This window comes from Streptomyces sp. NPDC006012, from assembly GCF_042871185.1.
GTDB lineage: Bacteria > Actinomycetota > Actinomycetes > Streptomycetales > Streptomycetaceae > Streptomyces.
The window spans coordinates 1-57,287 of the sequence record NZ_JBIAIE010000005.1 but is presented as its reverse complement, the minus strand read 5'-3'; the positions used below and the strand labels follow the sequence as shown (position 1 = coordinate 57,287).

49 protein-coding genes, 1 rRNA gene and 3 pseudogenes (1 of these 53 running past the window's edge) are annotated in these 57,287 nt (G+C 72.1%); 15 read left to right on the top strand and 38 right to left on the bottom strand.

The genetic code is table 11. The features are described 5' to 3' along the window. The 3 genes from ACFYPJ_RS11690 to ACFYPJ_RS11680 all read right to left on the bottom strand — a co-directional run. A protein-coding gene (locus ACFYPJ_RS11690; protein ID WP_389014173.1) for an amino acid ABC transporter ATP-binding protein crosses the window boundary here: on the bottom strand, positions 1-284 show its 5' end (the start). The gene continues 478 nt to the left of window position 1, outside the view; 284 of the gene's 762 nt are visible here — the first part of the coding sequence; its start codon is at positions 282-284; its stop codon lies off the left edge, out of view. A gap of 93 nt (positions 285-377) precedes the next feature. Further along, entirely contained in the window at positions 378-2,171 is a 1,794-nt protein-coding gene (locus ACFYPJ_RS11685; RefSeq protein ID WP_389014170.1) for an FAD/NAD(P)-binding protein, read from the bottom strand. Continuing rightward, on the bottom strand, positions 2,168-3,025 hold the full coding sequence (locus tag ACFYPJ_RS11680) for an amino acid ABC transporter permease (RefSeq protein WP_389014167.1): 858 nt from the start codon (positions 3,023-3,025) through the stop codon (positions 2,168-2,170). The genes ACFYPJ_RS11685 and ACFYPJ_RS11680 overlap by 4 nt, the downstream gene beginning before the upstream one ends. Positions 3,026-3,495: 470 nt before the next feature. On the opposite strand from ACFYPJ_RS11680, the gene ACFYPJ_RS11675 reads away from it, so the two are divergent. Then, entirely contained in the window at positions 3,496-4,452 is a 957-nt protein-coding gene (locus ACFYPJ_RS11675) for an ABC transporter substrate-binding protein (protein ID WP_389014165.1), read from the top strand. 37 nt (positions 4,453-4,489) lie between these two features. Here the strand turns inward: ACFYPJ_RS11675 and ACFYPJ_RS11670 are convergent, their stop codons facing one another. Then, positions 4,490-5,743 carry a DUF5685 family protein gene (locus tag ACFYPJ_RS11670; RefSeq protein ID WP_389014161.1) on the bottom strand — a complete coding sequence of 418 codons (1,254 nt, stop codon included), beginning with the start codon at positions 5,741-5,743 and terminating at the stop codon, positions 4,490-4,492. 335 nt (positions 5,744-6,078) lie between these two features. Between ACFYPJ_RS11670 and ACFYPJ_RS11665 the strand changes: the two genes are divergently transcribed. Beyond that, positions 6,079-6,516: a cell division protein SepF gene (locus tag ACFYPJ_RS11665; protein ID WP_389014158.1), complete on the top strand. Its 438-nt coding sequence runs from the start codon at positions 6,079-6,081 to the stop codon at positions 6,514-6,516. A gap of 42 nt (positions 6,517-6,558) precedes the next feature. On the opposite strand, the gene ACFYPJ_RS11660 is transcribed toward ACFYPJ_RS11665, so the two are convergent. Beyond that, the gene (locus ACFYPJ_RS11660; protein WP_389014155.1) at positions 6,559-7,749 is read right to left on the bottom strand and encodes an acyl-CoA dehydrogenase family protein; all 1,191 of its coding nucleotides are present in this window, start codon (positions 7,747-7,749) and stop codon (positions 6,559-6,561) included. Between the two features lie 223 nt (positions 7,750-7,972). Next, a complete protein-coding gene (locus tag ACFYPJ_RS11655) occupies positions 7,973-9,571 on the bottom strand; it encodes an MFS transporter (RefSeq protein WP_389014153.1) in 1,599 nt (532 codons plus the stop codon). 262 nt (positions 9,572-9,833) lie between these two features. On the opposite strand from ACFYPJ_RS11655, the gene ACFYPJ_RS11650 reads away from it, so the two are divergent. Further along, positions 9,834-11,111 (top strand): mannosyltransferase family protein, encoded by a 1,278-nt coding sequence (locus tag ACFYPJ_RS11650; RefSeq protein WP_389014150.1) that lies wholly within the window; start codon positions 9,834-9,836, stop codon positions 11,109-11,111. Between the two features lie 238 nt (positions 11,112-11,349). Further along, the gene (locus ACFYPJ_RS11645) at positions 11,350-12,363 is read left to right on the top strand and encodes a phosphatase PAP2 family protein (RefSeq protein WP_389014148.1); all 1,014 of its coding nucleotides are present in this window, start codon (positions 11,350-11,352) and stop codon (positions 12,361-12,363) included. Between the two features lie 52 nt (positions 12,364-12,415). On the opposite strand, the gene ACFYPJ_RS11640 is transcribed toward ACFYPJ_RS11645, so the two are convergent. Continuing rightward, complete coding sequence (locus ACFYPJ_RS11640; RefSeq protein WP_389014145.1) at positions 12,416-12,631, bottom strand: I78 family peptidase inhibitor; 216 nt, start codon at positions 12,629-12,631, stop codon at positions 12,416-12,418. A gap of 408 nt (positions 12,632-13,039) precedes the next feature. On the opposite strand from ACFYPJ_RS11640, the gene ctaD reads away from it, so the two are divergent. From ctaD to ACFYPJ_RS11625, 3 genes are all read left to right on the top strand, one after another. Further along, positions 13,040-14,719 carry a cytochrome c oxidase subunit I gene (gene ctaD / locus ACFYPJ_RS11635; protein WP_389014142.1) on the top strand — a complete coding sequence of 560 codons (1,680 nt, stop codon included), beginning with the start codon at positions 13,040-13,042 and terminating at the stop codon, positions 14,717-14,719. Positions 14,720-15,120: 401 nt separating this feature from the next. Next, positions 15,121-15,918 (top strand): hypothetical protein, encoded by a 798-nt coding sequence (locus tag ACFYPJ_RS11630; protein ID WP_389014140.1) that lies wholly within the window; start codon positions 15,121-15,123, stop codon positions 15,916-15,918. Between the two features lie 136 nt (positions 15,919-16,054). Then, complete coding sequence (locus ACFYPJ_RS11625) at positions 16,055-16,531, top strand: hypothetical protein (RefSeq protein WP_389014138.1); 477 nt, start codon at positions 16,055-16,057, stop codon at positions 16,529-16,531. Between the two features lie 63 nt (positions 16,532-16,594). On the opposite strand, the gene der is transcribed toward ACFYPJ_RS11625, so the two are convergent. The 6 genes from der to ACFYPJ_RS11595 all read right to left on the bottom strand — a co-directional run bounded on the left by der (position 16,595) and on the right by ACFYPJ_RS11595 (position 21,383). Further along, entirely contained in the window at positions 16,595-18,079 is a 1,485-nt protein-coding gene (gene der / locus ACFYPJ_RS11620; protein ID WP_389014135.1) for a ribosome biogenesis GTPase Der, read from the bottom strand. A gap of 57 nt (positions 18,080-18,136) precedes the next feature. Beyond that, positions 18,137-18,874 carry a lysophospholipid acyltransferase family protein gene (locus ACFYPJ_RS11615; protein ID WP_389014132.1) on the bottom strand — a complete coding sequence of 246 codons (738 nt, stop codon included), beginning with the start codon at positions 18,872-18,874 and terminating at the stop codon, positions 18,137-18,139. Beyond that, entirely contained in the window at positions 18,832-19,512 is a 681-nt protein-coding gene (gene cmk / locus ACFYPJ_RS11610) for a (d)CMP kinase (RefSeq protein WP_389014129.1), read from the bottom strand. The genes ACFYPJ_RS11615 and cmk overlap by 43 nt, the downstream gene beginning before the upstream one ends. Positions 19,513-19,602: 90 nt before the next feature. Next, positions 19,603-20,697, bottom strand: a complete 1,095-nt coding sequence (locus ACFYPJ_RS11605; protein ID WP_389014126.1) for a prephenate dehydrogenase — start codon at positions 20,695-20,697, stop codon at positions 19,603-19,605. Next, entirely contained in the window at positions 20,694-21,056 is a 363-nt protein-coding gene (aroH, locus tag ACFYPJ_RS11600) for a chorismate mutase (RefSeq protein ID WP_389014124.1), read from the bottom strand. Before aroH ends, ACFYPJ_RS11605 begins: the two co-directional genes overlap by 4 nt. A gap of 57 nt (positions 21,057-21,113) precedes the next feature. Continuing rightward, the gene (locus tag ACFYPJ_RS11595; protein ID WP_389014121.1) at positions 21,114-21,383 is read right to left on the bottom strand and encodes a hypothetical protein; all 270 of its coding nucleotides are present in this window, start codon (positions 21,381-21,383) and stop codon (positions 21,114-21,116) included. Positions 21,384-21,686: 303 nt separating this feature from the next. Between ACFYPJ_RS11595 and ACFYPJ_RS11590 the strand changes: the two genes are divergently transcribed. After that, positions 21,687-22,163 (top strand): Rieske (2Fe-2S) protein, encoded by a 477-nt coding sequence (locus ACFYPJ_RS11590; protein WP_389014118.1) that lies wholly within the window; start codon positions 21,687-21,689, stop codon positions 22,161-22,163. Between the two features lie 22 nt (positions 22,164-22,185). Continuing rightward, positions 22,186-22,785, top strand: a pseudogene (locus ACFYPJ_RS11585) (DNA polymerase beta superfamily protein); the annotation flags it as partial. 69 nt (positions 22,786-22,854) lie between these two features. On the opposite strand, the gene ACFYPJ_RS11580 reads toward ACFYPJ_RS11585, so the two are convergent. From ACFYPJ_RS11580 to ACFYPJ_RS11525, 12 genes and pseudogenes are all read right to left on the bottom strand, one after another. Continuing rightward, on the bottom strand, positions 22,855-23,682 hold the full coding sequence (locus tag ACFYPJ_RS11580) for a DNA polymerase beta superfamily protein (RefSeq protein ID WP_389015069.1): 828 nt from the start codon (positions 23,680-23,682) through the stop codon (positions 22,855-22,857). Between the two features lie 22 nt (positions 23,683-23,704). Continuing rightward, the gene (locus ACFYPJ_RS11575) at positions 23,705-24,724 is read right to left on the bottom strand and encodes an ADP-ribosylglycohydrolase family protein (RefSeq protein WP_389014115.1); all 1,020 of its coding nucleotides are present in this window, start codon (positions 24,722-24,724) and stop codon (positions 23,705-23,707) included. Beyond that, positions 24,721-25,440: an NUDIX domain-containing protein gene (locus tag ACFYPJ_RS11570; RefSeq protein ID WP_389014112.1), complete on the bottom strand. Its 720-nt coding sequence runs from the start codon at positions 25,438-25,440 to the stop codon at positions 24,721-24,723. The genes ACFYPJ_RS11575 and ACFYPJ_RS11570 overlap by 4 nt, the downstream gene beginning before the upstream one ends. 88 nt (positions 25,441-25,528) lie before the next feature. Continuing rightward, positions 25,529-26,599, bottom strand: coding sequence for a pseudouridine synthase (locus ACFYPJ_RS11565; RefSeq protein WP_389014109.1), 1,071 nt, complete (start codon positions 26,597-26,599; stop codon positions 25,529-25,531). A gap of 15 nt (positions 26,600-26,614) precedes the next feature. After that, positions 26,615-27,262: pseudogene (scpB, locus tag ACFYPJ_RS11560) on the bottom strand (SMC-Scp complex subunit ScpB); the annotation flags it as partial. Beyond that, positions 27,259-28,401: a segregation and condensation protein A gene (locus ACFYPJ_RS11555; protein WP_389014106.1), complete on the bottom strand. Its 1,143-nt coding sequence runs from the start codon at positions 28,399-28,401 to the stop codon at positions 27,259-27,261. The pseudogene scpB and the gene ACFYPJ_RS11555, both read right to left, overlap by 4 nt. A 235-nt stretch (positions 28,402-28,636) precedes the next feature. Next, positions 28,637-29,236, bottom strand: a complete 600-nt coding sequence (locus ACFYPJ_RS11550; protein WP_389014104.1) for a hypothetical protein — start codon at positions 29,234-29,236, stop codon at positions 28,637-28,639. Continuing rightward, positions 29,221-30,357 (bottom strand): ParA family protein, encoded by a 1,137-nt coding sequence (locus ACFYPJ_RS11545; RefSeq protein WP_389014101.1) that lies wholly within the window; start codon positions 30,355-30,357, stop codon positions 29,221-29,223. Before ACFYPJ_RS11545 ends, ACFYPJ_RS11550 begins: the two co-directional genes overlap by 16 nt. 386 nt (positions 30,358-30,743) lie before the next feature. Beyond that, positions 30,744-31,868: an alanine dehydrogenase gene (gene ald / locus ACFYPJ_RS11540; RefSeq protein WP_389014098.1), complete on the bottom strand. Its 1,125-nt coding sequence runs from the start codon at positions 31,866-31,868 to the stop codon at positions 30,744-30,746. 135 nt (positions 31,869-32,003) lie between these two features. After that, entirely contained in the window at positions 32,004-34,079 is a 2,076-nt protein-coding gene (locus ACFYPJ_RS11535; RefSeq protein WP_389014095.1) for a tetratricopeptide repeat protein, read from the bottom strand. A 297-nt stretch (positions 34,080-34,376) separates the two neighbouring features. After that, on the bottom strand, positions 34,377-35,003 hold the full coding sequence (locus ACFYPJ_RS11530) for an NUDIX domain-containing protein (protein ID WP_389014092.1): 627 nt from the start codon (positions 35,001-35,003) through the stop codon (positions 34,377-34,379). An 81-nt stretch (positions 35,004-35,084) separates the two neighbouring features. Beyond that, positions 35,085-36,767, bottom strand: a complete 1,683-nt coding sequence (locus tag ACFYPJ_RS11525; RefSeq protein ID WP_389014090.1) for a CTP synthase — start codon at positions 36,765-36,767, stop codon at positions 35,085-35,087. A gap of 575 nt (positions 36,768-37,342) precedes the next feature. Between ACFYPJ_RS11525 and ACFYPJ_RS11520 the strand changes: the two genes are divergently transcribed. Both ACFYPJ_RS11520 and ACFYPJ_RS11515 read left to right on the top strand, forming a co-directional pair. Next, on the top strand, positions 37,343-39,145 hold the full coding sequence (locus ACFYPJ_RS11520; RefSeq protein WP_389015066.1) for a glycoside hydrolase family 15 protein: 1,803 nt from the start codon (positions 37,343-37,345) through the stop codon (positions 39,143-39,145). A gap of 458 nt (positions 39,146-39,603) precedes the next feature. Continuing rightward, positions 39,604-41,295 (top strand): PucR family transcriptional regulator, encoded by a 1,692-nt coding sequence (locus ACFYPJ_RS11515; protein WP_389014087.1) that lies wholly within the window; start codon positions 39,604-39,606, stop codon positions 41,293-41,295. 6 nt (positions 41,296-41,301) lie between these two features. On the opposite strand, the gene ACFYPJ_RS11510 is transcribed toward ACFYPJ_RS11515, so the two are convergent. Next, positions 41,302-42,438, bottom strand: coding sequence for a glycosyltransferase family 4 protein (locus ACFYPJ_RS11510; RefSeq protein ID WP_389014084.1), 1,137 nt, complete (start codon positions 42,436-42,438; stop codon positions 41,302-41,304). A gap of 436 nt (positions 42,439-42,874) precedes the next feature. On the opposite strand from ACFYPJ_RS11510, the gene ACFYPJ_RS11505 reads away from it, so the two are divergent. Next, positions 42,875-43,240, top strand: a complete 366-nt coding sequence (locus tag ACFYPJ_RS11505) for a DoxX family protein (RefSeq protein ID WP_389014082.1) — start codon at positions 42,875-42,877, stop codon at positions 43,238-43,240. A 104-nt stretch (positions 43,241-43,344) separates the two neighbouring features. Here ACFYPJ_RS11505 and ACFYPJ_RS11500 read toward each other — a convergent pair whose 3' ends face one another. The 5 genes from ACFYPJ_RS11500 to ACFYPJ_RS11480 all read right to left on the bottom strand — a co-directional run bounded on the left by ACFYPJ_RS11500 (position 43,345) and on the right by ACFYPJ_RS11480 (position 48,401). Next, positions 43,345-44,124, bottom strand: a complete 780-nt coding sequence (locus ACFYPJ_RS11500; RefSeq protein ID WP_389015063.1) for a hypothetical protein — start codon at positions 44,122-44,124, stop codon at positions 43,345-43,347. A gap of 32 nt (positions 44,125-44,156) precedes the next feature. After that, positions 44,157-45,908, bottom strand: a complete 1,752-nt coding sequence (gene recN, locus ACFYPJ_RS11495; RefSeq protein ID WP_389014079.1) for a DNA repair protein RecN — start codon at positions 45,906-45,908, stop codon at positions 44,157-44,159. Between the two features lie 300 nt (positions 45,909-46,208). Then, entirely contained in the window at positions 46,209-47,114 is a 906-nt protein-coding gene (locus tag ACFYPJ_RS11490) for an NAD kinase (RefSeq protein WP_389014076.1), read from the bottom strand. Further along, on the bottom strand, positions 47,111-47,926 hold the full coding sequence (locus ACFYPJ_RS11485; RefSeq protein ID WP_389014074.1) for a TlyA family RNA methyltransferase: 816 nt from the start codon (positions 47,924-47,926) through the stop codon (positions 47,111-47,113). The genes ACFYPJ_RS11490 and ACFYPJ_RS11485 overlap by 4 nt, the downstream gene beginning before the upstream one ends. A gap of 7 nt (positions 47,927-47,933) precedes the next feature. Then, entirely contained in the window at positions 47,934-48,401 is a 468-nt protein-coding gene (locus tag ACFYPJ_RS11480; protein ID WP_389014071.1) for a hypothetical protein, read from the bottom strand. 42 nt (positions 48,402-48,443) lie between these two features. Between ACFYPJ_RS11480 and ACFYPJ_RS11475 the strand changes: the two genes are divergently transcribed. Together ACFYPJ_RS11475 and ACFYPJ_RS11470 are read left to right on the top strand one after the other, a co-directional pair. Then, entirely contained in the window at positions 48,444-48,791 is a 348-nt protein-coding gene (locus tag ACFYPJ_RS11475) for a sterol-binding protein (protein WP_389014068.1), read from the top strand. 143 nt (positions 48,792-48,934) lie between these two features. Continuing rightward, positions 48,935-49,330 carry a VOC family protein gene (locus ACFYPJ_RS11470; RefSeq protein WP_389014065.1) on the top strand — a complete coding sequence of 132 codons (396 nt, stop codon included), beginning with the start codon at positions 48,935-48,937 and terminating at the stop codon, positions 49,328-49,330. On the opposite strand, the gene ACFYPJ_RS11465 is transcribed toward ACFYPJ_RS11470, so the two are convergent. The 4 genes from ACFYPJ_RS11465 to ACFYPJ_RS11450 all read right to left on the bottom strand — a co-directional run bounded on the left by ACFYPJ_RS11465 (position 49,331) and on the right by ACFYPJ_RS11450 (position 53,532). Next, on the bottom strand, positions 49,331-50,203 hold the full coding sequence (locus ACFYPJ_RS11465; protein WP_389014062.1) for an ABC transporter ATP-binding protein: 873 nt from the start codon (positions 50,201-50,203) through the stop codon (positions 49,331-49,333). Then, positions 50,200-51,282 (bottom strand): FecCD family ABC transporter permease, encoded by a 1,083-nt coding sequence (locus ACFYPJ_RS11460; RefSeq protein WP_389014059.1) that lies wholly within the window; start codon positions 51,280-51,282, stop codon positions 50,200-50,202. Before ACFYPJ_RS11460 ends, ACFYPJ_RS11465 begins: the two co-directional genes overlap by 4 nt. Positions 51,283-51,293: 11 nt before the next feature. Further along, positions 51,294-52,337 carry a FecCD family ABC transporter permease gene (locus ACFYPJ_RS11455; protein WP_389014056.1) on the bottom strand — a complete coding sequence of 348 codons (1,044 nt, stop codon included), beginning with the start codon at positions 52,335-52,337 and terminating at the stop codon, positions 51,294-51,296. A gap of 166 nt (positions 52,338-52,503) precedes the next feature. Then, on the bottom strand, positions 52,504-53,532 hold the full coding sequence (locus ACFYPJ_RS11450) for an HAD hydrolase-like protein (protein ID WP_389014053.1): 1,029 nt from the start codon (positions 53,530-53,532) through the stop codon (positions 52,504-52,506). Between the two features lie 72 nt (positions 53,533-53,604). On the opposite strand from ACFYPJ_RS11450, the gene ACFYPJ_RS11445 reads away from it, so the two are divergent. Beyond that, entirely contained in the window at positions 53,605-54,888 is a 1,284-nt protein-coding gene (locus ACFYPJ_RS11445; protein WP_389014049.1) for a DUF1015 domain-containing protein, read from the top strand. Positions 54,889-54,966: 78 nt separating this feature from the next. On the opposite strand, the gene ACFYPJ_RS11440 is transcribed toward ACFYPJ_RS11445, so the two are convergent. From ACFYPJ_RS11440 to rrf, 3 genes and pseudogenes are all read right to left on the bottom strand, one after another. Then, positions 54,967-55,737 (bottom strand): hypothetical protein, encoded by a 771-nt coding sequence (locus tag ACFYPJ_RS11440; RefSeq protein WP_389015059.1) that lies wholly within the window; start codon positions 55,735-55,737, stop codon positions 54,967-54,969. A gap of 27 nt (positions 55,738-55,764) precedes the next feature. Further along, a pseudogene (locus ACFYPJ_RS11435) lies at positions 55,765-56,856 on the bottom strand (hypothetical protein); the annotation flags it as partial. Between the two features lie 336 nt (positions 56,857-57,192). Then, positions 57,193-57,287, bottom strand: a 5S ribosomal RNA gene (rrf, locus tag ACFYPJ_RS11430); the annotation flags it as partial.

Below are 57,287 nucleotides of genomic sequence, written 5' to 3'. Positions count from 1 at the left end.
ACGAACCCGATCTGGGTGCGCTGCCGCAGCACCTCGCGTTCGGACAGCTCGTACAGCGTGTCGCCCGAACGCCGGTAGCCGATCAGCGCGCCGTCCACGCTGATCGTGCCGCGGTCGATCTTCTCCAGGTGGTTGATGGTGCGCAGCAGCGTCGACTTGCCCGAGCCGGACGGGCCGAGGACGACGGTGACCTCACCGGTGCGCACGGTGAGGTCGATGCCTTTGAGGACGCCGAGCTGTCCGAAGCTCTTGTGCACGGACCTGATGTCGACCATGACGCTCATCGCGTGGATCCCTTGGTGGACGGGGAGGGTGGACGGGGTGGTTCACATCCGATGCCTTGACGGATGTGGGGTGGACGGGGCGGACGGGGTGGTTCACACCGCGGCGCGGCAGGTCTGCCGGCGCAGCAGGACCAGGGCCGCGCGGGCGGTGGCGTCGTTCTGCCGGAACGCCGGGCCGCCGGTGCGCGGCCGGGTGAACGCGCCGGAGGTACGGCTGTCGGTGTAGGGCCCGAGCGCGAACCGGCGGGGATGCGGCCGGCCGGCCGCGTCGCGGATCCGCCCGTCGGCGGGGTCCACCCGCAACAGCCCGTCGGGGCTCTCGGCGGCGCCGTCGGCGTGCAGTGCGCGCAGCAGTCCGTCGCGGGCGCGGCCGACGGTGGGTTCGGGCAGCCGCGCCTCGACCAGGGCGCGTGCCTCGACGTGGAAGCCGGGCACGGTGGGCGAGGCGGCCCGGAACACCCCGTCCGCGGCGGTCACGGTCATGCCGGCGCCGACGAACCGGACGACGCCCGCCCGGGACAGGGCGAGCAGCTGCCGCAGCCGGGGTCCGGGCGGTCCGGAGGCGAGGTAGCTGAAGAAGCCGTGCCACCAGGGGCCGATGTCGCCGAGCCGGACCAGTTGCCCGTAGACGGACAGCAGGGCGAGGAACACCGCGAGGTCGGGGCTGTGCCGAGGGTCGTGCCGGCGGCCGAGGTCCGCCTCGACGTGGTCGCGCAGCCAGTCCTGGAGTTCCTCGTGCGAGGCGAGGCGCACGCCGTCCAAGGGGTGGTCGAGGGCGTCGAGGTCGAGCCGGTCGGCGGGGTCGGGCACGGCGGCGGCGACCAGGGCGCTGATCTCGTCGGCGGTTTCGGCTGCCGCGTACTTCTCCTCGAAGTCGGCGCGGGCGACGGCCGTCCGCTCGGGGTGGACGGTGAACAGCCGGTGGTAGTGGGCGAAGCCCAGTTCCTTCGCCACCAGCGGCCACACGTCCCGCCGGAAGTCGAGGCCCGCCCCGCTCCCGGTTCCGTCCGGCCCGCGGGGCTCCCGCCGCCGGGCGAGCAGCGCGTCGACCTCGGCGGGCCCGAAGAACCGGGGCAGCGGGAGGCGTTCGCCCCTCCAGGTGTAGCCGATCTTCGAGTGGTACGGCACTCCGCGGCGGGAGCCCACGTACAGCACGGGTTCACGCCCCGACGGTAGGTACACCCCGTCCTCGTACCGTCCGCCACGGCCCTCGGTGAGCAGCACCATCAGGTCGACGAAGGCCAGCCCGAAGCCCCGTACCACGACGGGTTCACCGGCCTTGAGCGGGGACAGGTCGCTGTCGGCGGTGAAGTCGGGCGGCAGGTGGAGCAGTCCGTGGGCGCGCGCGTACGCCGCCAACTCGGCCTGTTGACAGTCGAGTTCGGCGTCGAGGTGGCCGAGGGCGAGGATCACGGCGTCGGCGGGCAACGGGCGCGGACGGCCCTCCAGCCACACCTGCTGGCGCCCGTCGCGCGGGCCGTCGACCCGTAGGGCACGCCGGGGGTGGTGGTGGACGGCGATGCCCGCGGGCAGGTCGGCGACGGCCCGGTCGTACACCATGCGCAGGTATCCGCCCTGGGTCTGCCGGTCCGCGAAGGCACGGCCGTCGAGGCCCGCCCACTCGTGCAGGGTGGGGCCCTCCCGGACCGGGCCGGCCATCCGCACCGTCTCGTCGGTGAACATGGTGACGTCCTCGGCGTGCGAGTTCATCCACAGCAGCGGGGACTGCGCCGCACGCCAGATCCGTCCGGCGCCCGGCGGGCAGGGGTCGACGAGATGGATGTCGAGGCCGCCGTCGCCGTACAGCTCGGGCGCGTTGGCGGCGATGCGCTCCAGCAGTCCGGTCCCCCGCGGTCCGGCCCCGACGATCACCAGCTGCGGTCTCATCGGCGGGTCTCCGAGCCGCGGGCGTAGTACCGCTCCACGTAGTACTGGCCGACGCCGAGCACCGAGGTGACCACGGTGTACCAGAGGGTGGCGACCATCAGCAGCGGGATGACCTGGTAGGTGCGGTGGTAGATCAGCTGCGCCGAGAACAGCAGGTCGCTCACCGCGATGACGCTCACGATGGAGGTCCCTTTGAGGGTGCCGATCAGCATGTTCCCGGCGGGCGGCACGATGGCGCGCATGGCCTGCGGCAGCACGATCCGCCGCCAGCGTCGTGCCCGGCTCAGGCCGAGCGCCTGGGCTGCCTCGATCTGGCCGCGGTCGACGGAGAGAATCCCGCCGCGCACCACCTCGGCGGCGTAGGCCGCCTCGTGCAGGGTCAGGCCGATGATCGCGACGGCTATCGGGGTGAGCAGATCGACCGTCCTCACGCCCAGGAGCCGCGGGTACAGGGCGCCGATGTTGAACCACAGCAGCAGCTGCACCAGGATCGGGATCGACCGGAACAGCCAGACGTAGCCCCAGCTCACCGCCCGCAGGACGGGGTTGGCGGAGAGCCGGAGTGCGGCGAGCAGGGTGCCCAGGGCGAAGCCGAGGACCATCACCACCGCGGTCAGCCACAGCGTGAGCCACAGCCCGCGCAGTACGGAGCCCGAGGTGAAGTAGTCGGCGACGACGTTCCACTGGAACGCCTCGTTGCGCAGGACGGAGGTGAGGACCAGGGCGAGCAGGACGAGGAGGGCGGCGGCGGCCGTCCACTGCCCGAGCCGGCGTTGCGGGACGATCCGCAGGGTGTCCGCGCGCTCGGGGGTCTCCGGTGCCGCGGGGACTTTGGCGAGGGTGTCGGATGACATGCGAAGGCTCCGTGACATAGCTGGAACACGGTGGGCGTCTTCACACGCTTCGCCTCGCGGCGGCTGCGGCCGAGCCCCTCAGCAGGGCCGCCCGTCGAGAGTACGGGGGCGTTTCCGCCCGTTGTCAAGGGTGTCCATACTGTGAGCCGTACGTCTCAGGCCGGTTGACGGTGAACCGTGAACCTGTTCCACTTGCCCCATGCATCCACAGCAGTGGCTGGTCACCCGCTCCCACATCGACTTCGGTCGCGTGTGGTCCTCTTCCTGTTGAGCTGACCCACTGCACGCCTGCCGCTCGGCGGGCTCCTGCGCACTCTCTCCGCTGACCGGCGCACTTCCCGCTGTTCCGCGCCATGCCGCGTTCCCTTCCGGGTTCACCTCCGCCCTTCGCACCTCTGCCTTCGCCTTCACACGCGCACCCCCTCCCCCTCGCGCTCCGCACTCTTCCGCTCACAGGAGACCGCTGCCCGATGCGCACATCCAGAAGTGCCCGCCGCACCCTCTTCGCCCCGTTCATGACTGCCGTGTCGGCCGCTTGGCTGCTCACCGGCTGCGGTTCGGGGCCCGACGGCCCGGCCGGATCCGCGGGCGCGGGCGCGGGCGCCGGGTCCGGCGCGGCGCCCGCAACGGACGTCGTCTCCGGCATCCGCAAGGACGCCGGCGCCGCCGCGCTGCTGCCCGCGGGCACCGGACGGCTCACCGTCGCGGTCAGCGTCGGCGGTACCCCGCCCGGCACCACCTACCTGGCCGACGGCAAGACCCTGACCGGCCAGGACGTCGATTTCACCCAGGCCGTCGGAAAGGCGCTCGGCATCGAACTGACGGCGGAACAGGCGTCCTTCGAGGCCATCCTGCCCGCCCTCGACAGCGGCAAGTACGACTTCGGCGCAAGCAACTTCGGCGTGACCGACGAGCGCCGCAGGACCATCGACTTCGTCACCTACATCAACGACGGCCAGGGCTTCGCCGTCCGCGACGACAGCAAGCTGTCGAAGGTCACCGATCTGCGGCAACTGTGCGGACTGAACGTGGCGACCGGCGCGGGCACCACCTTCGAGGCCACGCTGGAGGAGAACAGGCACGTGTGCACCGACGCCGGGAAGAAGGCGTACTCCGTGCAGACCTACAGCGAGCAGGGCGCGCTCTGGTCCGCCCTCCAGCAGGGCCGCAGCGACATCGTGATGTCCACGATCAACGGGCTGCGGTATGCCGTGGCGCACCAGAGCGGGGTGAAGTTCCTCAACGAATACCACCGCCTCGACGTCGGCTTCGCCTTCAAGAAGGGCTCGAAGCTCGCTCCGGCGTTCCAGGCGGCGGTGAACCGGCTCATCGCCGACGGCACGTACGACGAGATCCTCAAGAAGTGGGGCACGACCGGCTCGGCGATCACCAGGTCGCAGATCTCGCCGCCGGAACTGAGGGAGTGACCGGCCGCGAGGCCAGGACCGGTCCGGCGGACCGGTCCTAACAGTTGCAACCGCAGTCGCAGCCGTCACATCCGTCGCAGCCGTCGCAATTCCCGCAGCACTCGCAGCAGTCACCGCAGCCGCTGCAGTCCCCGCAGTCGCACTTGGCGCAGCACCCCTCGCGGCGCTGCTGGGACCAGGGCCCCTCGAACTCGTCGGCGCAGCAGGCGCGGCAGGTGCAGAACAGACCGAGGGCCGCCGCACAGCCGGCCCACATGCCCCGCCGGCCCCGGTGCGGCGGCTCACCGCTGGACGGATCGTCACCGGACGGGTCGTCTCCGGACGGATCGCCGTCCGGACCGTGCGGACCGTCGGGGCCCCAGGGGCGGTCCGGTGTCTGCGGGGCGTGCGGGGTCCGCGGTGTTCCGGCGGCGGCCCCGGGCGCGTGCCCGCAGGAGGTCGTCCCGAACGCCCGGTCCACCGAGCGGCGCAGTTCGTGCGCGAGCAACCGGTGCGCCAGCCTGCCGTCGGTGAACTCCACGTCGCGCAGCGCGAGCCGGATGCCGTGCAGCGCGTCGTCGGCCAGCCGGCGGGCCTCGGTGAGCGGGGTGCCGGTGGCGGTCAGCGGGTTCCAGGCACCTGACGCGGCGTCGGCCGCCCGGTCCTCCACGGCGTCCAGCAGATGCGCGAGCCTGCCGAAGAGCCGGCCGGCCTCGGCGAGCGGCGCCGCGTTGCCCGGCCGTCCGGCCAGCACGGCGGTGTGGGCGAAGGCGGCGGCGGTCGCGGTCTCGGTCGGCTCGGTGACCGTGAGCACCGGCGTGCCCGCTCCGGCCAGCGCCTCGACGCCGGTCTGCCGGTCGACGGCGTCGACGAGGAGCGCGGTGTCGAATCCGACCAGCGACCCGCCGCGCGCTCCCGCCCGTCCCCAGTTCGCGGCCAACCGGCGCGCGGCGAGCGCCACCGGACGGCGTGCCAGCAGCCCGTCCCCGTCGGCGACATGGTCGCGCACCTTGGCCGAGGCGAGGACCAGGGAGACGGCCGCCGCGAGCCGCGCGCCCTCGCCACGGGCGACGGACGCGGTGCGCATGCCGCGCAGCGGACAGGGCCCCGCCGTACGCCGCCCGGTCCCCGCCCCCGCGGCCTGAGCCTCCGTCAGAACCGAGAGCAGCAGCCCGTCGTAGTTCGTCACGATCCGCGCGAACTGTCCGTGGTCCCCGCGCAGCGCGAGGCACAGCCCGCACAAGTGCGCTGTCCACTGGGCCCGAAGACCCGCACCGAGCCGGTGCGGACAGGGCCGTACGATCCCGAACACGACTTCCCCCCGTGCTGCCCTACGGCATTCGACCGTGCCGCAATACGACATTCAGCCGCGACATCGTATCGGCCTACGGTCATCCCGGACCGGCCGCCGTGCTCACCCGGACGCACCACTTCTCACCCATACGCCGCGAAGAATCATATTTCACTCACAGTCAGCAGCCGTACGTGGTTGGACCCTTGGGGCGTCCGGCCTCTCGACGTCCGCGCTGTGCACCAGTAGCGTCACAAACCCCCCGCGCGGCGTCTGTCCACTTGGCGTGCCATCCGCATCATGGACGACCATAGGGGTGCGGAATGCAAGAAGGACCGCTGTGAGAGGAGGCGTCCATGGGATCGGTACGCAAGGCGAGTGCCTGGCTTGGCCTCGTCGACGACAACGATGACGAGCGCTACTACGACGACGACTACTCCGAAGGGCCCGAGCCCGGGGAGGCCTGGGTCACCGACCCGCGGGTCAAGGTGGCCTCGGACACCGCCGAGGAGACGGGCCGCCGTATCGGCACGGTCACTCCGGACAGCTTCCGGGACGCCCGCGCGATCGGCGAGCTGTTCCGGGACGGGGTTCCGGTCATCATGAACCTCACCGCCATGGAAGCCACCGACGCCAAGCGTGTGGTCGACTTCGCGGCCGGCCTGATCTTCGGTCTGCGCGGCTCGATCGAGCGGGTCGCCACCCGGGTCTTCCTGCTGACGCCCGCGCACACCGAGATCGTCAGCGGCGAGCCTGCCGCGCACCGTTCGGACGGCTTCTTCAACCAGAGCTGAGGCAGGGCCGCTCACCGGCCCCGCCCCGGCCCCCGGGCCGGCTCAGCGGAAGGCGTCGAGCCCGGTGAGCGCCTTGCCCAGCACGAGCTGGTGCATCTCGGCGGTGCCCTCGTAGGTGAGCACCGATTCGAGGTTGGTCGCGTGCCGCATCACGGGGTATTCCAGGGAGATCCCGTTGGCCCCGAGGATCGTCCGGGCCGTGCGGCAGATCTCGATCGCCTCCCGTACGTTGTTGAGCTTGCCGAAGCTGATCTGCTCGGGGCGCAGCCGGCCGGCGTCCATGCGCCGCCCCAGGTGATGGGCGAGCAGGATCCCCTTGTGCAGTTCCACCGCCATGTCGGCGAGTTTGGCCTGGGTGAGCTGGAAGCCTCCGATCGGCCGCCCGAACTGCTCCCGGGACTTCGCGTAGTCGACGGCGGTCTCGAAGCAGGTGCGGGCCGCGCCCATGGCGCCCCAGACGATGCCGTAGCGCGCGTGCGAGAGACAGCTCAGCGGGCCGCGCAGGCCGGTGACCTCGGGGAGCACGGCGTCGGCGGGCAGCCGTACGTCGTCCAGGACCAGTTCGCCGGTGACGCTGGCCCGCAGTGACCACTTGTGCTTGATCTCCGGGGCGGCGAAGCCGGGGGTGCCGGCCGGCACGAGGAAGCCCCGGATGCCGTTGTCGGTCCCCGCCCAGACGACGGCGACACCGGCGATGGGACCGTTGGTGATCCACATCTTGCGGCCGCTGAGCACCCAGTCGCCGCCGTCGCGCTTGGCGTGCGTACGCATCGAGGCGGGGTCGGAGCCGTGGTCGGGTTCGGTGAGCCCGAAGCAGCCGATGACCTCGCCGGTCGCCATGCGGGGCAGCCACTGCTGCTTCTGTTCCTCGCTGCCGAACCGGTGGATGGCGTACATGGCCAGGGAGCCCTGCACCGAGACGAGCGAGCGGATGCCGGAGTCGGCGGCTTCCAGTTCGAGGCAGGCGAGGCCGTACTGTACGGCGGAGGCACCGGCGCAGCCGTACCCGGTCAAGGACATGCCGAGAGCGCCGAGGGAACCCAGTTCGCGGGCGAGTTCCCGGATGCCGGGGAGTTCGCCGCTCTCGTACCAGTCGGCGACACCGGGCAGCACGCTGTCCGCGGCCCAGCGTCGCACGGTGTCCCGGACGGCCAGATCATCGGAGTCCAGCAGGTCGTCGATGCCGAGCGGGTCGGCCGGGTCGAACGGGGGCAACTTGGCGGACGCGGACACGGACACCTCCGGGGACACGGGACAAGCACCGCGGGTGGATTGCGCCGCGACGGTACGACGCGGCGCACGCGGCGTCCACCCCACTCTCCCACCGGCACGGCAGGAAAACCTGGCCAAGGGGCGGGCCCCCGCCCTCCGGCGCGCAGCCGGAGAGCCCACTGGGCGTGACCGCCCGGTGCCGGACAGGCATCCACTGCCGGACCGGACCCTGGGCGCCGCCCCGTCACGCCGAGACGCGGGCCCGCTCGGCCTCTCTGGGCGCGGGGACTTCCACCGGGCCCGGATCGCACTGCATCGTCCGCGGCAGCCTGAGCGCCATCACCGCTCCGAGCAGCAGCAGGCCCGCGCTCACCAGCAGGGTGATGTGCAGGCCGTGCACGAAGGAGTCCTTGGCCGCGCGGCGCAGGGCGGCTCCGGCCGGGCCGCCGATCCGCCCGGCCACGTCGTACGCCTCCCCCAGCGAATGCCCGGCCGCGGCGGAGGCCCGGGCCGGGACCCCGGGCACGGAGGCGAGGCCGGGCGCGTACGCCGCGTTCATCACGCTGCCGAGCAGCGCGATGCCCATTCCGGCGCCCAGTTGGTAGGAGGTCTCCCCGATCGCCGCGGCCCCGCCCGCCTGCCGGACGGGCGCCTCGCTCAGCATGGACTCGTACGCGCCGAAGAGGGTGGTCTCCAGGCCGAAGCCCAGCAGGACGAAGCCGAACAGCAGCAGCCCGGGGTCGTCGCGCCCGCCCATCGCCGTCAGCGTCAGCACGGCGAGCGCGGTCATGCAGAAGCCGGTGGTCACCATGCGCCGCGGCCCGAAGCGGCGCAGCATCCTGGCACCGGCCAGCCCCGCGGCCATCGCCGCCACGGTCAGCGGCAGCAGCCGCAGGCCCGTCTGGAGGGGCGACAGGCCGAGCACCAGTTGCAGATACTGCGCGGCGATCAGTTCAAGACCGACCAGCGCGAGCATCGCCAGCACGATGCACCCGACCGCCGTGCTGAACGCCGGCCGCGCGAACATCCGCAGGTCCACCAACGGGCAGCGGCGCCGCCGCTGCCGGCGTACGAACGTCACCATCAGCAGCGCGCCCGCCACCAGGGGCACCAGCGTGAGCGCGCTCACCGGCTCCCCGCCGCCGAGCCGCTTCACGCCGAAGACCAGCCCGAACAGCCCGGCCGCGGCCATCAGCGCGCCGGCCACATCCCAGGGTCCGTCGCGCTCCCCCTTCGACTCGGGCAGCAGCAGCCGCCCGACCGGCAGGCTGACCAGCATCAGCGGAATGTTGACGAGGAAGACCGAGCCCCACCAGAAGTGCTCCAGCAGGAAGCCGCCGAGCAGCGGGCCGACCGCGGCACCCACCGCGGCCACCGCGCTCCAGACGCCGATGGCCAGCGCGCGTTCCCGCCGGTCGGGGAAGACCTGGCGCAGGATCGACAGGGTCGCCGGCATGATCATCGCGCCGCCGACGCCGAGCAGGGCGCGCGCCACGATCAGCAGCCCGGCGCTCGGTGCGACGGCGGCCAGCGCGGAGGCGGCGCCGAACAGCGCGTAGCCGAGCAGCAGAACCCGCCGACGGCCCACCCGGTCGCCCAGCGTGCCGAAGAGGATCAGCAGTGAGGCACAGACGAGCGGATAGACGTCGACGATCCAGAGCAGTTCCGTGGCACCGGGCCGGAGATCCTCGGTGACGGCGGGCACCGCCACGTGCAGCACGGTCGCGTCGAGGGCGACGAGCAGCAGGCTGACGCAGAGGACGAAGAGGACGACCCAGCGGTTGGCGCCGGTCCCCGGCGCCCGACGGCGCAGCCCTGCGGCGGCCGGGGTCGTCTGGGACATGCGCGTACCTCCAAGGGGTTCCCTCGCGTGCGGCGGACTTCGGCGGGGTGATCAGCCCCGGCGTGCGGCCGGAACGGAGCGGGGTCTCCAGCGGCGCGCGGTACGGACGCGAGTGACACGTCAGCGTACGCGAGTCCGTTCCGCGGATACGTGGCGGAACTCTCACCGTCCAGGACCACTCACGTGACGTACACCACTTCTCGAATGCTTGACCACACACCGGCCGTCCATGCGGTTCAGCGGCCGGTCGATAATCGAGCCCGTGACCGATCTTGAGACGCGCGTGGCACCCGCTCGCGCCACGCCGCTGCGCCGGGCGGCTTTCGCTCTCCTCGGCTACGCCGCCGTCCGCGCCCTGGGCCTGACCGTGCTGGCGGTGTGGAGCGCGGCGCGCGGCAAGAGCGCGTACACGCTGCTCACCGCCCGCTGGGACGCACTGTGGTACACCCGGGTCGCCGAACTCGGCTACGGCTACGAGGTGCGGCTGCCGAACGGCGACGTCCACTCCAACCTGGCCTTCTTCCCTCTGCTGCCCTGGCTGGAGCGGCTGCTGCACGCGCTCCTGCCGCTGTCGTACGCGGACGCGGGTTTCGTCGTCTCCCTGGTGGCCTCGTTCGCCGCTGCCTGGGGGATCTTCGCGGTGGCGGACCAGGTGTACGGCGCCCGGGCGGGAGTCTGCGCCGTCCTGCTGTGGGCCGTGCTGCCCGTCGGGATCGTGCAGTCGATGGCGTACAGCGAGTCGCTGTTCACGGCGCTCGCCGCGTGGTCGTTGTACGCCGTGCTGACCGGACGCTGGGTGAGCGCCGGTGTGCTCGCCGCGTCGGCCGGGCTGACCCGGCCGGTGGGGCTCGCCGTGGTCGCGGCGGTGTGGGCGGCGGGCGTTGCGCCGTTCGTGCGGGACTGGCGCGACAGGGCATCGAAGGGCGCGCGGACCGCCGGACGCGCCCCTGACGCCGTAAGCGCCGCCCGCGCCGGGCGTGTTCGGGCCGAGGGGAGCGCGAGGTACGTAACATGCGCCCCATCTGTCACGGACGGCGCACCTCTGACACGACGCGCCCTCGGTCTGCTGATCGCTCCCCTCGGTGCGGCCGGCTACGTCCTGTGGGTCGGCCTGCACACCGGCCAGGGGCCGCTCGGCTACCTGGACGTGCAGGCCGGCTGGCGCAACGGCTTCGACGGCGGCTACGCCTTCGCCCGCTTCGTGGCCGACAAGTTCACGTCACTCCCGTCGGCCCTCGCCGGTCTCGCGCTGATCATCGGGGTCGTCCTGCTGGTCTGGCTGTACGTGACCGGCGTACGGCAGGGCCAGCCGCTCGCGCTGCTGGTGTACACGGGCGCCGTCACCGCGCTCGCCCTGTGCGCGTCGAGCTACTTCGGCTCCAAGCCGCGTCTGCTGCTGCCCGCCTTCCCGCTGCTGCTGCCCCTCGCCCGGTCCCTGGCCCGGCTGCGCACCTCAGCGTCGGTGCTGGTCACAGCCGGTGTCGCGACGGCCTCGGCGATCTATGGCGCGTTCTGGCTGAACGGCTCCGGACCTCCGTGATCACCCCTGACCGTCCGATGAGCGGCAGGAGAATTCCGCCCGATCTCCCGGTGAACGAATTCATAAGCGGCATAAAACGAACACCCGGCATGATCAAAGGAATTGCACGAGCCAACGACCGGAGATTGCGGAATCTTCGGAAATTGGCCGCCAGTTGAGAGGTTTCCCACATCACATCGTCATCACAAAGCCGCCGCTTCGCCCGGGCACACAGCTCACTCGCTGTAACGTCGATTGGGTGCGTACCGAACGAAACCTCACCCGTCTGGACCGGGTGTTCGCCAGGCTGGACCGTGAGCCGGAACGACCGGCCCACATCGACATGCCGAAGATGAGCCGGCACCGGGTCGTTCTGTTCTCCGCGACCCTGGCTTTCTATCTGGCGATCGTATGGGCCGTAGTGACCACCTCGTGGCTGGTCAGGCTCGACTGGCAGGTCATGTTCTTCCGGCCCTACCAGCAATGGCCGGGGATCCACGCCTTCCTCGACTACTACGTGGTGCTCGGCCAGCGCGGCCCCACCGCCGTGATGGTCCTGGCCTGGCTGGGCTGGCGTTCCTGGCGGCAGCACACGCTCCGCCCGCTGCTGACCCTGGGCGCCTCGCTGCTGCTGCTGAACATCACGGTCGGTGCCGCCAAGATCGGCATGGGCCGGCTCGGACCGCACTACGCCACCGTGATCGGCTCGAACGAGATGGGCCTCGGCGGCGATATATTTCCCAGCGGCCACACCGCCAACGCGGTGGTGACCTGGGGAATCCTGGCATATCTGGCCTCCACCCCGAGAGCCCGCCGCTGGCTGTCCGCGGTGTCGGCGGTGACCTCGCTCGGCGTCGGCCTCACCACCGTCTACCTCGGTACGCACTGGCTGAGCGACGTGCTCCTCGGCTGGGCCGCGGGACTGCTGATCCTGCTGGCGCTGCCCTGGTTCGAGCCGCTGATCGCCAAGGCCGAGGTCGCGATCTTCGACCTGCGCGACCGCTGGCGGGACCGCCGTACGCCGCCCGTGCCCGCCGTCCCGGTGCCCGTCATGCTCAAGCCGCGCACCACCCCCGCCGAGGAGACACCCGCGGCCCGCGAACCCGCTCCCCCGGTCCGCACCGCCCGGACGCCGGTCCACCTGGCGCCGGGCCCGCACACCACGCGCTCTGAACGCACCCCGGTCACCCCGGTGGGCAGCCGCCGCCCGCCGCACGCCGACCGCGTCCCGCGCACCGGCGCCCCGGCCGCCCGCCCGATGACCGGCGGCTGACGCGGCGCGGCGGCGGGTCCGGTACGCACAACCCGCCCGCCGCCGCGCCGTCTCAGCCCTTCCAGGCGCGCGCCACCCTGCCGTCCCGCACCTCGAAGTTCAGCCGGCCCGCGCGGTACTCCATGGTGATGATCGCGCCCGGCGGCAGCGAACGCACGGTCGACCAGCCGCGCCCCCGCGCCAGCCGCTCCGCGTCGGCCGAGTCGAGGCCGACGTACCCTTCCGGACTGTCCTTGGGCTCCGCTGGCGGAGTCGGAATCGGTGCCATACGGCCACGCTAGGCCCTGTCCGGCGACCGGGGAAGCCGGAACGGCGGCGGGCACTTCCGTATCCCCCTCCGGTCACACTTTTGTCACAGGGTCACGACACGCGTTTCTGTCGAACTCCATCACACGTACGGGCGGTTCCTTACCCCTCACCGGTGCATTCGAACGGAATTCCCGCGTGTTGAGATGCCCCTTCGAAAAGCAGCAAGGAAAGTTCCCCGGAGTGCCGCGCGGGTTGGCCACGGGGCCGCTTTCCCCGGTGAATCCAAGCGGTTCCAAAGGAACTGACACCACATAAAAATTTCACCGCGCCAACACAAGACCCCCGTCTGCCCGCCGGCCGGCCCGTCGCCGGGCGGCCGGCACCGCCGCGGCGGTGCCGGCGCGACGAGCGAAGGGGCGGAGCTGCCATGGGGACCGAGACCGCGACGGCGCCGGTGCGCCCGGGGTCCGAAACACGGCCCGGCCGGGTGGTCGTGGACTGGCTCACCACCACCGACCACAAGAAGATCGGCCACCTCTACCTGATCACGTCGTTCGGGTTCTTCCTCGCCGGCGGGCTGATGGCCATGATCATGCGGGCCGAACTCGCCCGCCCCGGGCTGCAGGTCGTCTCGAAGGAGCAGTTCAACCAGCTGTTCACGCTGCACGGCACGATCATGCTGCTGCTGTTCGCGACACCGAGCTTCGCGGGCTTCGCCAACGAGCTGATGCCGCTGCAGATCGGCGCCCCGGACGTCGCCTTCCCGCGGCTGAACATGCTGTCGTACTGGTTCTTCCTGTTCGGCGGCCTCATCGTGCTCGGCTCGCTGGCCGTGCCGGACGGCCCGGCCTCCTTCGGCTGGTTCGCCTACGCCCCGCTCAACAGCGCGACGCACTCTCCGGGCGTCGGCGCGGATCTGTGGATCATGGGGCTCGCGCTGGCCGGTTTCGGGACGATCCTCGGCGCGGTCAACTTCCTCACCACGATCATCGGGATGCGCGCCCCGGGCATGACCATGTTCCGGTTGCCGATCTTCACCTGGAACACCCTGTTCACGTCGGTCCTGATCCTGATGGCGTTCCCGGTCCTGGCGGCGGCGCTGCTGGTCCTGGAGGCGGACCGGCAGTTCGGCTCCCGGGTGTTCGAGGCGGCGAACGGCGGGGCGCTGCTGTGGCAGCACCTGTTCTGGTTCTTCGGGCACCCCGAGGTGTACATCATCGCGCTGCCCTTCTTCGGGATCATCACGGAGATCATCCCGGTCTTCAGCCGCAAGCCGATCTTCGGGTACCTGACCCTGGTCGGCGCGACGATGGCGATCACCGCGCTGTCCATCATGGTGTGGGCGCACCACATGTTCGCCACGGGCGCGGTGCTGCTGCCCTACTTCTCCTTCATGTCGTTCCTGATCGCGGTGCCGACGGGCGTGAAGTTCTTCAACTGGACCGGGACCATGCTCAAGGGGTCGCTGTCCTTCGAGACGCCGATGCTGTGGTCGTGCGGCTTCCTGGCGACTTTTCTGTTCGGCGGGCTGACCGGGGTGATCCTGGCGTCACCGCCGATGGACTTCCATGTCACGGACTCGTACTTCGTGGTCGCGCACTTCCACTACGTCGTGTTCGGCACCGTCGTCTTCGCGATCTTCGCGGGTTTCTACTTCTGGTGGCCGAAGTTCACCGGGAAGATGCTCGACGAACGGCTCGGGAAGATCCATTTCTGGACGCTGTTCATCGGCTTCCACACCACCTTCCTGGTGCAGCACTGGCTGGGCGCGGAGGGCATGCCGCGCCGGTACGCCGACTACCTCGCCGCCGACGGCTTCACGGCGCTGAACACGGTCTCCTCGATCGGCGCCTTCCTGCTCGGCCTGTCGACGCTGCCGTTCCTCTACAACGTCTGGCTGACCTCCCGGTACGGCGAGAGGGTCCACGCGGACGACCCCTGGGGCTACGGGCGCTCCCTGGAGTGGGCGACCTCCTGCCCGCCGCCGCGGCACAACTTCATCACCCTGCCGCGGATCCGCTCCGAGTCCCCGGCGTTCGATCTGCACCATCCCGAGTACGCGGCCCTGGAGTCCGCCCGTCCGGCACCGGAACCCGGGCAGACGTGAGCGAAGGACGCGTCGAACGCGTACGCCCCTCCCGGCGGTGAACCGGCGGGAGGGGCGCAGAACGCACCGGCACGGTCCGCGCAGACCGGCCGGGCGCCCCGGCTGCCAGCGATTTCCGGTCACCCATTTCATTCGCTGATTTCAGGATTTGTCGACCTGTCGCTCAGCAGACATGTCATTCAGTTCACCAACTCAAGTCCCCCTGCCTCACACTGAGTTGATGTGGAGCAGGCGCTTCCGTACGGAGCGTCACCGCGTGCGGCAGACGGTTCGATTCCATGCTTCCCGGAGCGTGACTCCCGCCGCAGGTCGCCCGTTGTCTTCTTCATGAGCCCACGACCCCGGGGCTCACGGGCCGGGCGCCACCCGGTCGCACCGCACCGCATCCCGAGGGAGCCACCGTGCCGCGCATGCTCGACGTCAGCGACGCCGTCCGCGCCGAGATCGGCGACGAAGAAGCCGACCGGCTGCTCGCCGGAGAGAACGCCCCGGGCAGTTACGACTGCACGTCCTGCCGCACGCCGGGCGACTCCGAGCAGGAGCGCACCAGCACCGTCCTGTTCATCGGCGACGAGACCGCCGTCCTCGCCTTCGCCCACGCCAGTTGCCTGCCCTCGCAGGTCGTCCAGGTCACCGAGGAGCAGTTGCGCGGCGCGGTCCGCTCCATCAGCGGCGACTCCGGCGGTGGCGGCGCCTTCGCCGGCGAGCCGCAGAGGGCGGTGCCGGAGCAGGCGGTGCTCGGAGTGACCAGCGGGCTCGTGCTGATCAGCGGGGAACTGCACCCGGCGCTCGTCGTGGAACCGACCGCGCCGATCGTGCGCCCGGGCACGACCGGCGCCGGGGACGACTTCCTGCCGCTCCTCATCGAGCAGGGGTTCATGCCGCTGACCGAGCTGACCGCCGTACCGCCGGTGCTGCACGGCTGGTCCGTGCTGCTCGCGGTCGGCCAGCTGCACGCCGTCCTCCAGCCGGGCCCGAACGGCGGGCAGCCGGTCGCCTGGTGGCAGGCGCACCAGCCGCTGCAGGTGACCGACAGCTGGCGGGCCGCGGCCAACAAGCACCAGCAGGTGCTGATGTTCGCCGCGCCCGTGGGTTCCATCGGCCGGCAGCCCCGCGAGGACCTGCTGCGCGACGCGCTGGACCGGGCCGCGGCGGGCGGCAAGCTGGTCGCGGCCACGCTGCCGCTGGCCGGGACCTGACCGCCGCGCACGCCCCCGGAGCACCCGGACTCCTTCGCGACCGCAGGTAGTGCGCGGCTCGTCGCGCGGTTTTGCGTACCCCCAATGCCGCACCGCCGGGCCGCATCCCGAGCGACTCCGGGTCGTTTGGACATACGTGCACGCATACGACGTTCATCCCCGCCGCCCGTCCTTCACCCCCGTGCCGTCCGCCAGGGCGAGCCAGGACTCCCTCGGCAGCCCCTCGGCCACCCCCATCTACGACGCGATCGTCGCGGAGTGGCTCAAGACCTTCCGGGCACTGCCGGGCGACCGCAGCGGCGAGGAGGAGATGAAGTTCGTCGCCTTCGGGTTCACCCCGCACGGCGCCGGCGCGCACGAGACGGGCTCGTACGGCACGGGGTCCTATGGCACGGGTTCGTACAGCGCGGGTTCGTACGGCACGGGCTCCTATGGCACGGGTTCGTACGGCTCGAACGCGTACACCGCGTACAGCGCGGGGGCCTACAGTGCCCGGCACGGCACCGGTCAGCAGCAGACGCAGTGGCAGCGGGTCGGGTCGCTGGGGCGGCACGACACCGGGATGCACCATGTGCCGGCGGCGCTGCCGCCCGGTCCGCGCCGGGGAGCATGACCGCAGGACGGCGAAAGGGCGGCCCCGTCGGGCCGCCCTTTCGCCGTTCCGAGCGGCTGCGCGCTACTTCTTCTTCGCGCCGCGCTTCTCGCGGACCCGCACCGAGATGTGGATCGGCGTCCCCTCGAAGCCGAACTCCTCACGCAGCCTGCGCTCGACGAAGCGCCGGTAACCCGCCTCGATGAAACCGGACGCGAACAGCACGAACCGCGGGGGCTTGGTGCCGGCCTGGGTGCCGAACAGGATGCGCGGCTGCTTTCCGCCGCGGATCGGGTGCGGATGCGCCGCGACCAGTTCGCCGAGGAAGGCGTTGAGGCGGCCGGTCGGCACCCGGGTCTCCCAGCCCGCCAGGGCCGTCTCGATCGCCGGGACCAGCTTCTCCATGTGCCGGCCGGTGCGCGCCGAGACGTTCACCCGGGGCGCCCAGGCGACCTGGGCCAGCTCGGTCTCGATCTCCCGTTCCAGGTAGTAGCGGCGCTCCTCGTCGAGGGTGTCCCACTTGTTGTAGGCGACGACGATCGCCCGGCCCGCCTCGACGGCCATGGTGACGATGCGCTGGTCCTGTACGGAGATGCTCTCGGCGGCGTCGATCAGGATGATGGCGACCTCCGCCTTCTCCACCGCCGCCGCGGTGCGCAGCGAGGCGTAGTAGTCGGCGCCCTGCTGGAGGTGGACCCGCTTGCGGATACCGGCCGTGTCGACAAACCGCCACGTCGTGCCGCCGAGTTCGATCAACTCGTCGACCGGGTCGCGGGTGGTGCCCGCGAGTGCGTCGACGACCACACGGTCCTCACCGGCCACCTGGTTCAGCAGTGACGACTTGCCGACATTCGGGCGGCCGATCAGGGCGACCCGGCGCGGGCCCCCGATGCCGCTCCCGCCGAAGCTCTCGCGCGGCGCCTCGGGCAGCGCTTCGAGGACGGCGTCCAGCATGTCGCCGGTGCCGCGGCCGTGCAGCGCCGAGACCGGGTGCGGCTCACCGAGGCCGAGCGCCCACAGGTAGGTGGCGTCGGCCTCACCGCTCGGACCGTCGACCTTGTTGGCGCACAGCACGACCGGCTTGCCCGCCTTGCGCAGCAGCCGTACCACCGCCTCGTCGGTGTCGGTCGCGCCGACCTTGGCGTCGACCACGAAGACGACCGCGTCGGACGCCTCAATCGCGTACTCGGCCTGCGCGGCGACGGACGCGTCGATGCCGAGGACGTCCTGTTCCCAGCCGCCGGTGTCGACGACCTTGAACCGGCGGCCCGCCCACTCCGCCTCGTAGGTGACCCGGTCCCGGGTGACGCCGGGCCGGTCCTCGACGACCGCCTCGCGGCGGCCGATGATCCGGTTCACCAGAGTCGACTTGCCGACGTTGGGGCGGCCGACGACGGCGAGCACGGGCAGCGGGCCGTGGCCCGCCTCCTCGATGGCGCCCTCGACGTCCTCGACGTCGAAGCCCTCTTCCGCGGCGAGCTCCATGAACTCCGTGTACTCGACGTCGCCGAGCGCACCGTGCTCGTACTCGTGCTCGGCCGAGCCGTCGGGCTGGATCTGGTCGTTCATGAAGTCCGTACCTCGTTCATCGTGGTGATCGGTGGAACCCGCGCGGGCGGAGATCCACTACTCGGGTGTCGCCCGGCGCCCGGTGAGGCGTCTGGCGTTCTCCAGGTGTGCGGTGAGCTGCTTGCGGATGTGCTCGGTGGCCGCGTCGAGCACCTTGCGGGTGCGCCGCCCGCCGGCCGCGTCCCCACCCGCCGCCGCTTCGACCGCCTGGAACGGGTCGCCGAAGACGACGTCGACCCGGGAGCGCAGCGGGGGCAGCGCGCCGATCAGCCGTCCCCGGCGTTCGGCGCTGCCCAGGACGGCGACCGGCACGATCGGCGCCCCGCTGCGGACGGCGAAGTAGGCGAGCCCGGCGCGCAGCGAAGCGAAGTCACCCTCGCCCCGGGTGCCTTCCGGGAAGATGCCCAGCACGCCGCCGTCCGTCAGCACGCCGAGCGCCCGGGTGATCGCCGTGCGGTCGATGGCAGTACGGTCCACCTGGAGCTGGCCGATGCCGGTCAGGAAGGTGCCGAGCGGGCCGACGAACGCCTCTTTCTTGATCAGGAAGTGCATCGGCCGGGGTGCCACGCCCAGGACCATCGGCCCGTCGACGTTGTGGGAGTGGTTGACCGCGAGGATCACCGGGCCGCTCGCGGGCACCTTCCAGGCGCCGAGCACCCGCGGCCGCCACAGCCCGTACATCAGCCCGACGCCGATGCGCCGTCCGGTCTCGGCCCCCCGGAGCGAGGGTGCCCCATCCGCGGGTGCTGCGCTCACTTCCCGGCCCGCTTCTCCTCGACGAGCATGACGACGCACTCGATGACCTGCGCCAGCGTGAGTTCCGTGGTGTCCACCTCCAGCGCGTCGCCCGCCTTCACGAACGGTGAGGTCTTCCGGCTGGAGTCCGCGGCGTCCCGCTTCAGCAGCGCGTCGCGGGTGGAGTGCACGTCGGCACCCTGCAGTTCACCGCTGCGCCGGGCGGCGCGCGCCTCGGCCGAGGCGGTCAGGAACACCTTCACGTCGGCGTCGGGCAGCACGGTCGTACCGATGTCGCGGCCCTCGACCACGATGCCGCGCTCCGCCGAGCCGGCCAGCGAGCGCTGCAGCTCGGTGATCCGGGCGCGCACCTCGGGCACCGCGCTGACGGCGCTCACCTTGGCGGTGACCTCGTCGGTACGGATCGGTCCGGCCACGTCGACACCGTCCACCAAGATCGTGGGCTCGGCCGGGTCGGTGCCCGAGACGATCTCCGGCTTGCCGGCCACGGCGGCGATCGCGGAGGGGTCCGCCACGTCGATCCCGTGGTGCACCATCCACCAGGTGATGGCCCGGTACTGGGCACCGGTGTCCAGATAGCTCATGCCGAGCTGGGCGGCCACGGCCTTCGAGGTGCTCGACTTGCCCGTGCCGGAGGGGCCGTCGATCGCGACGACGACGGGCTGAGCGCTTTCCACGGTGAGGACGCCTTCCTGGTCCAGGGTGCGGGACGGGGCGTGATACCGCCCTGGACAAGGTTACTGGGTGAATGTCACTCGTCCGGCCGCCTACTGCCGGACCGCCCAGCCCCGCTCCCGCAGGGCCGCCGTCAGCAGGGGCACCGCCTTGGGCTCCACCATCAGCTGGACCAGACCCGCCTGCTGACCGGTCGCGTGCTCGATCCGGACGTCCTCGATGTTGACGCCCGCCCGGCCCGCGTCGGCGAAGATACGGGCCAGCTGGCCGGGCTGGTCGTCGATGAGGACCGCGACCGTCTCGTACACGCGCGGCGCGCTGCCGTGCTTGCCGGGCACCCGGACCTGGCCCGCGTTGCCGCGCCGCAGCACATCCTCGACGCCCGCGCTGCCCGCGCGCCGCTTCGTCTCGTCCGAGGACTGCAGGGCGCGCAGGGCGCGGACGGTCTCGTCGAGGTCGGCGGAGACGTCGGCGAGCAGATCGGCGACCGGCCCGGGGTTCGCGGACAGGATGTCGATCCACATCGCCGGTTCGGAGGCGGCGATCCGGGTCACGTCCCTGATGCCCTGCCCGCACAGGCGCACAGCGGCTTCCTCGGCGTGCTCCAGGCGGGCGGCCACCATGCTGGAGAGGAGCTGGGGCATGTGGGAGACCAGGGCCACGGCCCGGTCGTGGGCGTCCGCGTCCATCACGACCGGCACCGCCCGGCAGTGCGAGACCAGCTCCAGGGCGAGGTTCAGCACCTCGGTGTCGGTGTCGCGGGTGGGCGTCAGCACCCACGGCCGGCCCTCGAACAGGTCTTCCGTCGCCGCCAGCGGGCCGGATTTCTCGCGGCCCGACATGGGGTGGGTGCCGATGTACTGGGCGAGGACGGCCTCGTCGAGGCCCTGCGCCTGAAGTTCGCGGCGCGGGCCGCCCTTGATGCTGGCCACGTCGAGGTAGCCGCGGGCGACGCCGCGGCGCATGGCGTCCGCGAGGACGGCGGCCACGTGGGCGGGCGGGGCGGCGACGATCGCCAGGTCGACCGGGCCGTCCGGGGCCTCGTCGGTGCCGGCGCCGAGGGCGGCGGCGGTCCGCGCCCGCTGGGGGTCGTGGTCGCTGAGGTGGACGACGACGCCCCGCCGGGTCAGGGCGAGTGCGGCGGAGGTGCCGATGAGCCCGGTGCCGATGACGAGTGCGGTCCTCACTGGGCGATGTCCTTGCGCAGGGCGGCGGCGGCACCGAGGTAGACATGGACGAGATGGGAGCGGGGCCGGTCGGTCTCGATGTGCGCGAGGACCCGGACCACCCGGGGCATGGCGCCCGTGACGTCCAGTTCCTGGGCGCAGATCAGCGGTACGTCGACGATGCCGAGCCCCCGCGCGGCGGCCGCCGGGAAGTCGCTGTGCAGGTCGGGGGTGGCGGTGAACCAGATGCTGATCAGCTCGTCGGCAGTCAGTCCGTTCCGCTCCAGGAGGGCGGTGAGCAGGTCCCGGACCTGCTCGTCCATGTGGCCGGCCTCGTCGCGTTCCAGCTGGACGGCCCCCCGAACCGCTCGTACCGCCACGGCGCTGCTCCTTGCTGTGATGAGGTGCCTGTCCGGCTCTTGGTCCGTCCAGCCTAGTCAGCCGCCGTCCGCCGGGGGCCGGGCGCCCGGCCCCTGAGACGGATCCGTTCCGGTGTCGGGCCGGTCCGGGGCCCGGGCGGGCGGCCCGGCCGGCTCGGACCTGGCGAGTACGTCGAGCAGGCCGCACAGCGGGTTGGCCGCGTCGTCGCGCTGGGCCCCGCCGGCGGCGGAGAGCAGGACGCCGAGGGCACCGCCGGGCGGAGGGCCGTCGTCGCCCTCCTGGCCGAGGAGTCCGCCGAGCAGGCTGCCGGGATCGTGAGCCGCCATGGTCCCGCCTTTCGCGCGCGGCCGGGTGCCGGTGCGTACCCGACCTCCAGACCGCCAATGTCACGTGGATCGCCCGCCCGCGCTACTCGGGGTGCCGCGGCGGGTGCGTTCCGTACGGGTTGGGCTATCAGGTGCATGAAATACGGTTTTTGCTGGGCTTCATCATGAATTACGGCTTCAGGTGTGCCTTCGGTGCCAAGATGCTGGTGCTGTGCTCCGCTCGGAGCGACTCCCCCCACGACCCGGCTGCTGCCCGGTCCATCCGCACGTTCGGAGTGACGACATGACGCACGGAGCGACGACATGACCCACGACTCGACGCGCCGCACGATTCTGACCACGGGCGCGGCCGCGATCGCCGCGACCGCGGTGGGCTGCGGCAGTGAGAGCGGATCGTCCTCGGCCGCCTCCACCTCCGCCGCCTACAGAACGACTCCCCCTGCGGGATCCGGCAGTCCCACGGGCGCCTCCGCGTCCCCGAGCGGCGTCGCGGCGAAGGAGCTGGCACGCACCAGCGACATCCCGGTCGGCGGCGGCAAGGTCTTCGCCGAACAGAGGGTCGTGGTCACCCAGCCGACGCGGAACGACTTCAAGGCGTTCTCGGCGGTCTGCACCCACCAGGGCTGCACGGTCGACAGGGTGACCGACGGGACCATCGACTGCCCCTGCCACGGCAGCCGGTTCGACATCGCCGACGGCTCGGTGGCGCACGGCCCGGCGACCCGGCCGCTGCCCACCGAGCCGATCAAGGTGGAGGGAAATTCGATCCGCCTGGCGTGAGCGGACGCGTACTCTCCCGGGCATGCAACCCCAGGACCTGGTACGCGGCCACACGATCTACGCCTGCGTCATGGGTTCGCACGCCTTCGGACTGGCGACGGACACCAGTGACACCGACCGGCGCGGTGTGTTCCTCGCGCCCACTCCCCTGTTCTGGCACTTCGACAAGCCGCCGACCCATGTGACGGGCCCGGCGCCGGAACAGTTCAGCTGGGAGCTGGAGCGCTTCTGCGAGCTGGCGCTGCGCGCGAACCCGAACGCCCTGGAGTGCCTGCACTCGCCGCTGGTGGAGCACGCGGACGACACGGGCCGCGAACTGCTGGCGCTGCGCGGGGCATTCCTCTCCCGACGGGTGTACGACTCGTTCACCCGGTACGCCCTGGGCCAGCGCAAGAAAATCGAAGCCGATCTGCACCGGCTCGGCGCCCCGCGCTGGAAGCACGCCATGCACCTGCTGCGGCTGCTCACCACCGCGCGCGATCTGCTGCGCACCGGGGCGCTGACGATCGAGGTCGGTGACGAGCGCGCGTCCCTGCTGGCGGTGAAGCGCGGCGAGGTCCCGTGGCCGGAGGTCGAGGCGCGGATGGCCCGGCTGGCCGCGGAGACCGAGCGGGCCGCGCCGGGCACCCCGTTGCCGCTGGAGCCGGACCGCCGCCGCATCGCGGACTTCCTGTTCCGGGCACGCCGCGCCTCAGCCCTGCGCGCGGACGCCGCCGGGGTCGGCGCCGACAGGACCGGAACCGTCGGGACCGGAACCGAAGGAACTGGAACCGACAGGACCGGCACCGTCCAGCCGGACACGCACCACGAAGTCGTGCAGGGCGTCGTGAGCACTGGGCGCGGCGGGCAGCGCTGAGGCGGCCTGCGCCTCGTCGAGCACGGCGTGCAGCCGCTCCACGTCGGCCGCCACGCGCGCGTGGTCGACGTCGGCGTCCCCGTGCTCGTGCCGCGCCTTGGCGGCGATCAGGTCGGGCAGGCACCGGGGCGCCTCGGCACCCAGGTCCGCGAGGAGCGTGGGCAGGTGGGCCTGCACCTCGCCACTGCGCATCAGTTGGATGCCGGTGAGCAGCACCCGGAAGGTGTAGAGCAGCGGCTTGAGTTCGCCGGTCTCCTCGAACAGCCGCCACTGGGTCACCGCGAACCCCCGGTAGTGGTGGGCGTGATGGCTGGTCAGGACACCGGGGGCGAGCGCGATCAGCTCCCGGTGCGCGTCACCGGTGTGCACGACGAGCGGCGAGAGCAGCTGCTCCAGCACATAGCCGTTGCGGCGCAGCATCAGCCGGACGAACTTGCGCAGGTCGTGGGTGACGAGGTCCAGCTCGACGCCGTACCGGTCCCAGGTCCTCGACCGGGTCTCCACGGGCTCGTGCAGCCCCACCAGTGCGGCGGCGGGCAGCAGGTGCACCCCGCGCAGGTCCAGGTCGGAGTCCTCGGACGGGAAGCCGTAGAGGTGTGCGCCGGAGACCGTGGCGAACAGCAGGGGGTCGGGCTGTTCGGCGACCACGGTGGTCAGGTCCATGCCGGGTATGTCGATCACGGGCCTAATCGTCCCAGAGCGCGCCGAGGGTCAGCAGGTCGCTGTGGTACTCGATCCGGTCCGCCCACTCGGCCGGCCAGGCGTCCGCCCCCAGCCAGGCGCCCGCGAAGGCCCCGGTGAGGCAGGCGATGGAGTCGGAATCGCCACTGGAGCAGGCCGCACGGCGCAGCGCGGTCACCGGCTCCTCGGGGAAGATCAGAAAGCACAGCAGGCCGGTCGCCAGGGCCTCCTCGGCGATCCAGCCGGCCCCGGTGGCCAGGCACGGGTCGTCCTCCGGCGCGGGCGTGCGCAGAGCGTCCCGGAGCCGGTCGAGGACCGCCAGGCACTCGTCCCAGCCGCGCGCGGCGAAGTCCTCGGGCGTGGGGTCCCCGGTGCGGGTCCACAGGTCGCCGAGCCAGCTGTGGTGGTAGCGGGTGCGGTTGTCGTGGGCGTACGCGCGCAGACGATCGAGCAGTGCGGCCGGCCCGGTGCCCTGGGCGAGCAGCCGTACGGCGTGGGCGGTGAGGTCGGAGGCGGCCAGGGCCGTCGGGTGCCCGTGGGTGAGCGCGGCCTGCAACTGGGCGGCGCCGGCCCGCTGTTCGTCGCTCAGGCCCGGGGCGAGCCCGACGGGTGCCACCCGCATGTTGGCGCCGCAGCCCTTGGAGCCGGTCTGGCTGGCCTCCTGCCAGGCCCGCCCCTCCTCCTTCAGCAGGTTGCACGCGGTCAGGCAGGTGCGGCCCGGGGCCCGGTTGTTCTCCGGTGACTGGTACCAGTCGACGAACTCCTCGCGCAGCGGCCGCTCCAGGCGCTTCGGCGCGAGCACCCCGCGGTCCATGGCGCTGCGCAGCCCGCGTCCCAGGGCGAGCGTCATCTGCGTGTCGTCCGAGACGAAGGCCTGTCGCGGCAGTTCCATCTCCCGCCAGGGCCCGCAGTTGGCGAGGATCGACGGGACGTCGTTGAACTCGGTGGGGAAGCCGAGCGCGTCCCCGAGGGCGAGGCCCAGCAGGGATCCGGTGGCGGCTTGTTTGGAGACGACGTCGGTCATGCGGGGCGTCCTTCCCTGGACGGTCGCAGCAGCGGTGGGTGCAGGGCGGTGGCGCCGCCCGCGCGGTAGAGGGCGGCCGGTTTGCCGCGGCCCCCGGTCAGCCGGGCGGCGCCGGAGGCCGGTTCGACGAAGCCGGGCACGGCCAGTGCCTTGCGGCGGAAGTTGGGCCGGTCGAGCGGGACGCCCCAGACCGCCTCGTAGACCTGCTGCAGCTCGCCGAGGGTGAAGGCGGCCGGGCAGAAGGCGGTGGCGGCACAGGTGTGTTCGAGCCGGGCGCCGACCCGGTCCCGGGCGTCGGCCAGGATCCGGCCGTGGTCGAAGGCGAGCGGCGGGGCGGTGTCGTACGGCAGCCAGCGCGCCTGGGCGGCGTCGCCGCCGCCGCGTGGTTCGGGCGCGTCGGGCAGCAGCGCGGTGAAGGCGACCGAGACGACCCGCATCCGCGGATCCCGTCCGGGCTCGCTGTAAGTGCGCAGTTGTTCCAGGTGCGGCCCGGTGGCGTCGTCGAGGCCGGTCTCCTCGGCCAGTTCGCGCCGGGCGGCGGTCTCCGCCGACTCGTCGGGCAGCAGGAAGCCGCCGGGCAGCGCCCAGTGGCCGGCGTACGGCTGCTGCCCGCGCTCGACGAGCAGCACCCACAGGGCGCCGTCGCGGACGGTCAGCACGGCCAGGTCGACGGTGACGGCGAAGGGTTCGTACGCGTTCTTGTCGTAGCCCCGCACGGAACACCCCTTCTTTATAGTCAGAGAGACTATAAAGAAGGGGTGTTCGGTGCACAAGCCCTCAGCGGCCTTCAGCGTGCGGAAGTCCTCAGAGGTCGACTTCCTGCATCAGCATCCCGACCTCGGTGTTCGACAGACGGCGCAGCCACCCCGACTTCTGGTTGCCCAGGGTGATCGGTCCGAAGGCGACCCGCACCAGCTTGTCGACCGGGAAGCCCGCCTCGGCGAGCATGCGCCGCACGATGTGCTTGCGGCCCTCGTGCAGCGTGACCTCGACCAGGTAGTTCTTGCCGGTCTGCTCGACGACCCGGAAGTGGTCCGCGCGCGCGTACCCGTCCTCCAGTTGGATGCCGTCCTTGAGCTGCTTGCCCAGGTCGCGCGGGATCGGGCCCACGATGTGCGCGAGGTAGGTCTTCTTCACGCCGTACTTGGGGTGGGTCAGCCGGTGCGCCAGCTCGCCGTGGTTGGTGAGCAGGATGATGCCCTCGGTCTCGGTGTCGAGCCGGCCCACGTGAAAGAGCCTGGTCTCCCGGTTGGTGACGTAGTCGCCGAGGCACTGGCGGCCCTCGGGGTCCTCCATCGTGGCCACCACGCCGGCGGGCTTGTTGAGCGAGAAGAACTGGTACGACTGCGTGGCGACGGTCAGCCCGTCGACCCTGACCTCGTCCTTGTCCGGGTCGACCCGCTTGCCCTGCTCGGTGACGATCTCCCCGTTGACCTCGACACGGGCCTGGTCGATCAGCTCCTCGCAGGCCCGCCGGGAGCCGTAGCCCGCGCGGGCGAGGACCTTCTGCAGCCGCTCGCCCTCCTGCTCCGCGCCCGGGAAGGTCTTGGGCGGCTTGACGTCCTTCGTGCCGGCGTACCGGTCCCGGTTGCGCTCCTCGGCCTGCGTCTCGTACTCACGGGAACGTCCCGGGGCCGTACGCCCGCCGCCCTGCTGGGCCTGCCTGGGCCCGCCCTTGGCGCCACCGCGCGCGGCACCGCCGCGCCCGGACTTGGGGCCGTCCTTCGTCGCGCCGGGGCCGACGTCGTAGCGGCGCTCCTCGGGGCGGGGCTTGCGGGGACGGCCCTGCCCCTGCCGGTCGTCCCTGTTGTTGCCGGCACCGCGTTGGTTGCCGCGCCCGCTGTTCCTGCCGCTGCCGCTGCCGCTGCTTCGCATCAAAATTCCGTCTTAGTCGTCTGCGTCCTGACCGCCGGGCGCATCGGGAGCGTCCGGGTCGAACGACGGGACGCCCTCCAGGGTGTCGGCCTCGATCGCCTCAGCCTCCGGGAGGAAGGGCGCGAGTTCCGGTAGCTCGTCCAGGCCGCGCAGGCCCATCCGCTCCAGGAAGTAGTTCGTCGTCCTGTACAGGATCGCACCTGTTTCGGGTTCCGCGCCCGCCTCCTCGATCAGCCCGCGCTGCAGGAGGGTGCGCATCACGCCGTCGCAGTTGACGCCGCGCACGGCCGAGACCCGGCTGCGGCTGACCGGCTGGCGGTAGGCGACCACGGCCAGGGTCTCCAGCGCGGCCTGGGTGAGCCGGGCCTGCTGGCCGTCCAGGACGAAGCCCTCGACGGCGGCCGCGTACTCGGGACGGGTGGAGAAGCGCCAGCCGCCCGCGACGAGCCGCAGCTCGAAGCCGCGGCCCTGCACGGTGTACTCGTCGGCCAGCGCCCGCAGCGCGTCCCCGATCTGCCGCTTGGGCCGCTGCAGGATCTTGGCCAGGTGCTCCTCGGTCGCGGGCTCGTCCACGACCATGAGGACCGCCTCCAGGGCGGGCCTGAGGTCGAGGTCCGCGACGGTGGACGCGCCCGCCGGGAGCCCGGTGGTGTCCTCGCTCACGCCTTCTTCTCCTCCTTGGGCTCCTCGGGCGGCCGGTCGAACTCGTCCGTCACGGTCGGAGCGTCCTCGCCGTCGCCGCCGGTCCAGCGCACGATCAGCTCGCCGAGAGCGGTCTCCTGGTCGAGTGCGACGGCCTTCTCGCGGTACAGCTCCAGCAGCGCGAGGAAGCGGGCGACGACGGTCAGTGTGTCGTCCGTGTCCTCGACCAGCGCCCGGAAGCCGGCCTCGCCCAGGTCCCGGAGCCGGGCGACCACGATCTGGGCCTGTTCCTGCACGCTGACCAGCGGTGCGTGGATGTGGTCGACGTACACCTGGGGCTTCGGCCTGGGCTGCATCGCCTTGACCGCGAGCCGGGCGAAACCCTCGGGTCCGATGCTGATGACGACCTCGGGCAGCAGCTCGGCGTGGTGCGGTTCGAGGCCCACGGTACGAGGGTGGCGCAGGGCCTCCGCGTCGAGGCGGCCGTTGAAGATGTCGGCGATCCGTTTGTAGGCGCGGTACTGGAGCAGCCGGGCGAACAACAGGTCGCGGGCCTCCAGCAGGGCGAGGTCGGCCTCGTCCTCGACCTCGGCGACGGGCAGCAGCCGGGCCGCCTTCAGGTCGAGCAGGGTGGCGGCCACGACCAGGAACTCGGTCGTCTGGTCCAGGTCCCAGTCCGGCCCCATCGCCCTGATGTGCGCCATGAACTCGTCGGTGACCTTGGAGAGCGCCACCTCGGTGACGTCGAGCTTGTGCTTCGAGATCAGCTGGAGCAGCAGGTCGAAGGGCCCCTCGAAGTTGGCGAGGCGGACCTTGAAGACACCGTCCGGCTGCTCAGTCCCGTCGCCCCCTTCAGCCCCCTCGTCCCCCTCAGCCTCAGCAGCCCCGGCGCCCGCCGCGACGGCCACGGCCTCCGGTACGACGGCCTCCGCGCCGTCCGCACCCGCTGCGGCGTCCTTCGGCTCGGCAGCGGCATCGTCCGGCTCGGCGCCGGCGGCCCGGCCAAGGGCGATGGGCCCGGAGTTCTCCGGCTCGGGAGCCGGGACGGTCGCCACGGGCGGCTCGTCCGGCGGAGCCGACGGCACGGCGCCCGGGCCCCGGCCCAGCGAACGCCGACGGCCGGCGGACGCGCCGCGGGAGGAGGGGACATTCGAGGTCATGGCTCCCGCAGGCTATCGCCAAACCCCCCGAACCAGGTCAGCCACGGACCGGCGGCACCCCAAAGAGGCGCGGGAAACTGTGCGACGAACCACGACCAACCCGCACGCAAAGAACAACAACCACCCGCTCACCACCCCCACCGGGGCGCGGGGAACCCCGCAACACACCACGACCGGCCCGCGGACGAAGGACGGCAACACCTCGCCGACGGTCTCAGCGGTCTCGGCTCAGCGCTCAGCGCCCCCGCAGGCGCCGTACAAGGATGCTCGCGTCTCCACGGGACTCCAGGTCGGCCAGTACCACGGCGACCGCCTCACGCACGATGCGCCCGCGGTCGACGGCAAGCCCGTGCTCGCCCCGAAGGACCAGTCGCGCGTGCTCCAGGTCCATCAGTTCCTCGGCGGACACGTACACGGTGATCTTCTCGTCGTGCCGCTCACGCCCGCTGGGCCGGCGCTGTGCGGCACGTCCGCGCTTGCGTGACTGCGCGCCGCCGTCAGGCGCGGCGGCGGACGAAGCACCGGCGGCGGAGCCTTCCGGTGCCGCCGCCTGGCGCCGCGCCGGGCGTTCCGCGGCGGCGGACCGGCTACGGGACTCGCCCGCGTCGGCGGGCTCCGCCTCCGCCGCCACGTGCTCCGCACCGTCACCGTCGCCGCCCTGCACGGGCACGGAGTGCGGCGCGTCCTCGGCGTCCGCCGCGTCACTCTCCCCCGCGGGGGCCGGCACCCTGGCCTCGCCGTTGGCCTGGCGCCGGGGAGTGGACGCCTGGAGCGCCATCCCCCCTGTCGTACGGAACAGTTCGTCGGCACCGGGCAGACTCACTCGGCGTGACACCGGGCGAGCACCTCCCTGGCGAGCTGGCGGTAGGCGGCGGCACCGACGGAGTTGGAGGCGTACGTGGTGATCGGCTCACCGGCGACCGTGGTCTCCGGGAAGCGGACCGTGCGGCCGATGACCGTGTGGTAGACGTGGTCGTCGAACGCCTCGACGACCCGCGCGAGCACCTCACGGCTGTGCACGGTGCGGGAGTCGTACATCGTGGCCAGGATCCCGTCGAGCTCCAGCTCCGGGTTGAGCCGCTCCTGGACCTTCTCGATGGTCTCGGTCAGCAGGGCCACACCGCGCAGGGCGAAGAACTCGCACTCCAGCGGCACGATGACCTTGTGCGCGGCCGTCAGGGCGTTGACCGTGAGCAGGCCGAGCGAGGGCTGGCAGTCGATCACGATGTAGTCGTAGTCGGGCAGCAGCGGCTTCAGGGCGCGTTGCAGCGTCGACTCGCGGGCGACCTCGGAGACCAACTGGACCTCGGCGGCCGACAGGTCGATGTTGCTCGGGAGCAGGTCCATGTTGGGGACCGCGGTCTTCAGCAGGACCTCGTCCGCGGACATGCCCCGCTCCATGAGCAGGTTGTAGACGGTGAGGTCGAGCTCCATCGGGTTGACGCCGAGGCCGACCGACAGCGCGCCCTGCGGGTCGAAGTCCACGAGCAGCACCCGCCGGCCGTACTCCGCGAGCGCGGCACCCAGGTTGATGGTCGACGTCGTCTTGCCGACGCCACCCTTCTGGTTGCACATCGCAATGATCTTCGCGGGTCCGTGGTCGGTCAGCGGACCCGGGATCGGGAAGTACGGCAGCGGACGCCCGGTCGGGCCGACGCGCTCGCGGCGCTGCCGGGCAGCATCGGGCGCGAGCGTGGCCGCGTACTCGGGGTCGGGCTCGTATTCGGCGTCGGGGTCGTAGAAGTGCCCCTCGGGCAATTCGTCGTAGTCGGCGAAATGGTTGTGGGGCGCGCCACTTCCGTCGCCGGCCATGGCGTTCACGTGATGGCCATCCATGCTCTGGTGTGCTGGCTGAGTCACCCCAGGAATCCGGTGACTCTGGTGGGCTGCGAAGATGCGCACAGCAACGGAGCCGACAGCCTCGAACCCCGCGGCACCCTGGCCCGGTACGGGCATTCCTGGTTGACCACCCCCGGGAGAAAATGTCGACTCATTCACAAGTCGTCTTACCTCCTTGGTGACCAGGGGACTTCTAGACAGGTCAGCGTGGCACCATGCCGACGGTTGGCGACTCTATGGCGTGTCGGCGGTCCGCAGCAACACAATCCGCCGGACCCGGCAGGATGTGTCGGCAATGGAACATCCCTCTGTCAAGGGCGTACGGCCGTCGCACAGCAGGTTTCACCGGTGTACGAATCGGTCGAAGGGTTACGTTCGAGGCGAGTTGACCGAGTGCCGCAAAGTGACCATACACACATCCGGCCGGACCCTGTGGACAAGGTCCGGCCGGATGTGTGCGGTTGACCCGCCGAGTTGACGTATCGCCTTTACGAAAAGGTGACTTAGCCGATCAGGGTCTCCAGCGCCACGTGCTCCAGGCCGTGCGCCTCGGCGACCTGCCGATAAACCACCTTGCCGTCATGGGTGTTCAACCCCTTGGCCAGCGCGGGGTCCCGGCGCAGCGCCTCGGCCCAGCCGTTGTTCGCGAGCGACACGATGTACGGCAGGGTGGCGTTGGTCAGCGCGTACGTGGAGGTGTTGGGCACCGCGCCCGGCATGTTGGCGACGCAGTAGAAGACCGAGTCGTGGACCGGGAAGGCCGGCTCGGCGTGCGTGGTCGGGCGGGAGTCCTCGAAGCAGCCGCCCTGGTCGATCGCGATGTCGACAAGGACACTCCCCGCCTTCATCCGGGAGACCAGCTCGTTGCTGACCAGCTTCGGGGCCTTGGCGCCGGGGATGAGGACGGCGCCGATCACGAGGTCGGCCTCCAGGCATGCCTTCTCCAGCTCGAAGGAGTTGGAGACGACGGTCCGGATCTTCGTCCCGAAGATCTTGTCGGCTTCCTTGAGCTTGTTGATGTCGGTGTCGAGAAGGGTCACCTGGAAGCCCATGCCGATGGCGATCTGCGCGGCGTTCCAGCCGGACACGCCACCACCGATGACGACGGCCCTGGCCGCCAGCACCCCCGGCACGCCGCCGGGCAGCACACCGCGGCCGCCGTGGGCGCGCATCAGGTGGTAGGCGCCGACCTGCGGGGCCAGCCGGCCCGCCACCTCGGACATCGGCGCGAGCAGCGGCAGGGCGCGACCCGGCAGCTCGACGGTCTCGTAGGCGATCGCGGTGGTGCCGGACTCCAGCAGGGCGTCGGTGCACTCCTTGGAGGCGGCCAGGTGCAGGTAGGTGAAGAGGGTCTGGTCCTTGCGCAGCCGGTGGTACTCCTCCGCGACCGGCTCCTTGACCTTCAGCAGCAGGTCGGCGGCGGCCCACACCTCGTCGGCGGTCGGCAGGATCTCGGCGCCGGCGGCGACGTACTCGGCGTCCGGGATCGACGAGCCGACGCCGGCGGCCCGCTCGACGACTACCTGGTGACCGGCGCGCACCAGCTCGTGCACGCCGGCCGGGGTGATGGCCACCCGGAACTCGTTGTTCTTGACCTCGCGGGGGATGCCGACCTTCACGTGGATCACGGTCCTTGGCTCAGTGGGTGTGGGGGCATAGCAAAATATTCCGGGCATGCCGGTGCATACCAGGAGACACCGCAGGGGAACGTGCAGCAGAGCCAGTTTAATGAAGGTGTTCCGACTGTCTAGCCTTCTATTGCTTCAAACTTCGTCGGATGCACTACGGATTTCGCAGGCATTGGCACCGTGTTCCGGGTCTTCCCAGTCCGGACGGCTCTCCGGGAGGCCGAGCTCCTCCTCGCCCAGCATGCGCTCGGCGGCGCTGCGGTGCAGTCGCGCCGCGGCGCAGTCGCCCAGGCGGTCCAGGGTGTCGGCGAGCCGCAGCTGCAGGGCGGCCTGCAGCCGCACGTCCTCGGCGCGGCGTGCCCACTCCACCGCCTCCTGGCAGGTGCGCAGCGACTCCTCGGGCCGTCCCGCGTACTCCTGGACCCGGGCCAGTTCGCTCATGGCCCGCGCCCGGGCGGCGACGTCGCCCGCCTTGCGGTATCCGGCCACGGCCGCGCGCCAGTTCCGAAGCGCCTCGCCGTAGCGGCCCGCGTAGGTGTGGGAGGTGGCGATGCGGCCGTAGAGCCGGGCGGCGTCCGCGCGCTCGCCACGGGCCAGCCGCTGGGCGAGGGCCCGCCCGAACCAGTCGGCGGCCCGGTCGTGGTCCCCCAGCTCCTGGTGCGTGCCGCCCACCGATTCCATCGCGCGGCCGGTCGCATACGGGTCGTGCGCCTCGCGGCCGGCGTCCAGCGCGGCCCGGTAGCGGACCAGGGCCTCGTCCGTACGGCCGGTCCGGGCGTCCAGGTCGCCCAGGTTCAGCAGCGCGGCGGCCCGCTCCCTGGGCAGGTTCCGGCGCTCGGCGACATCGAGGACGAGGCCGTGGATGCCGTACAGATCGACGGCCGCCTCCTGGGTGCCGACATGCGCCACCATGGCCCTGACCAGCTGGGACATCAGCCTGCGGGCCAGGGTGTCCAGTTCCCCGTCGGCGACCGCGAGGCGGGCGGAGGCCAGCAGCGCGGGCCTGCGCACGCACAGCCAGTCGGCGGCGGCCCGGGGGGTCGGGAAGCGCAGGGTGCGGGGCAGGCCCTGGAGTTTCGCGCGGACCTCGGGAAGGTCCGTCTCGGTGATCGCCCGGCAGGAGTGGAGCAGCCGTACGGTCCGCTCCAGCATCCGGGCCCGGGCCAGTTGCAGTTCGCCGGGCCGGTCCTGGGATTCGGCGAGGGCCTTGAGCATGGGGTGCAGGCAGCCGGGAACCTCGTACTGCGGCAGCGGAGCGGCGGCGGTCCGCAGCAGGCCGAGGGCGACGAAGTCGTCCAGGGTGGTGTGGGCGGCGCCGACCGAGCAGCCGGCCAGGGCGGAGGCGGTGTGCGGGTCGATCAGGCCCGCCGGGGCCAGGGCGAGCAGGCGCAGTATCCGGGCGGCCGGTCCGGGCAGGGTGTCGTACACGAACCGGAAGACGCGGCCGAGCGCGGTCCCCTCGTCGTCCGCCGCGTGCAGGCGCTTGGCCAGGTCGGCGACGGCCGCCTTGGGGCGGGCGGCGAGCCAGCCGCCGGCCAGGATCAGGGCGGCGGGCTGGGCCCGGCAGACCTCGACCAGGTCCTCGGCGGCGCGCGGGTCGACGGTGATGCGCACCGAGCCGGTGTACCGGGTCAGCAGTTCCAGGGCCGACTTGGTGTCGAGCCCGCCCACGGTGCACGGGCGGACGTCCGCGATCCCGGTGAGCGGGCCCTGCGACACGGCGACGACCAGGCAGTCCGGACTGTCCGGCAGCAGCGCGTCGACCTGCTCGGCGCTGCCCGCGTCGTCCAGCAGGAGCAGCGTCCGGCGCCCGGCCAGGGCCTCGCGCAGATCAGCGGTCAGGTCGTCCTCGGCGGCTCCGGGCGCCGTGGGCCGCCCGAGTGCGCTCAGCAGTTCGCGGGCGGTCCGCTCGACCGGGACGAGGGTGCCGTCGGGCTCCCCGAGCCGGGCGCGCAGCACCCCGTCGGGATAGCGGTCGGCGACCTGCCGGACCAGCTCCGCGGCGAGTTCGCTGCGGCCGGAGCCGGGCCGGCCGGCGACGAGGAGCACCCGGGCACGGGGGGCCTTGCGGCCGGCGATGGTGTCGAGCCCCGCGCGCTCGATGTCGGCGCGCAGTTCCTTCAACTCCCTTGTGCGGCCCAGGAAATGCCCCTCCGCGGCCGGAGGTCCGAACACCTGCACGCTGTCTGTCTCCACCGCCTGATCCGTCACGGGCCACGCTCCCGTCCCACCGCACACGTCGGCCCACCGGGTCGTTTCCGGGCGCCGCGCCTTCTCTTCGGCTCATTCGCGAGGAGCCTAGTTCACGCTCCGCGACGTACCGGGTGGAGCACGGCGAACGGGTCCCCCGATCGGATCAGGCGATCGTCACACCGGAATCGGATCGCTCGGTTCCGGGCGTTGGGTTCCGGCCGCTCGGTCCGGGGCGCTCGGCCGGGGGCGTCCGGTTCCGGACGTTCGGCCGAGGGCGTCCCGAACCGCGCCGGCGCGCGGTTTCGGGCGGGGGGCTCAGGCCTCGAAGGGGCGCGCGGGCCAGGGAGCGTCGGCCGGGCGCAGCGCGTCGAGGCCGTCGCCGGCCCGGGCGGCGGTCAGCGACAGGACGCCCACCGCGAGGCAGTTGTTGTGCAGTTCGCCCGCCAGCACGCCGCGCACCAACTCGGCCACGGGCACCCGCGCGTACTCCAGATCGATCTCCTCGTCCTCGGCGGCGAAGCGCTCGCCGTCCGCCTCGGACAGGTTCCGGGCCAGGAAGATCCGTACGGCCTCGTCGCAGCCGCCCGGCGTGGTGTACACGTCGGTCAGCACCCGCCAGTCCTCCGCCTTGACGTGCGCCTCCTCGTACAGCTCGCGCTGGGCGGCGTGCAGCGGGTTCTCGCCGGGTACGTCGAGCAGGCCGGCCGGGATCTCCCACAGCTTCTGCCGGACCGGGTGGCGGTACTGGCGGATCAGCAGGACCCGGTCCTCGTGGTCGAGGGCGAGGACGGCCACCGAGCCGGGGTGGACCTGGTAGTCGCGGCGGGCCACCGTGCCGTCGGGCATGAGCACGTCGTCCGTGCGGACCGAGGTCTTGTTCCCCACGAAGGGGGTCTCGGTCGCGCGGATCTCCCACTCCTGAGCGGTGTCCTTGATCGTCATGCCCTGTCCTTCCACGTACGCACGAGAAACCGGGGCGCCCCCTGCCGGTGGTGGCACCCCGGTCACCGTACCGCCGGTGTGTTACTCGGAGTTCCGCTCCGCCTCGACCGACCGCAGGACCGCGGCCCTGACGAGGCCGGCGAACAGCGGGTGCGGGCGGGTCGGACGGGAGCGCAGCTCGGGGTGCGCCTGGGTGGCGACCAGGTAGGGGTGCGCATCGCGCGGGTACTCGACGTACTCGACGAGCTTGCCGTCGGGCGACGTCCCGGAGAACACGATGCCCGCCTTCTTCTCCAGCTCGGCGCGGTAGGCGTTGTTGACCTCGTACCGGTGGCGGTGGCGCTCCTCGACGTACTCCTTGTCGCCGTAGACCTCGCGCACGATGGAGCCCTCGGCCAGCTTCGCCGGGTACATGCCGAGCCGCATGGTGCCGCCCATGTCGCCCTCGCCGGCGACGATGTCGAGTTGTTCGGCCATGGTGGAGATGACCGGGTGGGCGGTGGCGGAGTCGAACTCGGTGGAGTTGGCGTCCTGGATGCCGGCCAGGTGGCGCGCGGCCTCGATCACGATGCACTGGAGGCCCAGGCAGAGGCCGAGCAGCGGGATCCGGTTCTCCCGGGCGTAGCGGATCGCGCCGACCTTGCCGAGCACGCCGCGGTCGCCGAAGCCGCCCGGAATGCAGATGCCGTCGACGTCGGCGAGTTGGGCCTGCGCTCCGGCCGGGGTCTTGCAGTCGTCCGAGGTGACCCACTTGATCTTGACCCGGGCCTTGTTGGCGAAGCCGCCCGCACGCAGCGCTTCGGTGACCGAGAGGTAGGCGTCCGGCAGGTCGATGTACTTGCCGACCAGCGCGAGGGTGACCTCGTGGTCGGGGTTGTGGACCCGGTCGAGCAGGTCGTCCCAGGTCGTCCAGTCCACGTCCCGGAAGGGCAGGTCCAGCCGGCGCACGACGTAGGCGTCCAGTCCCTCGCCGTGGACGGTCTTCGGGATGTCGTAGATCGAACGGGCGTCGGGGCAGGCGACCACGGCGGCCTCGTCGACGTCGCACATCAGCGAGATCTTGCGCTTGATCGCGGTCGGCACCTCGCGGTCGCAGCGCAGCACGATCGCGTCCGGCTGGATACCGATGTTGCGCAGGGCGGCGACGGAGTGCTGGGTCGGCTTGGTCTTCAGTTCGCCGGACGGACCGATGTACGGCAGCAGCGAGATGTGCACCACGAAGACGTTGTCCCGGCCCACCTCGTGCCGCACCTGGCGGACGGTCTCCAGGAACGGCAGCGACTCGATGTCGCCGACGGTCCCGCCCACCTCGGTGATCACGACGTCCACCTCGTCGGTGGCCATGCGCCGGATGCGGTGCTTGATCTCGTTGGTGATGTGCGGGATGACCTGCACCGTGTCGCCCAGGTACTCGCCGCGCCGCTCCTTGGCGATGACGGTGGAGTACACCTGGCCGGTGGTGACGTTGGCGGTGCCGTCCAGGTCGCGGTCGAGGAAGCGCTCGTAGTGCCCGATGTCCAGGTCGGTCTCGGCGCCGTCGTTGGTGACGAAGACCTCACCGTGCTGGAACGGGTTCATCGTGCCCGGGTCGACGTTCAGGTAGGGGTCGAGCTTCTGCATCACGACGCGCAGTCCCCGCGCCTTGAGGAGCATGCCCAGGCTGGAGGCGGTGAGGCCCTTGCCCAGCGAGGAGGCGACACCCCCGGTGACGAAGATGTGCTTGGTCGTCGTGGCAGTGCTGTTTCGGAAAGCAGCGGGCGGCATGGCCAAGAGGGGGCTCCCGTGGTCGCGGTCTGGAGTGCGGTGCGGCTCCTGGTCCGGAAGTCTCCGGGGCGCCGTCGCTGCGGTTCTCGGGGGACCCCTGTCGTCTGCGGAGTTTGTCGCGTTTCCGTCGGGGGCGCCCACCGGTCCACGGGCTACCAGGGTATCAGCGCCGGGAGGGCGTCGGCTTCCGGCCACGCTCCGCGCACACGTCGATACGGGCGCGCACTGCTTACCCGGTTCTCACCCTTTGGTCACCCATTCGGCTCATACGGGTTGCCCCGAGCGGCACGCAGATCATCTACGTGCGTCGTATCCTGCTCGGACACTCACTGCCGAGCCCGGCCGGAAAAACAGGGCACACCCCCGCCCGTATCCACCGGAACAACGCGTGCTCGTCAGTCCGTCGAGTTGTGATCGTCGTTTTGCCCCGGGGCCGAGCGGCTGCTTTGCTTCAAATCTCAACATCGCATGACACGACTCACAACCCGACGCATAACGACGTATAACAAACCCCTTGACCGCACAGAGCGATAACCCCTTCGTGGGGTGACGTGGCCGTTCGACTGGAGTTGCACGTGGCCGGGCGCATCGAAGATTACGCACTCATCGGAGACATGCAGACAGCGGCGCTGGTCTGCCGGGACGGCACAGTCGACTGGCTGTGCCTGCCCCGCTTCGACTCCCATGCCGTCTTCGCCGGTCTACTGGGCACCGAAGAACACGGATTCTGGCGGCTCGGACCCGCCTACGCGGCCGACGCACAACCGCCCACGGCGGCCCGGCGCACCTACCGCGGCGACTCCCTGATCCTGGAATCGGAGTGGGACACCCCGCGCGGCACCGTTCGTGTGACGGATTTCATGCCTCCGCGTGACGGCGCCCCGCAGCTGATCCGCATCGTCGAAGGCGTCACCGGTCGCGTACCGATGCGTTCCGCCCTGCGGATGCGCTTCTCCTACGGACGGGTGGTGCCCTGGGTCCACAAGTACGACGGGCGTACGGTCGGGGTGGCCGGCCCGGACTCGGTGTGGTTCGACACCACCGCGGAGACCTACGGCAAGTCGCTCACCACCTACGCCGACTTCACCGTCGCCCCCGGCGACCGCATCGCCTTCACCATTTCCTGGCAGCCCTCGCACCGGGAGCCGCCCGCGCTGCCGGAGCCGGAGCAGTCGCTGGAGGCGACCGAGGAGTTCTGGCGCGAGTGGGTCGAGAACTGTACGTACCACGGGCCCTACCGCGAACCGGTGATCCGCTCCCTGATCACGCTCAAGGCCCTCACCTACGCCCCCACGGGCGGCATCGTCGCCGCCCCCACGACCTCCCTGCCGGAGGACATCGGCGGCGTCCGCAACTGGGACTACCGCTACACCTGGCTGCGGGACGCGGCGATCACGCTGTCCTCGCTGCTGCGCACCGGCTACCGCGAGGAGGCCCGCGCCTGGCGCGAGTGGCTGCTGCGGGCCGTGGCGGGCGACCCGGAGAACCTGCAGATCATGTACGGCATCGCGGGTGAGCGCGAACTGGGCGAGGCGGAGCTGGACTGGCTGCCCGGCTACGAGAAGTCCGCGCCGGTCCGGGTCGGCAACGGCGCCGCGCACCAACTCCAGCTGGACGTGTACGGCGAGGTCACCGAGGCCCTGCACCTGGCCCACATGACCGGCCTGGCCCGCAACGACTACGCCTCGCTGCTCCAGCTGAAGCTGATCCGCTACCTGGAGGACCACTGGGACGAGCCGGACGAGGGCATCTGGGAGGTGCGCGGGCCGCGCCGGCACTTCGTGCATTCCAAGGTGATGGCCTGGGTCGCGGTGGACCGCACCATCAAGCTGATCGAGTCCGGGGACGCGGACGGCCCGCTGGAGCGGTGGCGCGAACTGCGCGACGACATCCACCGGGACGTGTGCGAGCGGGGCTACGACAAGGAGCGCAACACCTTCACCCAGTCCTACGGCTCCAAGGAGCTGGACGCCTCACTGCTGCTGATCCCGCAGATGGGCTTCCTGCCGCCGGACGACAAGCGGGTGATCGGCACCATCGAGGCGATCCAGCGGGAGCTGTCCACTCCGGACGGCTTCATCCTGCGCTACCCCACTGAGGGTGAGCACGAGGGCGTCGACGGCCTCCCCGGCGACGAGGGCGCCTTCCTCGCCTGCTCGTTCTGGATGGCGGACGACCTCGCGATGATCGGGCGGGTGGACGAGGCCCGCAAGCTGTTCGAGAAGCTGCTGGCCCTGCGCAACGACCTCGGTCTGCTGGCCGAGGAGTGGGACCCGGTCCGCGAACGGCAGGTCGGCAACTTCCCGCAGGCATTCAGCCACGTCCCGCTGATCGACACGGCCCTGCGCCTGACGGCCTCGGGGGCGTACGGGGGCTGAGCCCGCGCCGGGGGCGGCTCTTTGCAATGACCCCGTGTCCAGGGCCACCCGGACGGGGTCGGGAGCGGCCCAGCCGCGGGCTTCCCGTTCGCGGGCGGGGCACGGCCCTGGCCTCGCTGCGCAAGGAACCCGCCGGTGACGTGATCGCCCCGGGCGGTGCGGGCCGTGGCACGGCCCGCACCGTGTTCGACGCGATGACCGGCCGCCGGCCGGTGGTGGCCGCCCGGTGCGCCGACGAGGACGACGCGGTCCGGGCCGTACGCGTCGGCCGGGACCCTGATCAGCCCATCGCCGCGCGCGGCGGAGGCCACCGCGTCACCGGCCCTGGGCGACCGCGCGCCGGTGCCCGGCCTGCCCGAAGGCACGGGGAGAGCGTGGATCCGGCCGCAGCGGCGATGATCGAACCCGTCCGACGCGGAGGCTGCCCCGAAGGCGTCCGCACAGGTAGCGTCCAGTGCATGGACAGCCGTACGGACAGCGGGACGAACGACGCCTTCGACACGGAGGGCGCGGGGGTCACCGTCCGGCGGGCGCTCGAACTGCCCGGGTTGCGCAGCGGACTCCCGGAGATCCTGGCCGGCTCGGAGGGACTCGGCCGCACGGTCCGCTGGGTGCACGCGGGCGAGGTGCCCCACATCGCCTCCCTGCTCAAGGGCGGCGAACTGCTGCTGACCACCGGATACGGCCTGGGCACCCGGCCCGCCGAGCAGCGGGCGTTCGTCCGCACCCTCGCCGACCGCGGCATCGCCGCCCTGGTGGTGGAGCTGGGCCCGCGCTTCGACCGGCTGCCCGCCGCGGTGGTGGACTGCGCCCGCGGCGCCGGACTGCCGCTGGTCCAGCTGCACCGCGAGGTGCCGTTCGTGACGGTCACCGAGGAGATCCACACCGAGATCGTCAACGGCCACTACGCGCTGCTCCAGCGGGCCGAGGAGGTGCACCGGCGCTGCACCCAGGCCCTGCTGGGCGGTGGCGGCGTGCCGCAGGTGCTGGAGATCCTGGCCGGCTTCAGCGGAAACCCGGTCTTCCTGGAGACCCCGGACGGCCGGCTCCTGTACGCGGCCGGGGAGGGCCCCGAGGGCGCGGACCCGCTCCAGGTGTGGGAAGGGCTGCGCGGGCAGCACAAGGACGTCCCGCCGCCCGCCGGTTCGGTGCTGGTGGAGGTGCCGGGGAGCGGTCCGGGGGCGGGCTCGGTCCGGGCCCGGCTCGTACTGCTCCCGGTCCGCGCGCCGCTGGCGCCCGTGCACCGGATGGCCGCCGAGCGGGCCGCGGCCGTCCTGGCGGTCGTGCTGATGCAGGCCCGGCAGGAGGAGGAGTTGGCGGCGCGCGGCCGGGGCGACTTCCTCACCGACCTCGCCGAGGGTCGTATCAGCGCCGGGGACGCTCCCGCACAGGCCCGGGTGCTGGGCTTCAAACCGGGCCGCTCTCCGCTGCTGCCGGTGGTGATGCGGCTGGCCGGCACCCTCGCGCCGGGCGGCACCACCGCCCGCTCCGGTGGCGTGGAGTGCGGCGGCGGCTGGGCCGTCCTGGGGCGTGCCGTCGCGGAGGAGCTGGCCTCTTTGGGCATGCCGGTGCTGCTGGGCGTACGGCCGGTCGAGGGCCGCGTCCCGCTGCTGCTGGGGCTGCGCTCGGCGGCGGAGCGGCCGGCGGTCGCGGACCGGGTCGCGGCGGCGCTGCGGGCCGGGGTGGAACGGGCCGGGATGCACCGGCCCGGAGCCCGGCCGCCCGTGGTGGTGGTCGGGGCGGCCGGGGGCTGGGCGTCCGCGTCGGACGGGCTGCGGCACGCCGCGGAGACCGCGGCGGCGGCACAGTGCCTCGCGGACCGCCCCTGGTACGACGCCCGCCGGCTGGACATCGACCTCCTCCTGTGGCGGCTGCGCGACCACCCGGATCTCGCGGCCTTCGTGGACCGGGCGATCGGCCCGGTGCGCGAGCACGACAGCCGGGCCAAGCCGACGCTGCTGCCGACGCTGGAGACCTATCTGGCGCATGCGGGCCGCAAGGCGGAGACCGCGCGTGAGCTGCACCTCAACCGGCAGACCCTCTACAACCGCCTCGCCCGCATCGGGGAGCTGCTGGGCACCGACCTCGACGACCCGCAGACGGTGCTGGCGCTGAGTCTGGCCCTGCGGGCCCGCCGGCACGTGTCCTGACGGCGCTCAGACCATCGGGCTGGGCTGGGTCAACTCGTCGTAGACGCTGAGGACCTGGGCGACCGTCTCGTCCTCGGTGGGCCAGCCGGCGGCCTGCCGTGCCCCCAGCTCGGCCAGCTCCGTGCGGCGCCCGGTGTCGCCGAGCAGCCGCACGACGGCGTCGGCGAGCGCCTCCGGATCGCCGTACGGGACCAGTTCGGCAGCCTCGCCGACCAGGTCGGGGATGCCGCCGACGGCGGTCGCGACGAGCGGTACGCGCGCGTGCAGGGCCTCCTGGGCGAGCACGGAGCGGGACTCCCAGCTGCTGCACAGGAGCGCGAGGTCGGCGGCGGCGAGCAGCCCGTCGGTGTCCTCGCAGCAGCCGATGAGCCGTACCGGCAGGTCCTCGTCCTCGATCCGGCGCGTCAGCTCGGCACGCAGCGGGCCCTCGCCCGCGACGACGAGCAGGGGTACGGGGTCGAGGTCGCGCCAGGCGCGCGCCGCGTCCAGCAGGACTTCGTACCCGCGGTGACGGTCCAGGGAGCCGATGGCCACCAGCAACGGGCGGCCGATGGCGCCGAGTTCGGCCCGGGCCTTGGGACGCAGCGGGTCGGGGCCGTCGGGCGCCGCGGTGCGGAACGTGCGGGGCAGGGAGACACCGGCGAGCCGGGCGTCCCTGGCGCCGGCCCTGCGGGCCCGGTCCACCAGGTCGGAGGAGGTGCCGAGGATCACCGCGGCGGCCTTCGTGACCCGGCGTTCCAGCAGCCGGAGCAGATGGCCGCGGGCGCCTTCGACCTGCACCCGGTCGTGCCAGGTGACGAGGAGCGGGGTGTGGCGTCCGCTGAGCGCCAGCACCGTGCGGAAGGAGGCGTGCAGCCCGTGTGCGTGCACCAGGTCGGCGTCGGCGCAGGCCGCGCGCAACGCGGCGACGGACGCCGGGTCGCTGCTGCGTGGGATGTGGACGTGGTCGGCGCCGATGCCGGTGAAGTCGTAGCGGTCGTCGGCCTCCGCGGGGGCGCACACCGTGACCCGCACACCGCGCGCGACGAGACCCGCGGCCAGCGACCGCACGTGCGCGCTGCTGCCGGCGTTGCCCCCGCCCAGCACCTGCACGGTGCGCAGCGGCGACTGTCCGTGCGGTGCGGTGCTGCTCGCGGGGCTCACGCGTCCGGGACCTCCTGGTTCGGCGTGGGAAGGGCACGAAGATACGTACAGAAGGTATCGGGTGGAGGGGGAGCACCGCGCGCCTCCCCCGCGCACCGCGTTCCCTGCCAAGGATGCCAGCACATACGGGTGTTGCGGGCCCCGCCGGGAGGCCCGGAACACCAGGGGACGGGGCAATGCTCCGGAGTGCGTCACCCACACGAGTGAGAACCCCGACCGTCGGACGAACACGCGTACGGCCAGCAGGGCCGCGAGGTCGGCTCCCGGCCTCTGCGCCGGGGACGGGCGCGACGTCCGCCGTGCCGCTGGACAGCGGCGGCCTCCGGGTGTCGGACGCGGCTCTGCCGAGCCGGATTCCGGCGTTGTGTTCGAAGCCCCCCTGACCGTCACTCATGATGGGGCGACCCGCAGTCCACCATCCCGGGAAGGTTCCGCCATGCACGTCGCGTACTGGATCATCGCAGCGCTCCTGGCCGTGTTCTACGGCTTCGCAGGAAGCAAGAAGCTCCTTGAGAGCCAGGAACGGCTGCGGCCCATGATGGGCTGGGTCGACCAGATACCCATGCCGTTCGTGCGGGTCCTGGGGGCGCTGGAGATCCTCGGCGCGCTCGGCCTGCTCCTGCCGCCCCTCACCGGCATCGCGGTCGTGCTCGCCGTCGCCGCGGCGGTCGGCCTCGCCCTGGTACAGATCGGCGGCATGGCACTGCACATCTCCCGTGGCGAGACGCAGGTGATCGCCCTCAACGTCGTCTTCCTGGCGCTGGCGGCCGTGGCCGCCTGGCTGGCGACCGCCTGGCTCTGACCACGTCGGCGCTCACCGGACGGCCCCCGCCGTTCCGCCGCCTTGGACCCGCTGCCCCGGCCGGCCCGGCATCCGCGGCGACCCGGCCGGCCCCGGCCACCGGCTCAGCGCCCGCCCCCGCCCACGGCACGCGCCCAGGCGGTGACCCGGTCCCCGTACCGGGCCGCCGCCACCGCAGCGACGGCGTGCGCCGCCAGGCCCACGCGACCGTACCGGGCGGCGATCGCCACGCCCAGGGCCGCGCCGAGCGCGTGCGCCCCGGTGTCGCCGATCATCGTCCGCTCGCCCAGGTCGTCGGGGAGCACGGCCGCCGCGGCTCCGGTCGCCGCCGCGGCCGCCTCCGCGCCGGCTCCCGCGCGCAGCAGTCCCGGCGCCCCGAGGGCGAGCACCGCGCAGGCGGCCCGGCCCGGCCGTACGTCCACGAGGTTGACGAAGTGCGCGGTACCGGCGATCACCACCCCCGCGAGCAGCCGGTCGAGGAACCGGTCCCGCAGCACCGCACCGGCGACCAGCCCGGTTGCGGAGATCCCGAACAACTTGACCGAGCCGCTGGTGACCTCGCCGTCCCGCAGGGCGGTCAGATGCGCCCGGAAACCGCTTCGGGGGTCACCGGCCCCGGCGATGTCGTCGTAGGCGCCGCAGGCCCCGGCGGCGAGCACCGCGAGTCCGGCCGCCGGATGGACGCGGGCCGCTCCGGCCGCGGCCGCAAGCGCGCAGCCGGGCCCCGGATACCACCCGACGGTGCGCCCGGCGTAGTTGGTCCGCTCCCAGCGCGCCCTGCCGCCCGGCGCCGTCGCACGCAGCGCGGCACCCGCGGCGCGGGTGAGCGCCGCGGCACGGGCGGCAACGGCGAAGGATCCGCCGCGGCCTTCGCCGGCCGGCATCAAGCGCCGCAAGCCCCGCACCCCGCTCGCCACTAGCCGTCGGCCCGTGCCGTGGCCAGCAGTTCCTCCGCGTGCGCCCGGGCCGTCTCGGAGTCCTCCTGGCCGGCCAGCATCCGGGACAGCTCCCGGACGCGGTCCTCGCCCTCCAGCACTTTCACCCCGGACCGGGTCACCGATCCGTCGTTGGTCTTCTCGACGAGGAGCTGCCGGTCGGCGAAGGCGGCCACCTGCGGCAGGTGGGTGACGACCACGACCTGCGCGGACTTGGCGAGCTTGGCCAGCCGCCGCCCGATCTCCACCGCGGCCTTCCCGCCGACTCCGGCGTCGACCTCGTCGAAGAGGTACGTCGGCACCGGATCCGTACCGGCGAAGACGACCTCCACGGCGAGCATCACACGCGACAGCTCACCGCCGGACGCCCCCTTGGCGATGGGCCGGGGCGGCGCACCCGGATGCGGGGCGAGCAGCAGTTCCACTTCGTCCGCGCCCGACGGCCCGTAGGCGACCGGGCGTCCGCCGACCTCGACGCCCTCGGGGTCCTCGGTCTGCCGGATGGCGAAGGACACGCGCGCGTGCGGCATGGCGAGCGAGGCCAGTTCAGCCGTGACCGCGGCGGCGAACCGTTCCGCGGCCTGCGTGCGCGCGTCCGTCAGCGCCTGGGCGAGCGCGCCCAGCTCGCCGCGCAGCGCGTCCCGTTCGCCGGTCAGTTCGTCGATCCGCTCGTCGTCGCCGTCGAGTTCGGTCAGCCGCGCGGCCCCCCGCTCGGCCCAGGCGAGCACGGAGTCGATCTTCTGACCGTGCTCGCCGTACTTGCGGGTGAGGGCGCCCAGCGCGGCCCTGCGCTCCTCCACGGCCGCCAGGCGCAGCGGATCGGCGTCCAGGTCGTCCGCGTATCCGGCGAGTTCTCCCGCCACGTCGCCCAGCAGGATCCCGACCTCGCCGATCCGGTCGGCGAGCGAGGCCAGCGCCGAGTCGTGGGAACGGACGGCTTCCAGGGCGCGGTGCGCGCCCGCGACGAGGGTCGCCGCGTCGATGCCCTCGGGGTCCTCGGGATTGCCCGCCAGGGCGGCGTGCGCGACGGTGGCGGCCGAGGACAGCGCCTCGGCGTGCCCGAGCCGCTCCGCCTCCTGCGCGAGTTCCACGTCCTCACCGGACCGCGGTTCGACACCGGCGATCTCGTCGAGTCCGTAGCGCAGCATGTCGGCTTCCTGGGCGCGTTCACGCGCGCGCGTGACGATCTCCTCCAGCTCGGCCGCGACCACCCGCAATCGCCGGTAGGCCCCCGCGTACTCGGCGAGCGGTCCGGCGACCGCCGCACCCGCGTACCGGTCCAGTGCCTCCCGCTGCCGGGACAGTTTCAGCAGGCCCTGCTGGTCGGTCTGCCCGTGCACCGCCACCAGTTCGTCGGCCAGTTCGGCGAGCACCCCGACGGGCACGCTGCGTCCGCCGAGATGCGCCCGCGAGCGCCCCTCGGCGGAAACGGTACGGCTGATGAGCAGCGCCCCGTCGTCCAGTTCGGCTCCGGCCTCCTCGGCCCGTACGGCGGCGGACGCGTCCGAGGCGACGGTCACCCGCCCCTCGACGACGGCCTTCTCGGCCCCGATCCGTACGAGCGCCGCATCCGCGCGCCCGCCCAGCAGCAGCCCCAGGCTCGTGACCACCATGGTCTTGCCGGCGCCCGTCTCACCGGTGACGGCGGTGAAACCGGGCGACAGCTCGACGACGGCGTCGTCGATGACTCCGAGCGACCGTATCCGCATCTCCTCCAACACGGACACGACCATACGAGGTCCGGGCGCAGAAGTGCGAAGGCCCCCGCCCTCATCGTGTGAAGGTGCAGGTGACGATCGTGCATCGCGGTCGGCTGTCACCCGGGTGAGTGCCGTGCCCCGCGGGCCGACAGCGCCTGAACGGGCGCGGGGAACTGGGGGATCCCCCTGTTCGAGCGAAGCCGAGAACCTGGGCGGGCGAACAGCCGCGACGGCACCGCGGACGCTGCAGCAACCAGCCACGGCAGGGCAGCGACCGGCCACGACAGCGCCGCGGCCGAACGACGGCGCATCGCGGCACTTCCGGCGGAACGCCTAGTGCGGCGCCCCCCGCCAGCCGGAGACCGGCAGCGCGAACTTCGCCACCAGGCGGTCGGTGAACGAGGCGTGGTGCAGCCGGGCCAGCCGTACCGGCACGGCGCCCCGGCGGACCTCGACCCGCGCCCCGGGCGGCAGCTCGATGGTCCGCCGCCCGTCGCACCAGAGCACCCCGGGCTGGATGTGCGGCAGGACCTCCACCGCGAGCACCGAGTCCGGCGAGGTCACCAGCGGCTTCGCGAACAGCGCGTGCGCGGAGATCGGCACCATCAGCAGCGCCTCCACCTCCGGCCAGACCACGGGCCCGCCCGCCGAGAAGGCGTACGCCGTCGACCCGGTCGGCGTCGACAGCACGATCCCGTCGCATCCGAAGCCCGTCACCGGCCGCCCGTCGATCTCCAGCACGACCTCCAGCAGCTTCTCGGCGGACACCTTCTGCACGGCGGCCTCGTTCAGCGCCCAGTCCGTGTGCACGACGTCCCCGTTGCGGAGCACGACGACATCGACGGTCATCCGCTCCTCGACCTCGTACGCCTTGCTCACCACCCGGTCGACGACCTTGTCGAGGTCGTCGCGCTCGGCCTCCGCGAGGAAGCCGACGCTCCCGAGGTTGACGCCGAGCATCGGCACCCCGGAGGCCCGCGCGAACTCGGCACCGCGCAGCAGCGTGCCGTCACCGCCCAGGACGATCAGCAGCTCACAGCCGTCGAGGCACTGCGGTGTGGCCTCCTTGACCAGCCGCACCTCCTCCGGCAGCGGCAGGTCGATCGCCTCTTCTTCCAGGACGCGCACGCCGATGCCGGACCGCAGCAGCCCCTTGACCACCAGCTCGGCGCTGCGGATCGCCGCGGGCCGTCCGGTGTGGGCGAGCAGGAAAACAGTTCGAGCGTGGTTCTGTGTCAACGCGGCCCCTCCGCCACTGCACGGTCAACGTCGGCCGGGTCCAGTTCCGCTGCCCCGGCCCGCAGCCAGAGAAAGTACTCGACGTTGCCCGCCGGCCCCGGCAGCGGACTCGCGGTGACCCCGCAGGCCCCGAGTCCCAGCTCCCACGCCTGCCGGGCCACGCCCCGCACGGCCTCGGCCCGCAGCTGCGGGCTGCGTACGACACCCCCGCTGCCCAGCCGTTCCTTGCCCACCTCGAACTGCGGCTTGACCATCATGACCAGGTCGGCGTCGGGCGTCACGCACCGCTTCAGGGCGGGCAGCACCAGCCCGATCGAGATGAAGGACAGATCCCCCACGACCAGGTCCACCGGCTCCCCGTCGATCGCGTCGAGCGTCAACTCCCGTACGTTCGTACGGTCCTTGACGGTGACGCGTTCATCGCTGCGCAGCGACCAGGCGAGCTGTCCGTATCCGACGTCGACAGCGACGACGTGCGCGGCCCCCGCCCGCAGCAGGACGTCGGTGAAACCGCCGGTGGACGCGCCCGCGTCCAGTGCCCGCCGGCCCTCGACGACGAGCCCGCGCGGCACGAAGGCGGCCAGCGCTCCGGCGAGTTTGTGGCCGCCCCGGGAGACGTACTCCGGATCACCGTCGTCGGCGGCCACGACGATCGCGACGGCGGTCTCCACCTGGGTGGCGGGCTTGGTCGCGACGGTCTTGCCGACGGACACCCGCCCGGCGGCGATCAACTGGCCCGCGTGCTCGCGCGAGCGCGCGAGCTTCCGGCGGACCAGTTCCGCGTCGAGACGGCGGCGTGCGACTCCTGCCACGTTCGGTTCAGCTCCTGACTTCGTACGGCGGACGGGACGGCCGGCCCGCAGGGTCTCGTTGCCCGGAGGCGGTCGGGTGGTGGGCGGGAGCCTGCGGACCCGGGCGGGCGTCGAGCGCGGTGAGCGCGTCGCGCAGCCCGCCGTGTACATCCTCGTACACCTCGACGTGTCCGTCCGTGGTGAGGTGGTCGGCGTCGGCCAGCCGCTCCAGCCGGCCGTCGACCTCCGCGTTGCCGGTGGGGGTGCGCGGCACGCCCAGCGGGGCCGGAGCGCCCGGCTCGGGGTCCCGGTCGAGGCCGGAGCCGGCCGCGGGCCCCGCCACGCTCCCACCGTCGCCCACGACCGGGTACCGGCTCTCGTGCCGGTACCCATCGGGGTGTGCCTGCGGCGTTTCGGCCACGGGCTGCGGCTGCGGCTGCGGCTGCGGAACCGTCTCGTCCGGCCGGGCGCCGGTCTCGGGCGCAGAGTCGTTCATGCCCAGACGCTACCCCGAAGCCCTGAGGTACCGTCGGTCGCGATGGCCACGATCGAGGAGTGCCGCGTCGCACTCGAAAAGCTTTCCGACAACATGCAGGCGGCCGATGGCGACGTCCGCGCCGCCGCCTCCCTGGACCGCTCGGTGAGCTGTCACATCACCGACCTGGACGTCACCTTCGTCGGCCGGATGACCGGGGGCCGGACCGAGATCGACGACACCCGCCAGGGGCCGCCGGCCACAAAGGCGCAGATCAGGCTCGCCATGACCGGTGACGACCTGGTGTCCCTGGTCGACGGCGGGCTGAACTTCGCCAAGGCATGGGGCTCGGGCCGGGTGAAACTGGAGGCTGGCCTGCTCGACCTGTTCCGCCTGCGGAAGCTCCTCTAGGGCCCTGCAAGGGCACCTCGCCGGCCCAGGGCGCCCAGGTGGTTTCCTCCGGATCAAGTCCGTTTGACGTCCCCGGTCGAAAGATCTCGGATCTGTCGGGCGGGCGACCTAGGCTGAGCCCCGTCCGCACTACGGGGAGAAGCATGACAAGCAGGTTCACCGAATTGACCGTTGACTGCCATGATCCGGAGAGGCTCGCGGTCTTCTGGTGCGAGGTCCTGGACTTCAAGGTGATCGACCAAAGCGAGGGCAAGGTCGAGATCGGCTCTTGGATGCCGACCGTCGAGGATGTCCGGGCCCGCCAGATGCCGCCCACCCTGGTGTTCATCCGTGTGCCCGAGGGCAAGACCGTCAAGAACCGGCTTCACCTCGACGTCAGCCCGATCGACGGCAGCACCGAGGACGAGGTGACCAGACTGCTCGGCATCGGCGCCGTCAAGGTGGATGTGGGCCAGGGACCGGACCGGAACTGGGTGGTCATGGCTGACCCCGAGGGCAACGAGTTCGACGTCCTGCGCACCTTGGCACCGCGGGACTAGCTAGGACGCCTCTCCGGCCGGCACGCGCTCGCGTGCCCTGCGGGCCGCCGGCACCACCAGCGGGGTGCCCGTCTCCGGATCGTCGATCACCTGGCAGCGCAGTCCGAAAACCTCCTCGACCAGTTCGGCGGTGACCACGTCGTTGGGCGCACCCTCGGCGACGACCCGGCCGGAGCGCAGGGCGATGAGATGGGTGGCGTACCGGGCGGCGTGGTTGAGGTCGTGCAGGACGGCGACCAGGGTGCGGCCCTGCTGCTCGTGCAGTTCGGCGCACAGGTCGAGGACGTCGATCTGGTGCTGGATGTCGAGATAGGTGGTGGGTTCGTCGAGCAGCAGCAGGGGGGTCTGCTGGGCGAGGGCCATGGCGATCCACACGCGCTGGCGCTGGCCGCCGGACAGTTCGTCGACATAGCGATCGGCGAGTTCGGCGACGCCGGTCTGGGCCATGGCCTCCTGCACCACCCGCTCGTCCTCGGCCGACCACTGCCGCAGGATCCCCTGGTGCGGATACCGGCCGCGGCCCACCAGGTCGCCCACGGTGATCCCGTCGGGCGCGATGGACGACTGGGGCAGCAGGCCCAGCGTCCGCGCGACCTGCTTGGCGGGCATCGACTGGATGACCTGCCCGTCCAGGAGCACCCGGCCGGTGACCGGCTTCAGCATCCGTGACAGCGCCCGCAGCAGGGTCGACTTGCCGCATGCGTTCGGGCCGACGATCACCGTGAACGAGTTGTCGGGGATCTCCACCGACAGCTGCTCGGCGATGACGCGCTGGTCGTAGGCGAGGGTGACGGTCTCGGCGGACAGGCGGTTCACGGTGCTCCTTCGGGTGTACTTGCGCGGTGCGCCGCTGGTGTCGTGGACGCCGCTCATATCCGGCCCGCCCTGCGCTCGGCGACCAGCAGCCACAGCAGATACACACCGCCGAGGACGCCGGTGACCACACCGACGGGCAACTGGTCGGCCCCGAACAGGCGCTGCGAGGCCAAGTCGGAGGAGACCAGCAGGGTGGCGCCCATGCACAGCGAGGGCACCAGGTTGGGACCCGGCATCGGGGCGCCTCCCCCGCCCTTGCGGCGACGGGGGAGGGTCAGGCGCCGGGCGAGCTGCGGCGAGGTGAGCGCCACGAAGCTGACGGGTCCCGCGGCGGCGGTCGCGCCCGCGGTCAGCAGCACGGCCGCGACCAGCAGCAGCATCCGGAGCCGCTCGACGCGCACGCCGAGGGCGTACGCGACGTCGTCGCCCATCTCCATCATCCTCAGGCCCCGCGCGCCCACGAGGACGAGTGGTACGAGGACGGCGCACATCGCGAGCAGCGGCCAGACCTGGGTCCAGTCACGGCCGTTGAGGGACCCCGTCATCCACACCACCGCGCGAGTGGCGTCGACCAGGTCGGCCTTGGTCAGCAGAAAGCCGTTGACGGCGGTGACGATCGCGGAGACGCCGATGCCGACCAGGACCAGCCGGTATCCGTGCACGCCCCGCTTCCAGGCGAGCAGATAGATGGCGAGCCCGGTCAGCAGGCCGCCGGCGAGCGCCCCGAGGGTGACCGCGGTGGCGGACCCGGACATCAGCACGATCACGACGAGCGCGCCCGCCGTGGAACCCTGGCTGAGACCCAGCACGTCCGGGCTGCCCAGCGGGTTGCGCGACACGGACTGGAACAGGGCACCGCCGAGGCCGAGCGAGGCGCCCACCAGCAGTCCGACCAGAACACGCGGCAGCCGCAGCTCGTCGACGATGAACTCCTGGAACGCGGTGCCGTTCCCGGCCAGGGTCTTCAGCACGTCGGCGGCCGGGATCTCGGCGTCACCGGTACCGATCAGCAGCACGCTCGCCACGCCGGCGGCGACGAGCAGCGCGACGACGACGGCCAGGGCCCGTGGGTCCAGCCGCACGGAGAGCCCACCGGGGGTGCGCACGGCGCGGCTCGTACGGCTCGTACGCCTCATATGACGAGTCTTCACAGCTGCGCAGTCCTCCGCCGTCGTACGAGAAAGATGAAGACCGGGCCGCCGATGATCGCGGTGACGATGCCGACCTGGAGTTCCGAGGGGCGCGCGACGACCCGCCCGAGGACGTCGGAACCGAGCAGCAGAACCGGCGACAGGACGGCCGCATAGGGCAGGATCCAGCGCAGGTCGGGGCCGGTGAAGGAGCGCACGACGTGCGGCACCATCAGGCCGACGAACACGATGGGGCCGCAGGCCGCGGTCGCGGCACCGCACAGCACGGTCGCGGCGAGCATGGCCAGCGCGCGGGTGCGGTTGAGGTCGGCGCCGAGGGCGCGGGCGGTGTCGTCGCCCATCGTCAGGACGTTCAGCGGCCGGGCGAGCAGCAGCGCGAGCACCGTGCCGACCGCGAGGAAGGGCAGCACCTGCACGATGGTCGAGTCGCTGGCCGAGGCCAACGAACCCACCGTCCAGAAGCGCATCTTGTCCAACGCCGCCCCGTCCGTGATCATCACGGCCTGGAGATAGCCGTACAGCGCGGCGCTGATCGCCGTACCGGCGAGCGCGAGCCGTACCGGTGTGGCGCCCCGGCTGCCGCCGAGGAACCAGACCAGCGCGCCGACGGCGGCGGCACCCGCGAACGCGAACCACACATAGCCGCTCAGGCTGCCGACGCCGAAGAAGGAGATGGCCGTGACGACCGCGGCCGAGGCGCCCGCGTTGATGCCGAGCAGTCCGGGGTCGGCCAGCGGGTTACGGGTGAGCGCCTGCAGCACGGCCCCGGAGAGACCGAGCGCGGCGCCGACGAGCAGTCCGAGGACGGTACGCGACAGCCGCTCGTCGACGACGACGTCGCCGTACGTGCCCGAGGCGTGGAACAACCCGTGCCAGACCTGGGCCAGGGACAGCTCTTTCGCCCCGACCGCGATGCTCACCAAGGCGACCAGCAGCAGTATCGCGAGAGCGGCGAGGAGCCCAAGGCTCCGCACCGCACGGCGGGTTGGGAGCGCGGAGGCATGCTCCGCGCGCTGTTCGGGAGGACTGTCGACCAACACGGAAGTTAGGTTAGCCTACCCTGCCATCGCCGATCGATGCCGCGTCTCTCTTCGCCGGTTGGCCGGTTCGATCGCCCCCGGCGCCCAGGCCCTCCGGGCCCTCGCCCGCCGAGCCCGGCACCGAGGGCGAGCCGCACCGTTCCCTCCACGCGAGCCGCCCCCGGTCTCAGAGCCCGAGCCGGGCCAGCGCCTTCCCCCCGTCCAACTCGCAGACGCCCTCGCCGGCCGTCGTCCAGGCCGCCGCGCACAGCGCACGCAGGCCGTCCAGCGCCTCGCCGTCGCCGGCCAGCTCCAGCCGGCCGTCGACGGTCGTCGCCGCCCAGCCCGCACACCGGAAGCCCGCGCCGTCCTCGCCGACCTCCGGCTGCCCGGTGAGCAGACCCCGCAGGTCGGCGTCCACATAGGTGGGCCGGTGCCGGGGCGGCGCGGCGAGCAGCCGGGCCGCGTCGGTCACGCCCGTCAGCACGAGCAGCGAGTCGACACCGCCGTTGAACGCGCCCTCGATGTCCGTGTCCAGCCGGTCCCCGACGACCAGCGGACGCACGGCCGCGGTCCGCAGGATCGTCTCCCGGTGCATGGGCGGCAGCGGCTTGCCCGCCACCTGCGGCTCGGCGCCCGTGGCGATCCGTACGACCTCCACCGCCGCGCCGTTGCCCGGAGCGATCCCGCGCCCGCTCGGAATCGTCAGATCGGTGTTGGAGGCGAACCACGGCACCCCGCGCGCGATGGCGTAGCACGCCTCCGCGAAACGGCCCCAGGCCAGTTCCGGGCCGCCGTACCCCTGCGCGACCGCGGCCGGGTCGTCGTCCGCCGTCTCCACCGGCTGCAGCCCACGCTCGCGCAGCGCCACCCGCAGTCCCTCACCGCCGACCACCAGCACCCGCGCCCCCGGCGGCACCTGCTCGGCGATCAGCCGCGCGACCGCCTGTGCGGAGGTGATGACCTCGGCGGCTCCCGTCGGGATCCCCAGCTCGGTCAGGTGCGCGGCCACGGAGTCCGGTGTCCGCAGCGCGTTGTTGGTGACGTACGCCAGCCGCATCCCGTCCGTGCTGGCCGCCGCCAGCGACTCGACCGCGTGCACGATGGCGTTCCCACCCGCGTACACCACCCCGTCCAGGTCGAGCAGCGCCGTGTCGTACGCCTCGCTCAGGGGCCGTCCGCTGCCCTCGGGCCTGGTCCTGACGCCCTGGCTCATTCCGCATCTCCCCTCGTCACGCCGTTATCCTCCGATCATCCCGTATGCCACTGACACACGTACGATGCCGAAATGAACACTGCAGGTCACCCGGAAGCAAAGACGCGCCGCGGCCTGGAACTCACCCCGTTCCGCGGCCTGCGCTACGCCCCCGAACGGGTCGGAAGTCTGTCCGCAGTGACGTCCCCGCCGTACGACGTCGTGGTCCGTCCGGACGGTGTGCGACACCTCCAGTCGGCCGATCCGTACAACATCGTTCGGCTGATTCTTCCGCAGGCCGACACGCCCACCGAAAGCAACAAGCAGGCGGCCGAGACCCTGCACCGCTGGCTGGCCGAAGGCGTGCTGGCCGAGGACCCCGAACCGGGCCTGTACGTCTACGAACAGCGCGACGGCGACGGCATGCTCCAGCGCGGCATCATCGGCGCCCTGCGGGTCTCGGACCCCTCCGAGGGGATCGTGCTGCCGCACGAGGAGGTCATGCCGGCCATCGTCGCGGACCGCGCCGCCCTGATGCGCGCCACCTCCGCCAACCTCGAACCGCTGCTCCTGACCTACCACGGCAACGGCGCGGCGGCCGACGTCATCGAACGCACGGCCGAGGACACCCCGCTGCTCGCGGCGACCACCGAGGACGGCTTCCGCCACCTCCTCTGGTCGGTCACCGACCCGGTCGACGTGGCGCGCGTACAGACCGATCTCGCCCACCACCAGGCCCTGATCGCCGACGGTCACCACCGCTGGGCGACCTACCTGTGTCTACGCGCGGAGCACCCTTCCCCCAGCCCCTGGGACCACGGCCTGGTCCTGCTGGTGGACACGGCCCGCTATCCGCTGCGCGTCCGCGCCATCCACCGCCTGCTGCACAGCCTGCCGGTAGCGGACGCGCTGACGGCCCTGGACGGCCTCTTCCGGGTACGGCACCTGTCGACGCAGCTCCCGGACGCCCTCGCGGCGCTGGCCGAGGCAGCGGACGCCGGCAACGCCTTCCTGCTGGCCGGCGACGGCGCCTTCCACCTCGTCGACCGCCCGGACCCCGGTCTGCTGGCCCGTACGGTCCCCGCCGACCGCCCCGCCGCCTGGCGCACGCTCGACGCCACGGTGCTGCACTCCACGCTCCTCGACCACGTCTGGCACATCCCCGAGGACTCCCCCGCCCACATCACCTACATCCACGACACCGCGGCCACCGTCGATAAGGCGGAGCGCGACGGCGGTACGGCGGTCCTGATGCACCCGGTCCACGAGGACGTCGTCCGCGATCTGGCCCGCCAGGGCACGACGATGCCCCGCAAGTCGACGTCGTTCGGCCCGAAACCGGCGTCGGGGCTGGTGCTGCGGGTGCTGGGCAGCTGACCGAGGCCCGAACCGCGCACCTGGCCGAAGCCCGAAGGGGCAGGCCCGAACCTGGACCCGCCCCTTCGACACACGACGTCAGCCTCGCTCGGACCCCTGCTCGGGCTCCTGGCCGGCGTCCTCGTCCCGATCCTCTTCCTCGTCCCGCGGCTCGTCCTCGTCGTCGTCGTCGCCCAGCGCATCGACGAACTCCACGCCGTCCAGTTCGGCCAGCCGGTCGGAGGCGTCCGTGCTGCCGTCCCGGTCGGCCTCGACGGCCTTGGCGAACCACTCACGGGCCTCGCTGTCACGTCCGACGGCGAGCAGCGCGTCCGCGTAGGCGTAGCGCAGCCGCGCGGTCCACGGCTGTACGGAGTTGGACGCCAGTTCCGGGCTCTGCAGCGTCACGATCGCCGCGTCCAACTGACCCATGTCGCGCCGGGCTCCCGCCGCGACCAGCCGCATCTCGACCTGCCCGGCCTTGTCGAGCTTGTGCACCTCGGGCGCACCGGCCATGTCGAGCGCTTTCTCCGGGCGGCCCAGCCCACGCTCGCAGTCGGCCATCACGGGCCACAGGTCGGTGTTCCCCGTCATCCGCCGCGCGGCCCGGAACTCGGCGAGCGCCTCCCCGTACTGCTGATGGGCATACGCCGCGAATCCCGCCGCCTCCCGAACGGCTGCGACACGCGAGGCCAGGCGCAGGGCCACCTTGGAGTAGCCGTACGCACCCTCGGGGTCCTCGTCGAGGAGCCGGGCGACCATCACCAGGTTCTTGGCGACGTCCTCCGCGAGCGTCTTGGGCAGGCTCTGCAGCTCCTGCCGTACGTCCTTGTCGATCTCGTCGCCCGTGACGTCCTCCGGGATCGGCAGCCGCTTGATCGGCTCCCGGTCCCGCTCACGCTCGCGCTCCTCACGGAAACGCCCAACGCCGCCACGCCGGTCGTCGGGCCGCCCACGGAACCCATCGCCGGGACGCCCACCACGCTCATCCCGCCGCGGACCACGCCCCCGGTCGTCACGCCGGTCATCCCGACGGAACCCACCACGCTCACCGCGGTCATCACGGCGATCATCACGCCGGAAACCACCGCGATCACCACGGTCCTCACGCCGGTCGTCCCGACGATCGTCGCGCCGGAACCCGCCACCCTCACCACGGCCATCACGCCGGTCGTCACGCCGGTCATCCCTGCGGAACCCACCACGGTCGCCACGGTCATCACGCCGATCATCACGGCGGAAACCACCGCGATCACCACGGTCGTCACGGCGGAAACCACCGCGATCACCACGGTCGTCACGGCGGAAACCACCGCGATCACCACGGTCGTCACGGCGGAAACCACCGCGATCACCGCGTTCGTCCCGGTCGTCGCGCCGGAAGCCACCACGCTCACCGCGGTCATCACGCCGAAAACCACCGCGATCACCGCGGTCACCACGGTCGTCACGCCGGTCATCCCGACGATCGTCGCGGCGGTCACCACGGTCATCCCGCCGATCGTCGCGCCGGAACCCGCCACCCTCACCACGGCCATCACGCCGATCATCACGGCGGAAGCCGCCACGATCACCGCGGTCATCACGGCGGAAGCCCCCGCGATCACCGCGATCCTCACGCCGGAAGTCCGAACGCTCGCCGCCTCGCCGATCACCGGGCCGTTCGTCCCGTCCACGGAACCCGCCGCGGTCACCGCGCTCGCCACCCTGATCGCCTCGATAGCCACCCAGGCTGTCGTCACGGCGGAAGCCACCACGCTCACCACGGTCATCGCGGCGGAACCCGCCGCCCTCACCACGGCCGTCACGGCGGAACCCGCCCCGCTCACCACGATCGTCACGCCGGAAACCCCGGCCGCCGTCGTCGCGGCTGCCATAGCTACCACGCTCGTCGCGGCGCGGATACCCGCCACGATCCCCACGATCGTCGTCCCGGCGGTAGCCACGGCGGTCATCGTCACGCCGCTCGCTCCGCTGGTCACGGTCATCACGGCGGTACGGCGGCCGGCCCCCCTCCCCCCGGAAGCCACGGTCCCGCTCACCGCCGCGGTTGTCGTCCCGACGCGCATAACTGCCACGATCACCACGGTCGTTACCGTGCCGCTGGCCGCTTCGGAAGCCGCCACGCTCACCACGGTCACCACTGTCCCGTCGCCGCTGGTCGCGCTCCGGTCGATCGTCGGGAGAGTTGGTGGACATCGGTGACTCCTGTCTTCGGTACCGCAAGTCATTGTCGCGCAGTCGGAGGTTCCCGGCGCACTTCGGAAAAACAAAAGGACCCCCGGTCCCAGCTGAACGCTGGTGACCAGGGGTCCTTCAAAGATTGTTCGGCGGCGTCCTACTCTCCCACAGGGTCCCCCCTGCAGTACCATCGGCGCTGTAAGGCTTAGCTTCCGGGTTCGGAATGTAACCGGGCGTTT

Bases quoted from the DNA above. Each gene is read 5' to 3' on its own strand.
- ACFYPJ_RS11655 (WP_389014153.1), bottom strand. From the start codon at position 9,571: ATGTCCCAGACGACCCCGGCCGCCGCAGGGCTGCGCCGTCGGGCGCCG.
- ACFYPJ_RS11525 (WP_389014090.1), bottom strand. From the start codon at position 36,767: ATGCCGCCCGCTGCTTTCCGAAACAGCACTGCCACGACGACCAAGCAC.
- ctaD (WP_389014142.1), top strand. From the start codon at position 13,040: ATGGGGACCGAGACCGCGACGGCGCCGGTGCGCCCGGGGTCCGAAACA.
- ACFYPJ_RS11515 (WP_389014087.1), top strand. From the start codon at position 39,604: ATGGACAGCCGTACGGACAGCGGGACGAACGACGCCTTCGACACGGAG.
- ACFYPJ_RS11545 (WP_389014101.1), bottom strand. From the start codon at position 30,357: ATGCCCGTACCGGGCCAGGGTGCCGCGGGGTTCGAGGCTGTCGGCTCC.
- ACFYPJ_RS11460 (WP_389014059.1), bottom strand. From the start codon at position 51,282: ATGAGGCGTACGAGCCGTACGAGCCGCGCCGTGCGCACCCCCGGTGGG.
- ACFYPJ_RS11530 (WP_389014092.1), bottom strand. From the start codon at position 35,003: ATGACGATCAAGGACACCGCTCAGGAGTGGGAGATCCGCGCGACCGAG.
- ACFYPJ_RS11565 (WP_389014109.1), bottom strand. From the start codon at position 26,599: ATGCGAAGCAGCGGCAGCGGCAGCGGCAGGAACAGCGGGCGCGGCAAC.
- ACFYPJ_RS11675 (WP_389014165.1), top strand. From the start codon at position 3,496: ATGCGCACATCCAGAAGTGCCCGCCGCACCCTCTTCGCCCCGTTCATG.
- ACFYPJ_RS11680 (WP_389014167.1), bottom strand. From the start codon at position 3,025: ATGTCATCCGACACCCTCGCCAAAGTCCCCGCGGCACCGGAGACCCCC.
- ACFYPJ_RS11445 (WP_389014049.1), top strand. From the start codon at position 53,605: ATGAACACTGCAGGTCACCCGGAAGCAAAGACGCGCCGCGGCCTGGAA.
- ACFYPJ_RS11595 (WP_389014121.1), bottom strand. From the start codon at position 21,383: ATGGCGGCTCACGATCCCGGCAGCCTGCTCGGCGGACTCCTCGGCCAG.
- ACFYPJ_RS11665 (WP_389014158.1), top strand. From the start codon at position 6,079: ATGGGATCGGTACGCAAGGCGAGTGCCTGGCTTGGCCTCGTCGACGAC.
- ACFYPJ_RS11505 (WP_389014082.1), top strand. From the start codon at position 42,875: ATGCACGTCGCGTACTGGATCATCGCAGCGCTCCTGGCCGTGTTCTAC.
- ACFYPJ_RS11465 (WP_389014062.1), bottom strand. From the start codon at position 50,203: ATGAGCGGCGTCCACGACACCAGCGGCGCACCGCGCAAGTACACCCGA.
- ACFYPJ_RS11475 (WP_389014068.1), top strand. From the start codon at position 48,444: ATGGCCACGATCGAGGAGTGCCGCGTCGCACTCGAAAAGCTTTCCGAC.
- ACFYPJ_RS11575 (WP_389014115.1), bottom strand. From the start codon at position 24,724: ATGACCGACGTCGTCTCCAAACAAGCCGCCACCGGATCCCTGCTGGGC.
- ACFYPJ_RS11590 (WP_389014118.1), top strand. From the start codon at position 21,687: ATGACCCACGACTCGACGCGCCGCACGATTCTGACCACGGGCGCGGCC.
- ACFYPJ_RS11450 (WP_389014053.1), bottom strand. From the start codon at position 53,532: ATGAGCCAGGGCGTCAGGACCAGGCCCGAGGGCAGCGGACGGCCCCTG.
- ACFYPJ_RS11640 (WP_389014145.1), bottom strand. From the start codon at position 12,631: ATGGCACCGATTCCGACTCCGCCAGCGGAGCCCAAGGACAGTCCGGAA.
- ACFYPJ_RS11500 (WP_389015063.1), bottom strand. From the start codon at position 44,124: ATGCCGGCCGGCGAAGGCCGCGGCGGATCCTTCGCCGTTGCCGCCCGT.
- ACFYPJ_RS11470 (WP_389014065.1), top strand. From the start codon at position 48,935: ATGACAAGCAGGTTCACCGAATTGACCGTTGACTGCCATGATCCGGAG.
- der (WP_389014135.1), bottom strand. From the start codon at position 18,079: ATGAACGACCAGATCCAGCCCGACGGCTCGGCCGAGCACGAGTACGAG.
- recN (WP_389014079.1), bottom strand. From the start codon at position 45,908: ATGGTCGTGTCCGTGTTGGAGGAGATGCGGATACGGTCGCTCGGAGTC.
- ACFYPJ_RS11555 (WP_389014106.1), bottom strand. From the start codon at position 28,401: ATGACCTCGAATGTCCCCTCCTCCCGCGGCGCGTCCGCCGGCCGTCGG.
- ACFYPJ_RS11480 (WP_389014071.1), bottom strand. From the start codon at position 48,401: ATGAACGACTCTGCGCCCGAGACCGGCGCCCGGCCGGACGAGACGGTT.
- ACFYPJ_RS11580 (WP_389015069.1), bottom strand. From the start codon at position 23,682: ATGGACCTGACCACCGTGGTCGCCGAACAGCCCGACCCCCTGCTGTTC.
- ACFYPJ_RS11685 (WP_389014170.1), bottom strand. From the start codon at position 2,171: ATGAGACCGCAGCTGGTGATCGTCGGGGCCGGACCGCGGGGGACCGGA.